General features: G+C 72.2%; 52 protein-coding genes (1 of these 52 only partly in view). 28 read left to right on the forward strand and 24 right to left on the reverse strand.

Annotation, left to right across the window (positions count from 1 at the left end; all coding sequences use genetic code 11):
* The coding region (locus ACYVHU_RS19365; protein WP_498949180.1) for a cbb3-type cytochrome c oxidase subunit I at positions 1-464 on the forward strand (464 nt) is incomplete at its 5' end.
* Between the two features lie 39 nt (positions 465-503).
* On the opposite strand, the gene ACYVHU_RS19370 is transcribed toward ACYVHU_RS19365, so the two are convergent.
* Entirely contained in the window at positions 504-1,439 is a 936-nt protein-coding gene (locus ACYVHU_RS19370; protein WP_078759650.1) for a polysaccharide pyruvyl transferase family protein, read from the reverse strand.
* Positions 1,440-1,582: 143 nt separating this feature from the next.
* Between ACYVHU_RS19370 and ACYVHU_RS19375 the strand changes: the two genes are divergently transcribed.
* The 3 genes from ACYVHU_RS19375 (at position 1,583) to ACYVHU_RS19385 (ending at position 5,200) form a co-directional block, all read left to right on the forward strand.
* Positions 1,583-2,425 carry a TIGR03084 family metal-binding protein gene (locus ACYVHU_RS19375; RefSeq protein ID WP_432941254.1) on the forward strand — a complete coding sequence of 281 codons (843 nt, stop codon included), beginning with the start codon at positions 1,583-1,585 and terminating at the stop codon, positions 2,423-2,425.
* Positions 2,415-3,566, forward strand: coding sequence for an acyl-CoA dehydrogenase family protein (locus ACYVHU_RS19380; protein ID WP_078760008.1), 1,152 nt, complete (start codon positions 2,415-2,417; stop codon positions 3,564-3,566). Before ACYVHU_RS19375 ends, ACYVHU_RS19380 begins: the two co-directional genes overlap by 11 nt.
* 146 nt (positions 3,567-3,712) lie before the next feature.
* The gene (locus tag ACYVHU_RS19385) at positions 3,713-5,200 is read left to right on the forward strand and encodes an MFS transporter (protein WP_498949183.1); all 1,488 of its coding nucleotides are present in this window, start codon (positions 3,713-3,715) and stop codon (positions 5,198-5,200) included.
* A gap of 128 nt (positions 5,201-5,328) precedes the next feature.
* Here ACYVHU_RS19385 and ACYVHU_RS19390 read toward each other — a convergent pair whose 3' ends face one another.
* The 10 genes from ACYVHU_RS19390 to ACYVHU_RS19435 all read right to left on the reverse strand — a co-directional run bounded on the left by ACYVHU_RS19390 (position 5,329) and on the right by ACYVHU_RS19435 (position 15,237).
* Entirely contained in the window at positions 5,329-5,733 is a 405-nt protein-coding gene (locus ACYVHU_RS19390) for a RidA family protein (protein ID WP_498949184.1), read from the reverse strand.
* A gap of 110 nt (positions 5,734-5,843) precedes the next feature.
* Positions 5,844-7,571, reverse strand: coding sequence for a dihydroxyacetone kinase family protein (locus ACYVHU_RS19395; protein ID WP_498949185.1), 1,728 nt, complete (start codon positions 7,569-7,571; stop codon positions 5,844-5,846).
* A 68-nt stretch (positions 7,572-7,639) separates the two neighbouring features.
* Positions 7,640-8,509: a dihydrodipicolinate synthase family protein gene (locus ACYVHU_RS19400; protein WP_498949187.1), complete on the reverse strand. Its 870-nt coding sequence runs from the start codon at positions 8,507-8,509 to the stop codon at positions 7,640-7,642.
* A gap of 47 nt (positions 8,510-8,556) precedes the next feature.
* Positions 8,557-10,065 carry a tripartite tricarboxylate transporter permease gene (locus ACYVHU_RS19405; protein ID WP_078759646.1) on the reverse strand — a complete coding sequence of 503 codons (1,509 nt, stop codon included), beginning with the start codon at positions 10,063-10,065 and terminating at the stop codon, positions 8,557-8,559.
* The gene (locus tag ACYVHU_RS19410) at positions 10,062-10,562 is read right to left on the reverse strand and encodes a tripartite tricarboxylate transporter TctB family protein (protein ID WP_078759645.1); all 501 of its coding nucleotides are present in this window, start codon (positions 10,560-10,562) and stop codon (positions 10,062-10,064) included. Before ACYVHU_RS19410 ends, ACYVHU_RS19405 begins: the two co-directional genes overlap by 4 nt.
* Positions 10,563-10,567: 5 nt before the next feature.
* Positions 10,568-11,545: a tripartite tricarboxylate transporter substrate binding protein gene (locus tag ACYVHU_RS19415; protein ID WP_078759644.1), complete on the reverse strand. Its 978-nt coding sequence runs from the start codon at positions 11,543-11,545 to the stop codon at positions 10,568-10,570.
* 101 nt (positions 11,546-11,646) lie between these two features.
* Positions 11,647-12,312 (reverse strand): GntR family transcriptional regulator, encoded by a 666-nt coding sequence (locus ACYVHU_RS19420; protein ID WP_078759643.1) that lies wholly within the window; start codon positions 12,310-12,312, stop codon positions 11,647-11,649.
* Positions 12,313-12,630: 318 nt separating this feature from the next.
* A complete protein-coding gene (locus ACYVHU_RS19425) occupies positions 12,631-13,464 on the reverse strand; it encodes a metal-dependent hydrolase (RefSeq protein WP_432941240.1) in 834 nt (277 codons plus the stop codon).
* 658 nt (positions 13,465-14,122) lie between these two features.
* Entirely contained in the window at positions 14,123-14,623 is a 501-nt protein-coding gene (locus ACYVHU_RS19430; protein WP_432941237.1) for a hypothetical protein, read from the reverse strand.
* Positions 14,624-14,670: 47 nt separating this feature from the next.
* On the reverse strand, positions 14,671-15,237 hold the full coding sequence (locus tag ACYVHU_RS19435; protein WP_498949188.1) for a hypothetical protein: 567 nt from the start codon (positions 15,235-15,237) through the stop codon (positions 14,671-14,673).
* A gap of 230 nt (positions 15,238-15,467) precedes the next feature.
* Here ACYVHU_RS19435 and recD2 point away from each other — a divergent pair, with 230 nt between their 5' ends.
* Positions 15,468-17,696, forward strand: coding sequence for an SF1B family DNA helicase RecD2 (gene recD2 / locus ACYVHU_RS19440; RefSeq protein WP_078759640.1), 2,229 nt, complete (start codon positions 15,468-15,470; stop codon positions 17,694-17,696).
* 147 nt (positions 17,697-17,843) lie between these two features.
* On the opposite strand, the gene ACYVHU_RS19445 is transcribed toward recD2, so the two are convergent.
* Positions 17,844-18,704 (reverse strand): class I SAM-dependent methyltransferase, encoded by an 861-nt coding sequence (locus ACYVHU_RS19445; RefSeq protein WP_498949189.1) that lies wholly within the window; start codon positions 18,702-18,704, stop codon positions 17,844-17,846.
* Between the two features lie 279 nt (positions 18,705-18,983).
* On the opposite strand from ACYVHU_RS19445, the gene ACYVHU_RS19450 reads away from it, so the two are divergent.
* Positions 18,984-20,600, forward strand: a complete 1,617-nt coding sequence (locus ACYVHU_RS19450; RefSeq protein ID WP_498949190.1) for an FAD-dependent monooxygenase — start codon at positions 18,984-18,986, stop codon at positions 20,598-20,600.
* Between the two features lie 50 nt (positions 20,601-20,650).
* On the opposite strand, the gene ACYVHU_RS19455 is transcribed toward ACYVHU_RS19450, so the two are convergent.
* The 3 genes from ACYVHU_RS19455 to lepB form a co-directional block, all read right to left on the reverse strand.
* Positions 20,651-23,014, reverse strand: a complete 2,364-nt coding sequence (locus tag ACYVHU_RS19455) for a Tex family protein (protein ID WP_078759637.1) — start codon at positions 23,012-23,014, stop codon at positions 20,651-20,653.
* Between the two features lie 144 nt (positions 23,015-23,158).
* The gene (locus ACYVHU_RS19460) at positions 23,159-23,566 is read right to left on the reverse strand and encodes a winged helix-turn-helix domain-containing protein (protein WP_144290643.1); all 408 of its coding nucleotides are present in this window, start codon (positions 23,564-23,566) and stop codon (positions 23,159-23,161) included.
* 179 nt (positions 23,567-23,745) lie between these two features.
* Positions 23,746-24,480 (reverse strand): S26 family signal peptidase, encoded by a 735-nt coding sequence (gene lepB / locus ACYVHU_RS19465; protein WP_498949192.1) that lies wholly within the window; start codon positions 24,478-24,480, stop codon positions 23,746-23,748.
* 114 nt (positions 24,481-24,594) lie between these two features.
* Between lepB and ACYVHU_RS19470 the strand changes: the two genes are divergently transcribed.
* Positions 24,595-26,124 carry a helix-turn-helix domain-containing protein gene (locus ACYVHU_RS19470; RefSeq protein WP_078759635.1) on the forward strand — a complete coding sequence of 510 codons (1,530 nt, stop codon included), beginning with the start codon at positions 24,595-24,597 and terminating at the stop codon, positions 26,122-26,124.
* 121 nt (positions 26,125-26,245) lie between these two features.
* Complete coding sequence (locus ACYVHU_RS19475; RefSeq protein WP_159457185.1) at positions 26,246-26,458, forward strand: DUF2795 domain-containing protein; 213 nt, start codon at positions 26,246-26,248, stop codon at positions 26,456-26,458.
* 141 nt (positions 26,459-26,599) lie between these two features.
* Here the strand turns inward: ACYVHU_RS19475 and ACYVHU_RS19480 are convergent, their stop codons facing one another.
* From ACYVHU_RS19480 to ACYVHU_RS19490, 3 genes are all read right to left on the reverse strand, one after another.
* The gene (locus ACYVHU_RS19480; protein ID WP_159457184.1) at positions 26,600-26,758 is read right to left on the reverse strand and encodes a hypothetical protein; all 159 of its coding nucleotides are present in this window, start codon (positions 26,756-26,758) and stop codon (positions 26,600-26,602) included.
* Positions 26,759-26,808: 50 nt separating this feature from the next.
* A complete protein-coding gene (locus ACYVHU_RS19485; protein ID WP_498949193.1) occupies positions 26,809-28,527 on the reverse strand; it encodes an alpha/beta hydrolase in 1,719 nt (572 codons plus the stop codon).
* A gap of 204 nt (positions 28,528-28,731) precedes the next feature.
* Positions 28,732-29,178 (reverse strand): Hsp20/alpha crystallin family protein, encoded by a 447-nt coding sequence (locus ACYVHU_RS19490; protein WP_498949194.1) that lies wholly within the window; start codon positions 29,176-29,178, stop codon positions 28,732-28,734.
* 109 nt (positions 29,179-29,287) lie between these two features.
* Here ACYVHU_RS19490 and ACYVHU_RS19495 point away from each other — a divergent pair, with 109 nt between their 5' ends.
* Complete coding sequence (locus tag ACYVHU_RS19495) at positions 29,288-29,653, forward strand: MerR family transcriptional regulator (RefSeq protein WP_498949195.1); 366 nt, start codon at positions 29,288-29,290, stop codon at positions 29,651-29,653.
* Between the two features lie 36 nt (positions 29,654-29,689).
* On the opposite strand, the gene ACYVHU_RS19500 is transcribed toward ACYVHU_RS19495, so the two are convergent.
* Together ACYVHU_RS19500 and ACYVHU_RS19505 are read right to left on the reverse strand one after the other, a co-directional pair.
* A complete protein-coding gene (locus ACYVHU_RS19500) occupies positions 29,690-30,613 on the reverse strand; it encodes an ADP-ribosylglycohydrolase family protein (RefSeq protein ID WP_498949196.1) in 924 nt (307 codons plus the stop codon).
* Positions 30,614-30,739: 126 nt separating this feature from the next.
* Positions 30,740-32,032, reverse strand: a complete 1,293-nt coding sequence (locus tag ACYVHU_RS19505) for a multidrug effflux MFS transporter (protein WP_498949197.1) — start codon at positions 32,030-32,032, stop codon at positions 30,740-30,742.
* 492 nt (positions 32,033-32,524) lie between these two features.
* Between ACYVHU_RS19505 and ACYVHU_RS19510 the strand changes: the two genes are divergently transcribed.
* Positions 32,525-33,874, forward strand: coding sequence for a cytochrome P450 family protein (locus ACYVHU_RS19510; protein WP_498949198.1), 1,350 nt, complete (start codon positions 32,525-32,527; stop codon positions 33,872-33,874).
* A gap of 23 nt (positions 33,875-33,897) precedes the next feature.
* Here the strand turns inward: ACYVHU_RS19510 and ACYVHU_RS19515 are convergent, their stop codons facing one another.
* Positions 33,898-34,269 carry a hypothetical protein gene (locus tag ACYVHU_RS19515; protein ID WP_200813467.1) on the reverse strand — a complete coding sequence of 124 codons (372 nt, stop codon included), beginning with the start codon at positions 34,267-34,269 and terminating at the stop codon, positions 33,898-33,900.
* Between the two features lie 77 nt (positions 34,270-34,346).
* Between ACYVHU_RS19515 and ACYVHU_RS19520 the strand changes: the two genes are divergently transcribed.
* The 6 genes from ACYVHU_RS19520 (at position 34,347) to ACYVHU_RS19545 (ending at position 39,922) form a co-directional block, all read left to right on the forward strand.
* Positions 34,347-35,135 (forward strand): ZIP family metal transporter, encoded by a 789-nt coding sequence (locus tag ACYVHU_RS19520; RefSeq protein ID WP_498949199.1) that lies wholly within the window; start codon positions 34,347-34,349, stop codon positions 35,133-35,135.
* A 177-nt stretch (positions 35,136-35,312) separates the two neighbouring features.
* A complete protein-coding gene (locus tag ACYVHU_RS19525) occupies positions 35,313-36,317 on the forward strand; it encodes a sporulation protein (RefSeq protein WP_078759626.1) in 1,005 nt (334 codons plus the stop codon).
* A 133-nt stretch (positions 36,318-36,450) separates the two neighbouring features.
* Positions 36,451-38,292 carry a bifunctional metallophosphatase/5'-nucleotidase gene (locus ACYVHU_RS19530; RefSeq protein ID WP_432941206.1) on the forward strand — a complete coding sequence of 614 codons (1,842 nt, stop codon included), beginning with the start codon at positions 36,451-36,453 and terminating at the stop codon, positions 38,290-38,292.
* A gap of 29 nt (positions 38,293-38,321) precedes the next feature.
* Positions 38,322-38,510, forward strand: a complete 189-nt coding sequence (locus ACYVHU_RS19535) for a hypothetical protein (RefSeq protein WP_078759619.1) — start codon at positions 38,322-38,324, stop codon at positions 38,508-38,510.
* A 633-nt stretch (positions 38,511-39,143) separates the two neighbouring features.
* The gene (locus ACYVHU_RS19540; RefSeq protein ID WP_159457183.1) at positions 39,144-39,314 is read left to right on the forward strand and encodes a hypothetical protein; all 171 of its coding nucleotides are present in this window, start codon (positions 39,144-39,146) and stop codon (positions 39,312-39,314) included.
* A gap of 122 nt (positions 39,315-39,436) precedes the next feature.
* Positions 39,437-39,922: a YflT domain-containing protein gene (locus tag ACYVHU_RS19545; protein WP_078759616.1), complete on the forward strand. Its 486-nt coding sequence runs from the start codon at positions 39,437-39,439 to the stop codon at positions 39,920-39,922.
* 104 nt (positions 39,923-40,026) lie between these two features.
* Here the strand turns inward: ACYVHU_RS19545 and ACYVHU_RS19550 are convergent, their stop codons facing one another.
* Positions 40,027-40,251, reverse strand: coding sequence for a hypothetical protein (locus ACYVHU_RS19550; RefSeq protein WP_078759615.1), 225 nt, complete (start codon positions 40,249-40,251; stop codon positions 40,027-40,029).
* A 281-nt stretch (positions 40,252-40,532) separates the two neighbouring features.
* Between ACYVHU_RS19550 and ACYVHU_RS19555 the strand changes: the two genes are divergently transcribed.
* From ACYVHU_RS19555 to ACYVHU_RS19595, 9 genes are read left to right on the forward strand one after another with little or no spacing between them, the layout of a single operon-like run.
* Positions 40,533-42,179 (forward strand): carbamoyltransferase family protein, encoded by a 1,647-nt coding sequence (locus ACYVHU_RS19555; RefSeq protein WP_078759614.1) that lies wholly within the window; start codon positions 40,533-40,535, stop codon positions 42,177-42,179.
* Positions 42,180-42,181: 2 nt separating this feature from the next.
* Positions 42,182-43,678, forward strand: a complete 1,497-nt coding sequence (locus ACYVHU_RS19560) for an HAD-IIIA family hydrolase (RefSeq protein ID WP_078759613.1) — start codon at positions 42,182-42,184, stop codon at positions 43,676-43,678.
* Positions 43,675-44,736, forward strand: coding sequence for a glycosyltransferase family 9 protein (locus ACYVHU_RS19565; protein WP_078759612.1), 1,062 nt, complete (start codon positions 43,675-43,677; stop codon positions 44,734-44,736). Before ACYVHU_RS19560 ends, ACYVHU_RS19565 begins: the two co-directional genes overlap by 4 nt.
* Positions 44,733-45,782, forward strand: coding sequence for a glycosyltransferase (locus ACYVHU_RS19570; RefSeq protein WP_078759611.1), 1,050 nt, complete (start codon positions 44,733-44,735; stop codon positions 45,780-45,782). The genes ACYVHU_RS19565 and ACYVHU_RS19570 overlap by 4 nt, the downstream gene beginning before the upstream one ends.
* The gene (locus ACYVHU_RS19575; RefSeq protein ID WP_432941198.1) at positions 45,779-47,059 is read left to right on the forward strand and encodes a glycosyltransferase; all 1,281 of its coding nucleotides are present in this window, start codon (positions 45,779-45,781) and stop codon (positions 47,057-47,059) included. The genes ACYVHU_RS19570 and ACYVHU_RS19575 overlap by 4 nt, the downstream gene beginning before the upstream one ends.
* A complete protein-coding gene (locus tag ACYVHU_RS19580; RefSeq protein ID WP_078759609.1) occupies positions 47,060-47,650 on the forward strand; it encodes a D-sedoheptulose-7-phosphate isomerase in 591 nt (196 codons plus the stop codon).
* Positions 47,647-49,020, forward strand: coding sequence for a PfkB family carbohydrate kinase (locus ACYVHU_RS19585; RefSeq protein WP_432941195.1), 1,374 nt, complete (start codon positions 47,647-47,649; stop codon positions 49,018-49,020). The genes ACYVHU_RS19580 and ACYVHU_RS19585 overlap by 4 nt, the downstream gene beginning before the upstream one ends.
* Before the next feature lie 32 nt (positions 49,021-49,052).
* On the forward strand, positions 49,053-49,739 hold the full coding sequence (locus ACYVHU_RS19590; RefSeq protein ID WP_078759607.1) for an SDR family oxidoreductase: 687 nt from the start codon (positions 49,053-49,055) through the stop codon (positions 49,737-49,739).
* A gap of 32 nt (positions 49,740-49,771) precedes the next feature.
* Complete coding sequence (locus ACYVHU_RS19595) at positions 49,772-50,764, forward strand: UDP-glucuronic acid decarboxylase family protein (protein ID WP_432941192.1); 993 nt, start codon at positions 49,772-49,774, stop codon at positions 50,762-50,764.
* Between the two features lie 92 nt (positions 50,765-50,856).
* Here ACYVHU_RS19595 and ACYVHU_RS19600 read toward each other — a convergent pair whose 3' ends face one another.
* A complete protein-coding gene (locus tag ACYVHU_RS19600) occupies positions 50,857-51,696 on the reverse strand; it encodes a SigB/SigF/SigG family RNA polymerase sigma factor (protein ID WP_078759605.1) in 840 nt (279 codons plus the stop codon).
* A gap of 372 nt (positions 51,697-52,068) precedes the next feature.
* Between ACYVHU_RS19600 and ACYVHU_RS19605 the strand changes: the two genes are divergently transcribed.
* Both ACYVHU_RS19605 and ACYVHU_RS19610 read left to right on the forward strand, forming a co-directional pair.
* Positions 52,069-52,959, forward strand: a complete 891-nt coding sequence (locus ACYVHU_RS19605; protein ID WP_432941187.1) for a glycosyltransferase family 2 protein — start codon at positions 52,069-52,071, stop codon at positions 52,957-52,959.
* Positions 52,956-53,867 carry a glycosyltransferase family 2 protein gene (locus ACYVHU_RS19610; protein ID WP_078759603.1) on the forward strand — a complete coding sequence of 304 codons (912 nt, stop codon included), beginning with the start codon at positions 52,956-52,958 and terminating at the stop codon, positions 53,865-53,867. Before ACYVHU_RS19605 ends, ACYVHU_RS19610 begins: the two co-directional genes overlap by 4 nt.
* Positions 53,868-53,961: 94 nt before the next feature.
* Here the strand turns inward: ACYVHU_RS19610 and ACYVHU_RS19615 are convergent, their stop codons facing one another.
* A complete protein-coding gene (locus ACYVHU_RS19615; protein ID WP_078759602.1) occupies positions 53,962-54,867 on the reverse strand; it encodes a manganese catalase in 906 nt (301 codons plus the stop codon).
* Positions 54,868-55,116: 249 nt separating this feature from the next.
* On the opposite strand from ACYVHU_RS19615, the gene ACYVHU_RS19620 reads away from it, so the two are divergent.
* Positions 55,117-56,238, forward strand: the 5' portion of a protein-coding gene (locus tag ACYVHU_RS19620) for a zinc-dependent alcohol dehydrogenase (RefSeq protein ID WP_078759601.1). It continues 66 nt past the right edge of the window; the window shows 1,122 of its 1,188 coding nt (coding positions 1-1,122); its start codon is at positions 55,117-55,119; its stop codon lies beyond the right edge, outside the window.

A 56,238-nucleotide genomic window follows, 5' to 3' on the forward strand; every position in this document is an offset into this window, starting at 1 on the left:
TCTTCGCGATGTTCGCCGGCTTCTACTTCTGGTGGCCCAAGTTCACCGGCAAGATGCTCAACGAGAAGCTGGCGAAGTGGCACTTTTGGACGCTGTTCCTCGGCTTCCACGGCACCTTCGGCGTCCAGCACTGGCTGGGCGCGGAGGGGATGCCCCGCCGCTACGCCGACTACCTGCCCTCTGACGGCTTCACCACCCTCAATCTGATCTCCAGCGTCAGCGCCTTCGTCCTGGGCGCCTCCACGCTGTTCTTCTTCGCCAACGTCTGGATCACCGCGCGCAGGGCCGTCCCGGTCGAGGCCGACGATCCGTGGGGGTATGGCAACTCGCTGGAGTGGGCCACCTCGTGCCCGCCCCCACGCCACAACTTCACCTCGCTCCCGCGCATCAGGACCGAGCGTCCAGCGTTCGACCTGCACCATCCCTACGTGGCCGCCTCCGAGGCGACGAGCGGGCACAAGTAGTTCCTCGACACGGACGATCCCGGCCGGCCCCGAAACGGTTCACCGCGTTTCGGGGCCGGAGCGCGTTGCGGCGGGTGCCGGATCCGCGTTCCCGTCCAACAGGTCGAGCAGTCCCGCGGCCAACGGCGCCTGCTCGGGCGGGGCCGGTGCGAGGGCCTGGGCGGCGGTCCGGGCGTCGGGGGACAGGCACCACTCCCACGTCCGTTCGAGCAGGTCCACCGGGAGCGTCCCCGTGTCCGTCACGACCACCGGCCATCCCCACGCGCGGGCCTGGGCGGCCACCTTCGCTCCGCCGAGCACCGGGTCGACGGCCAGGGCGGGGACGCCGTTGCGCAACGCCAGCACCAGCCCGTGCAACCGGGTGGTCACCACCACGTCCACGCGCCGCACCAGCGCGTCGAACTGGGCGGGGGTGGCGCAGTGCCGCCACTCCTCCCAGGCCAGCCGGGTGTCCAGCGGCAACCGCGCGCAGTCCCGGCGCGCCAACCACCCGGTCAGCCGCCCATGGATCGCCTCGTGCGCCCCCCGCCTCCCGTACTCGGGCTGACGAGGGGCGACGACGACACCGACCACGGGGCCGCCGTCCTCGACGGGCGCGGAGTGGGCGAGGTCGGCGCGGGGGGCGCGGCCGGGGGCGTCGCGCGCGATCAGGTGGTGGAAGCCTCGAACGGCCGGGTCGTGCGGATCGATCACGGACACTCCCACGGCGACGCGGCGGCAGCGGGCGTAGCGCTCGTGCAGCCGGCGAACCTGGTCCCCGTGCGCGGGCCCGCACACGAACAACAGGTGGCTGTAGTGGTGGGGGTCGGCGTCCTCCAGGGTGGTCGCGCCGGGGCGGAAGGCCGGGCTCCAGGCGATGTCGTGGGCGATCCCGGCCCCGGTCAGGGCCGCCGCGACGGTCCGGGCGCTGCCCACGTCCCCGGCCGTCGCCTCTCCGTCCAAAAAACTGAACCATCCCGTCACCAGTACGCGCATGGCCGCCTCCCTACCCGGAGGAGAGGGAGGGAAGCGGGAGGCGCGGACCGGCCGACAAAAACAATCGCGCGTGCTTGTTTTTGTCCGGGAGCGGTGCGAGGCTGGGCCCGACGCGGCCCACCGCCGCCCCGGGAGGTGTACCGATGATCGACCCCGCCGGCCTGGCCCAGGACCTGCACGCCGAGGGCGCGGCCCTGGACCGGCTCGTCGCGCCACTGGAACCACGCCGATGGGCGACGCCCACCCCCGCCCCCGGCTGGACGATCGCCCACCAGATCGCCCATCTCGCCTGGACCGACCGCCTCGCCCTGCTCGCGGCCACCCGGCCGGCGGACTTCGCGGCCGAGTTCGCCAGGGCCCTCGAATTCGACCGCTACGTCGACGACGGGGCCGAGGCCGGGGCCGAGGAGGAGCCGGCAGCGCTGCTCGACCGCTGGCGGAGGGGACGCCACGCGCTGCTCGACGTCTTGACCGGGATACCCCAGGGGACCAAGCTGCCCTGGTTCGGGCCGCCCATGAGCGCACCGTCGATGATGACCGGGCGCCTGATGGAGACCTGGGCCCACGGGCTGGACGTCGCCGACGCGTTGGGGATCGCCACGGAACCGACGGAACGGCTGCGCCACGTCGCCCACATCGGAGTGCGCGCCCGCGACCACGCCTTCGCCACCAACGGGCTGCCGGCGCCCCCCGCCCCCTTCCGCGTCGAACTGGACGCTCCGCCGTCCCCGGAAGGGACGGCGCGCACCTGGAGCTGGGGGCCCGAGGACGCCGACCAATGGGTCAGGGGGCCGGCGCTGGACTTCTGCCTCCTCGTCACCCGACGCCGCCACCGCGACGACCTCGCCCTGCGCGCCCACGGTCGGGAGGCCGACCGCTGGCTGGACATCGCCCAGGCGTTCGCCGGACCCCCCGGACCCGGGCGCGCCCCGACAGGAACGCCACCCACGGCCTCGCCCGGTCCGGGGGGCCGTGATGACGGCTGACCCCCTCGCCACCCCCGAACGCGACCTCCTGCGCCAGTCGGTCCGCCGCTTCATGGAGACCGAGGTACTGCCCCACCTCGACGCCTGGGAGCGGGACGGCGAACTGCCTCGCCGGCTGCACCGGGCCGCCGGATCGGCGGGTTTGCTGGGGGCCGCCTTCCCGGTCGAGGTCGGCGGAGGCGGCGGGAACCTCATGGACTCCCTCACCGTCGTCGAGGAGATGCACTACGCGGGGGGATCCGGTGGACTGGTCGCCTCCCTGCTCACGTGCGGGATCGCCGTCCCCCATCTCGCCGCCGCGGGCGATCCGGGACAGATCGACAGGTGGGTCCGGCCCACCCTCGCCGGAGAACTGATCGGGGCGCTGGCCATCACCGAGCCCGACGGCGGCTCCGACGTCGCCGGCCTGCGCACGAGCGCGGTCCGTGACGGCGACGTCTACGTCGTCAACGGGGCCAAGACCTTCATCACCTCCGGCTGCCGGGCCGACTTCGTCACCACCGCGGTGCGCACCGGAGGCGCGGGGGCGCACGGTGTCTCACTCCTCGTCGTCGAACGAGGCACACCGGGGTTCACGGTCTCCCGCCGGCTGGAGAAGATGGGCTGGCACTGTTCCGACACCGCGGAGCTGGCGTTCACCGACTGCCGGGTTCCGGTGGCCAACCTGGTCGGCGCCGAGAACTCCGGGTTCGCCCAGATCGCCCGGCACTTCCTCGCCGAGCGGCTGACACTGGCCGTCCAGGCCTACGCCACGGCGCAACGGGCCCTCGACCTCACCGTCGCCTGGTGCCGGACGCGCACCACGTTCGGCCGTCCACTCATCTCCCGGCAACAGGTCCAGCACACGCTGACCGAGATGGCCCGCCGCATCGACGTCGCGCGCTGCTACGTCCGCGACGTCGTGCGACGCCACCTCGCGGGCGAGGACGTCGTCACGGCCACCTGCTTCGCCAAGAACACCGCCGTCGAGGCCGGGGCGTGGGTGGTGGACCGGGCGGTACAGCTCCACGGCGGTCTCGGCTACATGCGCGAGGCGGAGATCGAACGGCACTACAGGGACGTGCGGATCCTCGGTATCGGCGGTGGAACGGACGAGATCATGACCGGCCTGGCCGCTCGCCGGCTCGGCTACACCGGTTGAGCCGGCGCCATCCCGAGAGCATCGGGGTGGCGCCGCGCCCGGGACGGACCGGTGACCTAGCGTGATCACTCGGGGTGGTCCGCCACTGCGACGCCCCGACCCGAGAACCCGCCCCTCGCGGGTGTGGACGATCCGCTGGAGCAGGCGTGGGCACGATCACCTGGGGAAGCGCGCGGGCGCGCTGGGTACTGCTGGCGACCGTCGTGGGATCGGGCATGGGATTCCTGGACGGAAGCGTCGTGGGGGTGGCGCTGCCGGCCATCGGGCGCGACCTGGACGCCTCCATGGCGGGCCTGCAATGGGTGCTCAACGGATACACCCTCACCCTCGCCGCGCTGATCCTGATCAGCGGCTCGCTGGGCGACCGTGTCGGGCGGCGCAGGGTCTTCCTCATCGGCACGGTGGGGTTCGCGCTGGCCTCGGTCCTGTGCGCGCTCGCACCCACCATCGAGACGCTGATCGCCGCGCGGGTCGCGCAGGGTGTCGGCGCCGCCCTGCTGACCCCGAACAGCCTGGCCCTGTTGGAGGCGGAGTTCACCGAGGACGACTCGGGCCGGGCCATCGGCGCCTGGTCGGGCCTGACCGGGGTCGCCAACGCCGCGGGCCCGTTCCTCGGCGGCTGGCTGGTGGACATCGGCGACTGGCGTCTGATCTTCCTCATCAACGTCCCGCTGGCGGCCCTGGTGGTGGCGGTCGGGTTGCGCCATCTCCCCGAATCGCGCCCCGAGGAGGGCGGGGGACGGAGGCTCGACTGGACCGGGGCCACGCTCACCGTCGTGTCCCTGGGGGCGCTGACCTACGCCCTCACCGTGGCGGGGGAGGTGGGCGTCTCCTCGTGGCGCTTCCTCGTCCCCGCGGGAACCGGCGTCCTCGTCGTCCTGCTGTTCGCCCGATCGCTGCGGCACAGCCGTCATCCCCTGATCCCGCCCCGCTTGTTCGCCGACCGCGTCTTCGTCGCGGCCAACCTGGTGACGCTGGGGGTGTACGCGGCGCTGGGCGTGACGTTCTTCCTGCTGGTGATCCAGCTCCAACAGGTCCTGGGCTACAGCGCCGTGCAGGCCGGTGTCGCCACCCTGCCGATCACGCTGCTCATGCTGCTGCTGTCGGCGCGTTCGGGCGACCTGGCCCGCCGGATCGGCCCACGCGCGCAGATGACGGCCGGGCCACTGGTCATGGCGCTCGGCCTGCTCCTGATGGGACGTATCGGGCCGGGATCCGGCTACGTGATGGAGGTGCTGCCCGCGGTCGCGTTGTCGGGGCTGGGCCTGGCCACCACGGTGGCACCCTTGACGGCGACCGCGCTCAGCGCGGCCGGTCCCGCCGACGCGGGCGTCGCCTCGGGGGTCAACAACGCGGTGTCGCGGGCGGCGCAGCTCGCCTCGGTGGCCGCGGTGCCGGCGCTGGTGGGGGTGGCGGGCGACGCCTATCTCGACCCGGCCCGGTTCGACGCGGGGTTCTCCAGCGCGATGCTGGTGGCCGCGGCGCTGGCCGCGTCGGCGGGACTGGTCGCCCTCCTGCTGATCCGGCGTCCGCGGGGCGAGGTGGAGGAGGGCCCCTCTCCCTACGCCTGTGGCCTGGACGCGGCCCCGTTGCGTCGCGTGCCGTGCCAAGACGCCGGGCGGGACGCTGACTGACCGGTGGAGGCGGGCCGCCCGGGCCTCCGCCGGGCCGCGGCGACCGGGAACGCGCCCCCGGCGGCCACGTGGAAGACCTCGGGTGGCGGTGTCGAGCGGCGCCTGCCCCTCCCGCCACAACGGGACGGTCAGCCGAGGACCGCGATGGCCTCGACCTCGACCAGCTGGTCGTCGTAACCGAGGGCGGTGACGCCCAGCAGCGTGCTCGGCGCGTCGTGTTCGCCGAAATGCCTCTTGACTACGTTCCAGGCCGCGACGAGGTCCTCCTGCCGTGAGGAGGCGACATAGACCGTCGACTTGACCACGTCGCCGAGCGAGGCCCCGGCCTCGCGCAGCACCACGGTCAGGTTGTGCATCACCTGTTCGGCCTGGCCCGCGACATCGCCGACGGCGACCGTGCGCCCCTCCTCGTCCAAGGGGCAGGCGCCCGCGGTGAAGATGCTCCTCACGGGGGCGTCGGTCACGGCGGCGTAGGCGTAGTCGACCTGGTCGGTGAGTCCGGTGGGGCGGATGAGAGCGATATGTCTGGGCACGCCCCGACCCTAGAGGACGGGGTGGCGGCGGTCATCCCGTTTTCTCCTCGCCCCTGAGGGCCTCCCCATGGACGGGGAAGGGGAGACCCTCATCGAGGCGAACGGAGTCGTCAGCCCAGGTGCGCGCGCAGGGTCTCCACGAACCGCAGCACCGCGACCGAGCCGGGATCGCGTTCACCGGCGCTTCGATCGCCGACCCAGGCCGCGCGGCCGCGTGCCGAGGTCAACCCCGCGGTCTCCTCGACCGCGCGGGCCGCGGCGGAGACGACGGCATCGGCCACCTCCAGGGCAGACGCGCCCTCCGCCGCCTCCGTCAGCGTCTGACGGACCGGCTCCAGCACGTCCAGGAAGGTCTTGTCGCCCAACCGGGCGCCCCCACGCTCCTGGACCCGGCGGGCGAGCGTCGCCACGATCCGCGCCACCCCGGCCGGCGAGGCGTCGGCCGTCTCGTCGGCCTCGGCCGCGGCGGCGAGCAGGCCCGACCCGACCAGCGCGGCGAAGGTCGAGGGGTTGGCCGAGGCGAAGGCGGTGCCGGCGGCGCGCAGGGCGTCACCGGGGTGGACGTCCTCGGGCAGGGCCAGCAGCGCCTCGCGCGCGGCGGCGGCACCCGAGGACACGGTGATGCCCAGGTCGCCGTCGCCGAGCCGGGCGTCGAGGGCGCGCAGCTCCTCGGCGTGGCCGGAAAGGTCGGCCAGCACGGTGGGAAGCACCGCGCGCAGGCGGCTGGACCGCCCGGTGCGGCGCGGCCCGTCCTCCTGTCCGGAGGAGGAACGCGTAACGGGGGCCGTGCCCTGCCGCGGCGCGTCACGGTCCGGCCGAGGGGACACGGCGGCCCCCTGGGAGAAGAACGGTGAGGCGGCGGGGGCGTCCACCAGCCCGGCGAGCTCGTCGTCGAGCAGGAGGACCGACAGGGAGGCCCCCGCCATCTCCAGGCTGGTGGCGAACTCCCCGATGTAGGTGCGGTGGATGCGCACACCCCGCTCGGTGAGCACCTGGTGCGCCCGACGGTAGATCAGGTAGAGCTCCTCCAGGGGGGTCGCCCCCAGGCCGTTGACCAGGACCGCGACCCGGTCGCCCGCCGAGGGACGGAGCTCGCCCAGGATCTCGGTGAGGAAACGGTCGGTGATCTCGTCGGCGGTCTCCAGCGGGCCCCGGTGACTGCCGGGTTCCCCGTGGATGCCGATGCCCACCTCCATCTCACCCTCCTCCAGGGTGAAGGTGGGCTCCCCCGCGGCCGGCAGGATCGTGGGGGACAGGCCGACGCCCATGGTCCTGGTCCGGTCGACGGTGCGTTGCGCGATCTCCCGCACCCCCTCCAGGGGGTCACCGCGGCGTGCCGCGGCCCCGGCCGTCTTGTAGGCGAAGAACAGTCCGGCCACGCCGCGACGGGTGTCCTCCTTGTCCGGCGGAGCCGACAAGACGTCGTCGGTGCCCAGCACGGTCGCCGTCCGGATGCCGTCGGCGGCCACGATGTCGGCGGCCAGGTCGAAGTTGTAGATGTCGCCGCCGTAGTTGCCGTACAGGTACAGCACGCCGGCACCGCCGTCACAGGCCCGGGTGGCCGCCGCGATCTGCTCGGCCGAGGGCGAGGAGAACACGTTGCCCACGGCGACCCCGTGGGCGAGGCCCTCGCCCACGTAGCCGAGGAACAGGGGGAGGTGGCCCGATCCGCCGCCGGTGACGATGCCCACCTCGCCCGGTACGGGAGCGTCGGCGCGCACCAGGGCGCGCCGGTCCTCGGAGGCGGCACGCAACCGGTCGGGGTGGGCCAGCAACAGGGACTCGGTCAGCTCGTCCACGAAGTCGGCCGGCCGGTTGATGATCTTCTTCAGCGCCACGTCGGTCGCTCGCTTTCTGGTCGCTGTCGGGGGAGCGCCGCCGGGGGCGTGCCCCCGGCGGCCGTCGGTCAGCCCAGGGCTTCGGCGGTCTCGCGAAGGACACGCAGGTCCTCGGCGGTGACCGGCGCGCAGGAGACCCGGGCCGGGCCGGCCGGCAGTCCCCGGACCTCCAGGCCGGCCTTGAGGTGGGCGATGCTTCCGGCCTTCACCGCCGACACCGCCCGCTCCACACCGGCCTGCGCCGCCCGCGCGGCCTCGGCGTCACCGCTGCGCAGCGCGTCGCGCAGCGCGGTGAACGGCTCGGGGAAGACCGAGGAGACCCCGGAGACGATGCCCGCTCCCCCCGAACGCACCAGCTCGCCGAAGGAGACGTCGTTTCCGGAGATGACGACGAAGTCGCGCGGTGCCGCGGCCAGGTACGCCGCCACCGCCGCGTCGTCCTCGCCGCTGATCTTGGCGCCGCGCACACCGACCTCCGCGAGACGGCCCAGTGTCTCCGGGGGCATCGGGGTGGTGGTGCGCGCCTGGAACAGGTAGGCGAAGACCTCGGCGTCACCGGCGGCCGCGACCAGACGCTCGTAGTAGCGCAGCACCGCCTCCTCCGGTGCGGGCAGGAAGAACGGGGTGATCGCGGCCAGGCGCGCGGCCCCCGCCTCGACGGCGCGTCGGGCCAGCCGTTCGGCCTGGAGGGAGGCTGCCGCGCCCACGTGGGCGTAGGTGCCCTCGGGGCCGAAGACCTCCAGGGCCGCGGCGATGACGTCGAGACGCTCGTCGTCGTCGAGCGCGGTGAACTCGCCGGTGGTACCGGCGGCGAAGACCGCGTCGGCCCCTCGGTCACGGATCGCCCGGAGGAGTGTTTCCAGGCCGTCACGGTCCAGTCGCTCGTCGGGAGTGAAAGGCGTCGGGACGGCGGTGATGACCTGCGTGTGGAGGGACATGACCTTCTTTCTCGGTAGGGGAGTGGGGCGAGCGGGCGACGGCCGGGTCACCGGCCCTCGCCCGCGGAGGCGGTGGCGCGGGAGGCCCGACGCCGCTTCAGGCCGGCGCGTACCGGCGGGACGACGAGAGCCAGGATGCTGACCGCGAGGATGGTCATCGCGATGGGGCTGGAGACGATGTTGCCGACACCGCCGATCTCCAGGGCGCGCCGCAGGTTCCCCTCGGCCAGCTCGCCCAGCAGCAGGCCGAGGACGACAGGACCGGCGGGAACGCCGAACCGGCGCAGGAACAGGCCGACCAGGCCGAACACGAGCATCACCACGACGTCGAACACGTTGTTGCCGACGGCGTAGGTGCCCACCATGCAGAACACCAGGATGACCGCCCACAGGAAGTGCGGTGGCAGCTCCAGGAGCTTGGCCACGCCGCGCATCCGCAGCAGGCTGATCCCCAACGTGAGCACCGTCGCCACGAGCATGATGCCGGCGATGCTGTAGACCAGGGCCGGCTGTTCGGCGAACAGGGAGGGACCGGGCTGGATCCCCCAGACCACCATGGAGCCGATCATGACGGCCATCACCGAGTCACCCGGGATGCCGAGCGCCAGCGTGGTGGTCACCGAGCCGCCGAGGGTGGCGTTGGAGGAGGTGTCGGCGGCGGTGATCCCCTCCAGGGAGCCCGAGCCGAACTCCTCGGGACGCTTCGACACCCGCCGCGCCTGGTCCCAGCCCAGGATGCCGGCGATGTCGCCGCCGGTGGCCGGGACGATCCCCACGGCCCCGCCGACGCCGCTTCCCACGGCCAGGGGACGCAGCATCCTCCGCCAGTCGCCGCGGGTGGGGAACCAGCGACCGAACTGGGTGACCGGCTTCACGGCCGAAGCCCGGTGGGTGAGGATCTGGTCGAGGACCTCGGCGATGCCGAACAGGCCGATGATGGCGGCGATGAACGGGATGCCCTCCGACAGTTCCGGGACGCCGAAGGTGAACCGGGCGGCACCGGTGATCGGGTCGCGTCCGATGGCGCCCAGCAGCAGGCCGAGGACGCCGGCCATCAGGCCCTTGACGATGCGACCTCCCGACACCCCGATCATCATGGTCAGACCGAACACGACCAGGGCGAACATCTCCGCCGGTCCGAACCGCAGGGCCAGCTGCGACAACGGGATCGCCGCCACCATCAGCAAGACGATGCCGACCAGGGTTCCCCACGCCGAGGCGAACGCCGACGCGGTCATCGCCAGCCCCGCCTTCCCCTGCCTGGCCATCGCGTAGCCGTCGAAGGTCGTGGCGATCGAGGCGGGCGTCCCCGGGGTGTTGATCAGGATCGCGGGGATGCGGTCACCGAAGTTGGCGGAGACGTAGATGGTCAGCAGGACGGCCAGGCCCGGGATCGGGTCGAGCGCGAGGGTGAAGCCACTGGCCAGGGCGACGGCCATGGTGGCGGTGACACCGGGAAAGGCGCCGACGAGCATGCCCAGCAGGGCGCCCCCGGCGATGCACAGCGCGACGGTTGGGTCCAGCAGCGCGCCGAACCCCTCGACCAACGGACTCATAGCGGGACTCTCAGAAGGACGCCGAACAGCAGGTACAACACCATCGTGGTGACCACGGGGAACAGGAGGAGGGCCTTCCAGCCGCGGCCTCCCGCGATGTAGGTGAGCGCGACGAACAGCACCGTCGTGGAGACCCGGAAGTCGACGAAGTACCAGAGCACGCCGTAGCCGACGATCGCCGACAGGATCGCGACCAGGCGTATCGCCCCGGCGCGGGTGGCGGGCTCGGGCGCCTCGTCGGTACCGCCCGTGACCCAGGACAGGACGGCGTGGACCACGCCCAACCCGATCAGCAGGAACGCCAGCGCGTCAGGCCACCAGCGCGGGCTGAAACGGACCGAGGCGGCCCCGTCGGGGATCTGGGTGCTCAGGGCCAGGGTGGTGACGCCGAGGGCGACGCCCGCCAGGGCCGGGACCAGTTCGCGCCACCGGGACGACGTCCGCGCCGCCTCCTGCGCGGACGTCACCTCGGAAGTGGGGGCAGGGGAGGTGGACATGGGGCTCAGGACCCGTCCGTGAGCAGCTTGTCGAAGCGGGCCGTCTCCGACTCCACGAACGCGGCGTACTCGTCCGCGGGCACGTTGACGGGGAGGTTGCCGGAGTCGGTGATGACCGTGGTGAACTCCTCCGACGCCGCGGCGGTGGCGAAGGCGTCGCGCAGCGTGGTCGCGACCTCCTCGGGCAGTCCGGTGGGCGCCCCGATGCCGCCCCAGCCGCCGATGACGACGTCGACGCCCTCTTCGCCGGCCGTCGGCACGTCGGCCAGCGACTCCGAGCGCTCCTCGGCGAGGACCGCGAGCACGCGCAGCCGCCCGTCCTGGTGGGCGGGCGCCGTCTCGGAGATGCCGGCGACGACCGCGTCGACCTGGCCGCCGACGGCCGCCGTGACGGCGGGGGCGCCTCCGTCGAAGGGAACCGGCTGGAACTCGGCTCCTCCGGTCTGGCCCAGCTCGCGGGTGGCCGCCTCCCAGATGGAACCGGCACCGGAGTTGGCCACGGTGACCTCTCCGGGCTTCTTCTCCGCGGCCTCGAGCAGGTCCTCAAGGGTCTTGTAGGGACTGTCGGAGGGGACGGCGATCGTCGCCGGCACCGACACCATCTGACCGATCAGGTCGTAGTCCGCCGGATCGACGTCGTAGCCCTGGAAGCCGAGCATGACGGTCTCCACCGGCAGGTAGCCGATGGTGTAACCGTCGGCGGGCTGACCGGCCAGGTGCTGCAGGCCGACGGACCCGGCACCGCCGGTGCGGTTCTCGACGACGATCGTCTGTCCCAGCGTCTCCTCCATCTCGGAGGCGAGGGTGCGGGCGGCGAGGTCGGAGGCGCCACCGGCCTGGTAGGGGACGACGAGGGTGATGTCCCCGTTGGGGTAGTCGGCGGGGTCCTCGGCCGCTCCGCCACGGTTGGCACAGCCGGCGGCTGCGGCCAGGGCGACGAGCGCCAGCGCGCCTCCCGCGATCCGGGTGCTGGTGGTGCGCATGTGCTTCCTTTCGGGGTGGGTGGAGCATGGCGGGGCGCAGGACGGGTGCGCCCCGCCTTGGGGATGGGAGGTGGGAGGGGCGGTGTGTCACCGCCCCTGGACTACTCCTGTTCCTGGGAGTAGGGCGCGCGCAGCCGGAGCCGCGCGTTGTCCAGGTGGGAGTGCAGTTCGGCGAACACCTCGTCGGGGTCGGCGGCGCCGATCAGGCCGGCGAGGACTTCGTGGGCCGCCACGGAGGGGCCGAGGTCCTCGTAGCGCTCGTTGGAGGCCAGCAGCAGCATCTCGATCGTGGGGCGGTACTGCGCCCAGACGTCGCCCAGCCGGCGGTGTTCGGCGACGCTGTAGAAGACCGAGTGGAACTGCAGGTCGGCGGCGGTGTAGGCGTCGGTGTCGTGGTCCTCGGCGGCGCGCCGCATGGAGCGCAGCGTCGTGTCGAGCTCGGCGGCGAGTGCCGGGCGGTTCCTGCGCATCGCGATCTCCAGGGCGAGGCGCTCCATCGACTCGCGCAGCGAGAACAGCTCGTCGATGTCCTGCACGCTCAGGCCGACCACGGTGGCGCTGCGCCGGTTGGTGTCCAGCAGTCCCTCGGCGGTGAGCATCTTGATCGCGTCGCGGATGGGGCCACGGCTGAGGTTGAACTGCTCGGCGAGGTGGCCCTCGACCAGTGTGGTGCCGGGGGCGTAGCGCCCGGTGATGATCATGCGCCGGAGTTCGTGCGCGACCTGCTCGCCCAGGGCCCGCTGCTTGATGGGCAGGATCTCCGACATTGCACCCTTTCGGTTAACTGTTAACGGTTAACAGATTGAACCACGGTGTGATCCATGTCAATGCCAGGGGGGTGGGGGGAGGTGGGAGGGAGAGCGGAAACGCCTGCGGGACAGGAGGAGCGTGAAGATGAAAAAAGTTCAGATCAGAGCGACGGAGGCGTCCCCGAAGGCGTCCGGCCGGGGACCAGGGCGTGCCGGGAGTGCCGTGGGCGACACGGAGGGAAAAGACCTCCCACGGCTTCACATTAAGTGACACGAACGGCGAAGGCGCTGGTGGGGCACCTGATCAGGTGCCCCACCAGCGCCTCGGGGATCGGATCAGAGGACGGCCAGGCCCAGCAACGGCGTGCCCGCCAGGCAGACGACCCGGATGACGACCTCCTGCCAGGAACCCGTCGAGAACCGCAGGGAACGCGGCGCGCCGACCATCCGCCAGCGCTGCCCTTTGACGGCCACGGGCCAGGCCAGTGGGACGGCGCTGCGGGTGAGCGCGTCGCCGAGCACGTGCACGATCATCCCCAGGGCCAGCGCGGCCCCCACCGGCGCGCCGGCGAGGTGGCTTCCCGCGTTGAAGAGCAGGGCCGTCAGCAGCGCGGCACCGATCGACACCGACGCCCACTCCACCAGCCGGTAACGGGTCGCCGGCCGCAGCATCCCCCCACCCCGGCGTCTCGGCCCGAAGAGCCCCAACCACGAGGTCACCGCGGTGCGCGCCGGCCCCGCGGGCAGACAACGCCCCAGGCCGCGCAACGCCAGCGACAGCGTGAACCACACGACGACGGCGGCGACCTGCCACCACAGCGCGGCGGTCACGCCCACGATCAGGCCCAGTGCGAGCGCGCACGCGGGGGTGTGGAACAGGTAGCGGTGGGTGCCGTCGGAGGAGCGGTCCCAACGGGTGCGCGTCGCCAGATAGACCTTTGCCGACAGCGCCCGGACCCCGGTGGACAGCCACCGGGTGAACGGCCCCTGGGAGCGCGTCGCGGTCGAATCGGGATGGTCCAGATCGGGCACGAGCGCCGCCCCCGCGCCGACCAGGGCACCGCCGACGAGTGTCCACCCGTCGGGCGAGGCGCCGCCCAGCGCGGTGACCGCGGCGCTGGCCGCCAACCCGGCGAACGCGCCGGTCGCGGCATGGCTGGCCCCCATCATGCGACGCCCCTCTCGACGGCGGGGCCGCCGGCGCGCGAGAGAGGCGACCGGTAGGGGAGAACGGGGGCGGGGACGAGCGGCGCGGTTCGGGGGCGGGCTGGCACGGTGGGCGTCTCCTCCTGGGGGTCGGGGAGACCAGTCTCGCGCGAACGGGGCCCGGGGCGCGAGCGATCCCGACCCATGGGCCGGAGGCGGCCCCGGGGGAGGCGCATGTCCGGTCGGGACGCGGTGGGAGGACGCGTCCGTCCGGCCCGCCACCCCGGATCGGTCCGCCGTCCCGACCACCGATCCGGTCCCCGCGGTGCGGAGGCCGATGTCCCCGGCCCGTTCCGCTACGGGAAGGGCCCGTCGCCCACGCGCGAGGGCCAACGGCCCCGCCTGGTCGTCGCGGAGCCCTTCCAGCAGGCATGTCGGTTTCGAGGGGCCGTGGTGCCGGCGGAGGGGAGTGGTCGGCCACGCGGGGTGTGACGGCTCACCGCCGCGTCCCCAAAGGCGCGGCCGGCCGCGCGGCCCGGCCGGCACGCCCTGCCCGGTGTGGGCGGAACACGGACCCGCCGGGTCCGGCTCCTCCCGCCGGGATCGCCAGGGCCGGCTCAGTCCCCTCGCGCGTCCGGGTGGTCCCGGGAGCGCCGGGACCACCCGGACCGGGCCGGGGCGCTCACCTCCCCATCAACAGCTGGTCGAGGAAGGTCCGGTAGCGCCGCAGGGCCACCCGCAGCTCCTCGGTCTCGGGCTCCCCGCCGCTGGACCACTGCTCCTCCAAGCGACGCTTGTGCTCGGAGAACTTGGCGGTCAGGCTGTCCATGATCTCCCCGACCAACCGGTCGGCGTCGTGTACCGCGTCGCGCGGGGAGTCGACGAAGTCGCCCTGCACGTCCCGCCACTGCGAGCGGAAGCGGTCGACCTCCTCCGGGGTGAACAGGCGAGCGCCGGCATCCTCGCCCCCTTCGGGGCGCGCGCCCGCCATCTCCTGCTCCGGCTCCTGGGAGCTGCCACTGGGCTCCTGCACGCCCGCCTCGGAGAAGTCCTCCCGGGGCTGGGGTACTCCCGTGGCCACCGGCTCCTCGTTGGTCGGCGCGCCCTGGACGTCCTCGGGGCGTTCGGCCGCGCCCATGGGACCCGGTCCATGTGTCAGATCGCCGTCCCGCTTCATCTTCATCGGGACCACCTTCTCCTTCGATGGATGTGAGGGGCGTCTTGGACGCGTCAGTCGGCCCCTCGGTTCTCGCCGCTCCCCTCGTCGAGCAGGTCGGCGAACAGGGAGCGGTAGCGGACCATCGCCTCGCGCAGCTCCTCGGTCGGCGCCTCACCCCGATCGACGCGCGCACGCACCTCCCTGGCGGCGCGGTAGTCCTGCATGGCCGCGGAGTGTTCCACCGACAGGTCCGCGAGCCTCTGCTCCTCGCCCTCGGTGGGATAGCCGCGTTCGACCATCAGGCGGGACACCAGGTCGTCGGCCTCGCGGACCGCCTCGATGGGCGAGTCGACGAACCGTTCCTGTATCGCCGCCCAGCCCCTGGAGTACTCTTCCCGGGCCCGGGGAGTGAGCGGGCGCAGGTCCAGGCGTGAATGGCGTTTCTCACGTTGGGCGAGCTCGCGTTCGGCGTCGCGCCGGCCACCGTGCTCCTCGACCGCTCGGTCGTACTCGGGGCCGAACCTCTCCCTCAGGTGGCTGCGACGCCGCCGTGGGAGGAGCACGGCCACGACGAGGATCACGATGAGCGCGACGATCACCACGGCCACGATCAGGGCGACCAACAGGCCCGTATCCATCCTCGGCCTCCTCCGTCCCGGGGACCACGTCCTTCGTCGTCCCGACAGGCGGGGGTTACACGTCAGGCGTTCCCGGTCCTGAACAGGTAAAACTGCCTTCCCATGTGCGTCATGGTGAAAATCGGGCCAATGCTCCGGAAGGGATCGGGCGGCTCCAAGGGGAGGGGGCTGCCCGCCGTCCCGCCTCGCGGCGTCGCCACGGTGTGGTAGACCGCTACCGGGAGGTAGACGTGACGGGACGCGAACCGTTTCGGTTGTCGGTGCTGGAGGCGGTGCTGGAACGCATCACCTTCGCCAACGAGGAGACCGGCTACACCGTCGCCCGTGTCGATCCCGGGCGCGGCGGCGACCTGGTCACCGTGGTCGGATCGCTGCTGGGCGCCCACCCCGGCGAGTCCCTGCGCCTGGAGGGCCGGTGGGGATCGCACCCCCAGTACGGGAGACAGTTCCAGGTCGAGAACTACACCACGGTCCTGCCCGCCACGGTCCAGGGCGTCCGGCGTTACCTCGGTTCGGGGCTGATCAAGGGGATCGGTCCACGGCTGGCCGAGCGGATCGTCGAACACTTCGGCGTGGCGGCGCTCGACGTCATCGAGAACGAGCCACAGCGTCTCATCGAGGTCCCCAAACTCGGTCCCAAACGGACCGAACTGATCGCGCGCGCCTGGGACGAGCAGAAGGCGATCAAGGAGGTCATGGTCTTCCTCCAGGGGATCGGCGTCTCCACGTCGCTGGCCGTGCGCATCTACAAGAAGTACGGCGACGCCTCGATCGACGTGGTCCGCAACCACCCCTACCGGCTCGCCGCCGACGTGTGGGGGATCGGGTTCAAGACCGCCGACACCATCGCCCGCGCGGTCGGCATCCCCCACGACAGCCCCGAGCGCGTCAAGGCCGGCATCCAGTTCACCCTCTCCGAGTCCACCGGAGACGGTCACTGTTACCTGCCGGAGGAGCGACTCATCGCCGAGGCGGTCAAGATCCTCCAGGTCGACTCCTCCCTGGTGATCGACTGCCTCACCGAACTCGTCGCAGAGGAGGGCGTGGTCCGGGAGAAGGTCCCCGACGCGGAGGGGAACCAGGTCACGGGGGTCTTCCTGGTGCCCTTCCAGCGGGCCGAGACCTCGCTGGCCAACCAGCTCCGCACGCTCCTCGACCATCCGGCCGACCGGCTGTCGGCCTTCGCCGACGTCGACTGGGACGCGGCCCTGGGCTGGCTCAGGCGGCGTACCGGGACCGAGCTGGCCGAGGAGCAGGAACAGGCCGTCCGCCTCGCCCTCACCCGCAAGGTCGCGGTCCTCACCGGAGGACCGGGGTGTGGAAAGTCCTTCACCGTCGCCTCGGTCATCGCCCTCGCGGCGGCGAAGAAGGCGAAGATCATCCTGGCCGCGCCCACCGGACGCGCGGCCAAGCGGCTCACCGAGCTCACCGGCCACGAAGCCTCCACCGTGCACCGGTTGCTGGAGCTCAAGCCCGGTGGCGACGCCTCCTACGACCGGGATCGGCCGCTCGACTGCGACCTGCTCGTGGTGGACGAGGCGTCGATGCTCGATCTGCTGTTGGCCAACAAGCTGGCCAAGGCGGTCCCACCGGGCGCGCACCTGCTGTTGGTGGGCGACGTCGACCAGCTCCCTTCGGTAGGGGCCGGCCAGGTGCTGCGCGACCTTCTCGGCGAGGGCTCCCCGGTGCCCGCGGTGCGGCTCACCCACGTCTTCCGGCAGGCCCAGCAGTCGGGGGTGGTCACCAACGCCCACCGCGTCAACACCGGTCAGCCCATCCGCCTGGAGGGCATGACGGACTTCTTCCTTTTCGCCTGTGACGACACCGACGCCACCGCGGAGCTGACCGTCGACGTGGTCGCCAACCGCATTCCACGCCGCTTCGGCCTCGATCCGCGTCGCGACGTACAGGTGCTGACCCCGATGCACCGGGGCCCGGCCGGCGCGGGGAACCTCAACAGCCTCCTCCAGGGGGCGCTCACCCCGCCTCGGGAGGGAGTGGCCGAGCGCAGGTTCGGCGGGCGGGTCTTCCGTGTCGGCGACAAGGTCACCCAGATCCGCAACAACTACGACAAGGGCGCCAACGGCGTGTTCAACGGGACCCTTGGCGTCATCACCGCGATCGACCTCGAACAACAGGAGCTCACCGTGGTGACCGACGAGGACGAGAAGATCGGTTACGAGTTCGCCGAGCTCGACGAGCTCGCCCACGCCTATGCCGTGACCGTGCACCGCTCTCAGGGCAGTGAGTACCCGGCCGTGGTGATCCCGGTGACCACCAGCGCCTGGATGATGCTCCAGCGCAACCTCCTCTACACCGCCATCACCCGGGCCAAGAAGCTCGTGGTCCTCGTCGGGGCGCGTCGGGCGATCGCCCAGGCGATCCGCAACGCGACGGCCGGGCGCCGCCACACCGCCCTGGCGTACCGGTTGGCCGCTTCGGCGCGCGACGCGGCGTGATGCCGGAGACGCCTCTCGCCGGGCCGTTTCGGGAGGAGCGAGGGGATCGGCCGTCGGGTGTCCCGCGCCGGTGAGGTCGCGTGGGAGACGCGGTCAGAGCCCCTGAGGCGGCGACCCGTCCCACGCGTGGATGGCCCGGAGGGGCCGTCAGCGTTTGCGGCCGACCCCCGCGTGCTGCCAGAGCCTGACGTCGGGGTCCGAGGGGCGGGAAGCCGGAGCGACCCCGGGAGCGCGCCAGGTGGAGCAGTCGACGAGCCGCGGTGGCGCGGCTCCGTTGATGCCCGGTGAGAGGATCTCCCACCCGTCGAACGCGCGGGCGGCCTCCTCGGGGGAGCGGACCCGTCCCCAGGGGACGCCGAGGGACAGGAAGCGGTCGGTGAACTCCCGCGCGGCCTTCTCGTCGTCGGAGACGAGGTGGGAGTAGACGAGGTGGGACCCCGGGGGGAGCCGGTCGAAGTAGGCGCGCGCGACCCCGAACGGGTCGGAGTCGTCGGGGACGCAGTGCAGCAGGTTCACCAGCATCAGGCAGACCGGCTGGCCGAGGTCGATGAGACGCCGGGTCTCGGGGGAGTCGAGGACCGCGTCGACGTCGCACAGGTCGGCACCCGTCACGGAGGTGTGGGGGTTGTCCGCCAGCAGGGCGCGGCAGTGCGCCAGGACGATCGGATCGTGGTCGACGTAGACCACGCGGGACGTCGGGGAGAGGCGCTGGGCGATCTGGTGGGTGTTGTCCGCTGTGGGCAGTCCCGCGCCGAGGTCGAGGAACTGGCGGACACCCGTGGTGCGCGCGACATGGTCGACGGCGCGGGACAGATAGGCGCGGTTGGCCTGGGCCAGGAGGGAGGTTCCGGGATTGACCTCCTCAAGTGCCGCCATCCCCCTGCGATCAGACTCGAAATGGTCCTTGCCGCCGAGCATCGCGTCATAAATGCGCGCGACCGAGGGCACCGACAGGTCGATCCTGGGGGGCGGCTGCGCAGGGGGTGGAGCGGACAGGAAGTCGTTCATGGGCCTCTTTTCCAGACCGAGTGTCCCGGTGGTCCACCATCGTAAATCCCTCGTCAACGGGTGGTCGTGGATTGTTCAAGAGTCTTTGGTCCGTTTCTCCTCTCCCTCCCGGGATTCCCCTTCGCCGCGTTCCACGCGCGTGATGAGATGTCCGGGGGCGGTCATTCGCGGCCACGGGGAAAACGCGGAAAAGTGAAAGTGAGGATAAAATCGGAATTCTCCGGAAATGGCGGAAAGATGGTTGTCGGACGGATCCGGGCCGGGGGTACTGTCGGATACATGTCCGCGACGCCGCAGTCCGGCGAACCGGTGGATGTGCTCATCGACGGGGCCGGACCCACCGGTCTGGCGCTCGCCGCCCTTTTGACGGCCTGCGAGGTCAGGCCGCGGATCGTCCAGTGCCGCGGCGCGGCCTTGACCAACCCGCAGACCCTGGCCCTCCACCCGCGGACCCTCGAACTCCTCTCGGGCATCGGGGTCACCGGTCCCCTGCTGGACCGGGGGACCCTGATCCGGCGGCTGTGCCTGCACGCCGGTGGCCGTGCCGTCTCCCTCACCCCGTTCGGCACGGGGTCGCCCGGTACCGCCTATCCCTTCCTGCTGTTGTGTTCCCGGGAACACCTCGAAAGGACGCTCACCGGCTACCTGGCGGCCAGGGGGGTCGAGATCGAACACGACACCGAACTGTTCGACGCGGAGGAGTCGAGGGAGTACGTCACCTGCATGCTGCGCAGGCCCGACCGGCGGACCCGCCGCCTCCGGGTCCGCTACCTCGTGGGCTGTGACGGCCGGCACGGTGTCGCCGGCGACGCCGCCCACGTCGAGTCGCGTGAGGAGAGGGGACCGTGGCGTTTCCTGGCCGGCGACGTGCGCGTGGCCGACGGGCCGCGAGGCGACGAGATCCACGTCTTCACCGGGGAGGCGGGCCTCCTGCTCCTCCACCCGTTGACGAGGGAACCGGGATGGCGTCTGCTCGTCGTCGACAGGGACGGCACCGAGGAGCGCCCCGACGGGGCGGCGGAGCCGGGGCGCGGCGCCGACCGTCTCGGCGCGGGAACGGTCCAGGTCACCGAGGTCGAACGGGTGACACGGCCGCGCCCCCGGCACAGGGTCGCGCTCCGCTACCGCCATGGACGGATCCTGCTCGCCGGCGACGCGGCGCACACCCACGACGTGCTGGAGGCGCAGGGCGTCAACGTCGGTGTCGGCGACGCCTGGAACCTCGGCTGGAAGCTCGCGCTCGTGGTGCGCGGGGCGGCCGGCGAGAAGCTGTTGGAGACCTACGAGACCGAACGCCGTCCGGTGGCCGATGCCGTACCGCGCCACATCGACCGCGCGCTGCGGGCGGCCACCTCACCGAGGCTGGCGTCGTTGCTGGCCAGGAGCGGGCTTGCACCGCACCTGGCACCGCTGCTGCCGGCGCTCCAGCAGGGCCGGCGATCGTTGTTCCGGGGGACCGCGGTCGCCTACCACGGTAGCCCGGACGCGGTGGAGGGGGAGCCGCGGCTCCGGGGCGGTCCCCGGGCCGGCGAACGGATGGTCGACGCGGAGGTCATCCGCGACGGGACCCCGGTCCGTCTGCACGAGGCCCTCGCCGCCCCCCGCCACCATCTACTGCTGTGCGGCCGTGTCGAGGAGTGGGGCGCCGCCCGGACGGCGCCCCTGCTGCCCCTGGTCCGGTCCGGTCTGCTCATGGTGCACCGCCTCGCGGCCGAACCCTCCCCGGGGACGCTGTGTGACGCGCGCGGCACGGTGCTCGCCGAACTCGGCGTCGCCCGCGCGGGGCACTACCTGGTCCGCCCGGACGGGCATGTCGCCTACCGCGCCGCTGGCACCGACCTGACGGGGGTCCGCGCCCACCTGGCCGACATGCTTCCGGGGATCGACGAGGGGTGAGCGCGGGCGGGGACCGGGCCGCCGGACGGCGAAGTCCGGCGGCCCGGGGCTCACCGGCCGGCCCCGCCCAGTCCCTTGTCGAGTCCGGCGCGGCGCAGCGCGTCGGCCAGGGCGCCCTGGGGAGCCCGGGAGTCCGCGCGCTCCTGGCGCCGACGGCCCCCGCCGCGGCCGGAGCCGCCCCGATCGCGGCGAGACGCCCCCGAGGCGCCTCGTTGCCCGTCCCGGGGCTCGACCTCGTCGTCCAGGCGCAGGGTGAGGGAGATGCGCTTACGCGCCACATCGACGTCGAGGACCTTGACCCGGACGATGTCGCCCGGTTTCACCACGTCGCGCGGATCCTCGACGAACTTCTTCGACATCGCGGAGACGTGCACCAGGCCATCCTGGTGGACCCCGACGTCGACGAACGCGCCGAAGGCGGCGACGTTGGTGACGACTCCCTCCAGCAGCATGCCCGGTTCGAGGTCGCCGATCTCGTCGACCCCTTCCTTGAAGGTCGCCGTCGTGAACGCCGGACGCGGATCGCGGCCGGGCTTCTCCAGCTCCTTGAGGATGTCGGTGACGGTCGGCAGGCCGAAGGTGTCGTCGACGAAGTCCTCGGGACGCAGGGCGCGCAACCGCGATGTGCTGCCGATCAGGGACCGGATGTCACCGCCGGTCGCCGTGATGATGCGGCGCACCACCGGGTAGGCCTCGGGGTGCACGCTCGAGGCGTCCAGGGGGTCGTCCCCGTCGGGGATGCGCAGGAAGCCCGCGCACTGTTCGAACGCCTTCGGGCCGAGCCGGGGCACCTCCTTGAGGGCGGTGCGGGATCGGAAGGGGCCGTTGGCGTCGCGGTGCACCACGATGTTCTCGGCCAGGCTCGCGCTGATCCCCGACACCCGGGTGAGCAGCGGGGCCGACGCCGTGTTGACGTCGACGCCGACCGCGTTCACGCAGTCTTCGACCACCGCGTCGAGGGATCGTGACAGCTTCACCTCGGACAGGTCGTGCTGGTACTGACCGACCCCGATCGACTTGGGGTCGATCTTCACGAGTTCGGCCAGCGGGTCCTGGAGGCGGCGCGCGATCGAGACCGCCCCGCGCAGCGACACGTCCAGGTCGGGCAGTTCCTGGGAGGCGAACGCCGAGGCCGAGTACACCGAGGCGCCGGCCTCCGAGACCATGACCTTGGTCAGCTTCAGCTCCGGGTGGCGCGAGATCAGCTCGCCGGCGAGCTTGTCGGTCTCGCGCGACGCGGTGCCGTTGCCGATGGCGACGAGGTCGACGCCGTGTTCGCGGCACAGGCGGGACAGCGTGGCGATCGCCTCGTCCCAGCGACGTTGCGGCTGGTGCGGGTAGATCGTCGAGGTGGCGACGACCTTGCCCGTGGCGTCGACCACCGCCACCTTCACCCCGGTGCGGTATCCGGGGTCCAGCCCCATGGTGGGACGGGTGCCGGCGGGCGCGGCGAGCAGGAGGTCGCGCAGGTTCGCGGCGAACACGTTCACCGCCTCCTCCTCGGCGGCCTGCCACAGGCGCATGCGCAGGTCGATGTCGAGACGGACCAGGATGCGGGTCCGCCAGGCCCAGCGCACGGTCTCCACGAGCCAGCGGTCCGCGGGGCGCCCGTGATCGGCGATGCCGAAGGCGTGGGCGATGGCCCGCTCGTAGTCGCCGGGTCCGGTCGTCTCCTCCTCACCGGAGGGTTCCTGGGGTTCCAGGGTGAGGTCGAGGATCTCCTCCTTCTCGCCACGGAACATCGCCAGGATCCGATGCGAGGGAAGCTTCGTGAAGGGCTCGGCGAAGTCGAAGTAGTCGGCGAACTTCGCGCCGGCCTCCTCCTTGCCCTCGCGGACCCGGGCCACGAGGCGGCCACGCGACCACATGCGTTCGCGCAGCGTGCCGATGAGGTCGGCGTCCTCGGCGAATCGTTCGACGAGGATCGCGCGAGCGCCGGCGAGCGCCGCCGCGGTGTCGGCGACGCCCTTCTCGGGGTCGACGAACGCCTCGGCCGTGGCGGTGGGCTCCAGGACGGGGTCGGCGAGCAGCCGATCGGCGAGCGGTTCGAGGCCGGCTTCGCGGGCGATCTGCGCCTTGGTGCGCCGTTTCGGCTTGTAGGGGAGGTAGATGTCCTCCAGGCGCGCCTTGGAGTCGGCGGCCATGATGCGGGCTTCCAGGGCCTCGTCGAGCTTGCCCTGGGACCTGATCGACTCGAGGACGGAACTGCGCCGTTCCTCCAGTTCACGCAGGTAGCGCAACCGTTCTTCCAACGTGCGCAACTGCGCGTCGTCGAGGGCTCCGGTCGCTTCCTTGCGGTAGCGGGCGATGAACGGGACGGTGGCACCGCCGTCGAGGAGGCCGACAGCGGCTTCCACCTGCCGTTCGCGCACACCGAGTTCCTCGGCGATCCGCTGGTGAATAGAGGTCGTCACGATCCTGTTCCGCCTTCTCACGTGGGGTTGCAGGGTGCATTCTGCCGCTGTCCGGCGCGCTTGTCGCGCTACCGGGGCGGTACAGAGGCGGAAAACGGGGCCGATGAGCCCCGGATGTGGCCTGGCCCACGCGGAGAGGAGGGGTCAGGGGCGGTAGGCGTAGCCGACGCGGCGTACCGTGACGATCCGCTCCCCGAAACGGCCGAGCTTGCGGCGTAGCCGGTGAACGTGGACGTCGACGGTGCGGGTGGGGCGGGACGAGCGGGTCGGCCAGACCTGTTCCAGCAGTTCGGAGCGGGTGAAGACGCGCCACGGCTCCTCCACGAGGTGGGCGAGCAGCTCGAATTCCCGATAGCTCAGTTCCACCTGCGCTCCGTCGAGGACGGCGCGGCGGGACACCCGGTCGACCAGCAGGCCCGTGGCGGGGAGCGTGCCGAGGAGGCGTTCCGCGATCACTGCCGTGTGGTGTTCGGCGGGGGCCGGGAGGGGGAGCTGTTCCCGCGAGCCGTGGCTCGGGACGGTGTCGCGTGTGGTGGGGGTGGTGGGTGTCATGGGAGCTCCGTGGGACGGGCGTTTCGGGCGGGGTCCGCTGGGCGCCGCTCCGTCCACGGACCTGGAGGCGTGTCGGCGGACGGAGCGGCCACGTCTCCATGATGCCCATTTTCTCCATTAAGTCTACCTGTTTAGTTGGTCATATGACGGGGGCCACCCCGAGACGGGGAGGCGTGGGGTCAGTCCGCCGACGTGGCGTCGACGATGGGCAGCGAACCGATCCGGTTCAGGGGCCAGTGGATCATGAACGCCCTTCCCGCCACGGCGTCGATCGGGATGGTCCCGTCGCCCCCCGGGTCGGTGGCGTGGCCGCGGGAGTCGTAGGAGATCGCGCGGTGGTCGCCCATGACCCACAGCCGTCCCTCGCCCACGGTCACCGGCCCGAAGGGGGTGTGGGACTCCGGGCTCCCGGGGTACAGGTACGGTTCGTCCAGGGGCTGACCATTGACGAGCAGGCGCCCCTGCGCGTCACAGCATTCGACCGTGTCCCCGGGCAGGGCGATGACGCGCTTGATGTAGTCCTTGCCGCCGGGGGAGATCCCGAAGAACTCGCCCACCCGGGCGAGGGGGCCCGTGGCGGGTTCGGGGGAGGTGGCGGCGTCCCAGGAGGTGCTGCCGTCGAACACGATCACCTCGCCGCGCCGGATGTCGCGCACGTGGTAGACGAGCTTGTTGACGAAGACCCGGTCGCCCACCAGCAGGGTGTTCTCCATCGAGCCCGAGGGGACGTAGAACGGCTCCACCACCCAGGTCTTGATGATGAAGGCCAGGACGAGGGCGATCGCGACCAGCAACGGCAGCTCTCGCCAGAAGGACCCCTTCTTCCGTTCGGGTTCGCGCCGGGGAGGGGAGGGGCGGTCCGGCTCGGAGGGGGTGGAGGGAGGGGGCAGGGGGTCGGTGCCGTGGTCGCTCATGAGGGGAATCCTCTCGTCATCGTCATTATCACTGTGTAAAGACTCGCCGAACACGTTTCCGGAGGCGCCGGTGTCGTGCCGCCCTTATCTCATATTTGAGATATGGTGCGAACCATGACAGATGACTACCTCATGCGGATCGGCACTCTCATCCGTAATGCCCGGCAACACCGGGGATGGACCCAGACGCAGCTCGCCGAAGCGCTGGGAACCAGCCAGAGCGCCATCAACCGCATCGAGCGGGGCGGCCAGAACATCAGCCTTGAGATGATCGCGCGCATCGGCGAGGCGCTGGACAGCGAGATCGTCTCCTTGGGGTATGCAGGTCCCATGCACCTGCGGGTGGTCGGTGGCCGCCGTCTCTCCGGCAGCATCAGTGTCAAGACCAGTAAGAACGCCTGCGTCGCGCTGCTGTGCGCCTCGTTGCTGAACGCGGGACGCACGACCCTGCGCAGGGTGGCGCGGATCGAGGAGGTCTACCGCATCCTCGAGGTCCTCAACAGCATCGGCGTGCGCACCCGTTGGGTCAACGACGGCGACGACCTTGAGATCACGCCGCCCGCCCGGCTGGACCTCGGCTCCATGGACACCGAGGCGGCCCGGCGCACCCGCAGCGTCATCATGTTCCTCGGTCCCCTGATGCACCGGGAGGACCGTTTCAAGATCCCCTACGCGGGAGGCTGCGACCTCGGCACCCGCACCGTCGAGCCGCACATGAGCGCGCTGCGGCGGTACGGCCTGGAGATCACCGCCACCGGCGGCTACTACCACGCCGAGGTGGACCGCTCCGTGGTGCCGACCCGTCCGATCGTGCTGACCGAACGCGGCGACACCGTGACGGAGAACGCCCTGCTGGCCGCGGCCCGGCACGACGGCGTCACGGTCATCCGCAACGCCAGCTCCAACTACATGGTCCAGGACCTGTGCTTCTTCCTGGAGCAACTGGGCGTGCGCATCGACGGCATCGGCACGACCACGCTGACCGTCCACGGTGTCCCGGTCATCGACCGCGACGTCGACTACTCGCCCTCTGAGGACCCGGTCGAGGCCATGAGCCTGATCGCCGCGGCGGTGGTCACCTCCTCGGAGTTGACGATCCGCCGGGTACCGATCGAGTTCCTGGAGATCGAGCTGGCCGTGTTGGAGAACATGGGCCTCGACCACGAGCGCGGCGACGAGTACGTCGCGGACAACGGGCGGACCCGCCTGGTGGACCTGACCGTGCGTCCCTCCAAGCTCCGCTCGCCCATCGACAAGATCCACCCGATGCCGTTCCCCGGCCTCAACATCGACAACGTGCCCTTCTTCGCCGCGATCGCGGCCTCCGCGCAGGGGGGCACACTGATCCACGACTGGGTCTATGACAACCGGGCCATCTACCTGACCGAACTCACCCGCCTGGGCGCCGAGGTCAAACTGCTCGACCCGCACCGGGTCCTGGTCGAGGGGCCGACCCGTTGGCGTCCGGCCGAGATGATGTGCCCGCCCGCGCTGCGCCCGGCCGTCGTGGTGCTGCTGGCGATGATGGCGGCGGAGGGGACGTCGGTCCTGCGCAACGTCTACGTGATCAACCGTGGTTACGAGGACCTGGCCGAGCGCCTGAACTCGGTCGGCGCCCGCATCGAGACCTTCCGCGACATCTGAGCGGCGTCGTTTGAACCCTCCGCGGTGGGGCAGCCGCCCAGCCGAGCCGGGTTGGACGCGCCGTGGTGGCGGGTGGACCCACCCGCCACCACGGCGCCGAGGAAGCCGAAAGGGGAACGCCGTGGTCACGGTGCGACACGTCGAGAGCGTCCGTCGGGCGCTGAGGGACCTCAGCTTTCCCGCGGGCAAGGAGGAGATCGTCGCCTGTGCGGAGCGCGAGGGGGTCGACCGTGAGGCGATGAGCGCCCTGCGCGCGATCCCGCCGGCCGACTACTACGGCGCGGACGAGGTGTTGCGCGCGATTCCGACGCCGGGGCCGGCCGGGGAGCGCTGACCCGGCCCCGCCGCCGTCACGGGCCCAGTGGGACGAGGACCGGTCCTGCTGGGCTTTCGCGTGCGAGCCGGCCTGTCCCCCGCCCCGCCGCGTCCTGGCGGCGCCGGGCGCGGGACGGGAGCGCGCTTTTGCCCTCGGGCCTCACCGCGCGAACGGGTCGGGGGGCGAGGTGCCCGCATGGGCGATCGCGCGGACCAGGGCGGTGATCTCGGGTGGTTCGGGCCTCTGCTCGATCAGTTCGGATGTGACGTCGAGCAGTTCCTCGTCGGTCATGCCGGCCCAGTCGTCGTGGTCTGGCATCGGAACTCCCCAGCCTCGGCGTCGGACGTCAAGGGAACTCGCTAACCGCGTCACCGCTCTGCATGCGTATCACCGGGTTCCTTATCGGGGGTGGATCGGCGTGGATGCAACAGGAGGTCGCGCAGGCGTTCGGTGTCGTGGTCGGTCCAGTGCGGGGGGTCGGTGAGCGCGAGCCAGGAGTCGAGCTGCTCGGTCCCATAGGCGTGGCCGTGCCCCTCGGGGACGCGGGTGGACACCGCCATGTCGGCGGTGATCTGCCACCAGGTGATGATGGGACGCCACCTGAGATCTTCGGACACGTCGGGGCCGTGGGGCGGGTCCATCCACTCGGGGCGGGAGAACAGCAGGTCTGTCGACCACAGCACGATGGGGTCCGACGGGTGCTGGAGGTAGACGACGGCGGGCCGTCCGGCCGTGTCCACGGTGCCGTCGCCGGTGAACGCCACCTCCTCGCCGTCCCCGTACACCGGCAGCCAGACCGGGCTGGTCGGATTCCGCCGGGCCACGACCTCCGAGTGCAGCCGGCTGGACTGGGGCGGGCCCACCCACAGCACGCCGTCGGTGCGCGCCATCACCTCGTCGATGTCGTCGAAGGCGGCCTCGCCCCCGAGGACGCCCAGGCTCTCGCCGTAGAGCAGCAGGAGGGGGCGTTCCCCCTCGGGCAGCCGCGTCCAGCGCGCGTGCACCGCCTCGAACAGCGCTGTGGAGGACGCGCGGGCACGGTCGGCGTCGGCGAGGAAGGAGATCCAGCTCGGCAGGTAGGAGTACTGGACGGCGGCGATGGCGGTGTCGCCGTTGTAGAGGTATTCGATCGACGCGGCCGCGTTGGGATCGACCCACCCCGTCCCGGTGGTCGCCGCCACGACCAGCACCGAGCGGCTGAACCCGCCGGTGCGTTCCAGCTCACGCACCACGAGTTCGGCCCGTGTGGCGGGATCCGGTGCCGAGCGCAGGCCGGCGTAGACCCGGATCGGATCGGCCGCGGGCCGACCGCTGAACGAGCTCAGGTGCTCGGCTCGCGGTCCCCTGCTGACGAACTCCCGTCCGTACAGCCCCAGCCCCTCCCAGGTCACCGCGGAGCCGGGGCCGGCGCTGCGCGTCGCCTCCACGGGAGGGCCGCCGTGTTCGGGTTCCTGCTGGTCCACCTGGGAGAAGAGGGCGTCGGAGGCCCCGATGAACAGGTGGAAGACCGGGTACTGGATCGTCCACGCCGTCGCCGTCGCCACGGCGGCGGCCCCCAGCACGGCCGCGGCGAACGGCGGGAACCAGCGGCTCAGCCGCCGGGCGAGGATCCGGGCCGCCAGGCGCAGGAGCCGGCCGGCCACGATCAAGCCGGCGAACAGGGCGCCGCCCACCGACAGGATCAGCAGGTAGTGCGGCGGGCCGGGGCTCTGCATGCCCATGAGCAGGCGGAGTTCGGTCTGCCAGGCCGCGGCGCGCCAGAACATCCACGGGGTCCCGCTGCCCGCGGCCAGCACCAGCAGCCACCACAGGGCGCGCCTTCCCCGCACCGGTGGTCGCCACTCGACCCGGCGGAGCGGCCCGGCGACCGCCAGTGCCCATAGTGCTCGCAAGAGGGCGTAGCCGATGGTGGCCAGGATGCCGCTGAGCAGCGCTTGGTAGAACCAGGGACGCGGGAGCAGGGAAGGGAGGAGGGAGAGCCAGAAGAACAGCAGCGCGCCGCACAGTCCCGCGGGATGGCAGGCCGCCCGGGAGCGCAGACGGCGCAGGGTCGTGCTGAAGTGTGGCGGGGACCGCCGGATGGACATGGTGCGCTCCTGTCGGCCCGTGCCCTCCGGTGGCGACTGGCAGATCCTTCGGTGATCGCCTTCCTTTTCCACGGCGGCAGGCTACCCCGCGCGTCGCCGAGACGGGTATGCCCGACATGGCCGGAAACGGCGGTGGGGGAGTGTCCGAACCCCGGAACCAGGCCAGGGGAGCGTCCGGGGTTCGGACCTTCCGACCGGGGGGCCTCAGGCGGTGATGCGCCGGGGCTGCTCTCCGCCCGATGCGATGCTGATCTTGCGGGGCTTGGCCTGTTCGGCGACCGGGATGCGCAGAGTCAGCACGCCATCGGTGTAGGAGGCGTCGATCCCGTCGGCGTCCAGGGTCTCGCCGAGGAAGAGCTGCCGGGAGAACGAGCCCGTGGGGCGTTCGGTCACCACGACCTCGCGGTCCTCGCGGAGGAGCTCGGGACGTTCGGCCCGGACGGTCAGTACGTTGCGTTCGACCTCGAGGTCGATGGAGTCGGGGCTGACCCCCGGCAGGTCGAAGTGGATGACGAAGGTGTCGCCGTCACGGTAGGCGTCCATCGGCATCGGCAGGGCCGAGAGATGGCCGGAGTCGCCCAGGAGCCGCTGGGTGAGCCGGTCGAACTCACGGAACGGGTCGGTGCGCATCAGCATTACTGTCACCTCCATCGTTTCCGAAGATAACCTGATGCGACCTCACGCAGGTTTTATACCGCTCCCCGTAGACGATAAACATCCATACAGAAGAAAGTCGGGAGACGAATCGGAGGGAGGGGCGTTGACCCGAGACGAAGCCCCGGAACCCGGTGGTCGGGAGGAGAACGGTGGAGGGGACGGCGTTCGGCCGCACCCCGACCGCGCCCTCTACGCCATCTCCGTCGCTGCCGAACTCGCCGGCATCCCCCCGGCGACCCTGCGCGCCTGGGAGGCCAAAGGGCTGTTGACACCGCGGCGCACCGACGGCGGAACCCGCCGCTACAGCGAGAACGACATCGCGCGCTCACGGCGCATCGCCGAACTCTCCGCCCAAGGCGTCAACTCCAGCGGCATCAGGCAGATCCTGGAGCTCCAGGACGAGAACGCCCGCCTGAGTGGGGCCGCCTCCTCCGCGACCGGCGACGGGCCCGGCGCCGGTCAGGACTGAGCAGGAATCCGCGGCCTCCCGCCCCGCCGGGCGGGGTCAGGCCGTCCCGACACCATCCTCCCCGGCCGTGCTCCAGGAAGGGAGCTCCTCGCAGGCCGCCAGCCACTCCCGTGGCACGCCCCGAACCCCGCTGCGCGCCGCCACGACCCCCGCGGCGATCGCGCAGGTGGTGTCCCGGTCCCCCAGGCCGGCGACGGTCGCCCACAGGGCCTCGGTCAGGTCGTCGAGGTGTCCCGCCGCGCTCCACAGCGCGAAGGGGACGGTGTCCTGGGCCGACAGGGCGCTTCCGTCGCCCAGGACCGCCGCGGCGTGGGCGGGTACGGTGTCCGATGCCAGCCGGGCGGCCTCCTCCAGCCGGCCGCGGACGGTCGAGCGATCCAGGCGTGCGGCGATCCGGGTGAGGAACTCCCGGGGCTGGGGGGCGGCCGCGTCGCGGCCGCGTACCGCCAGCGCGGCGGCGAGGGCCACGGCCACCGCCCCGTTGATCGCCTCGGGGTGGGTGTGGGTGACCACCGCCGAACGGGCGGCCTCCTCGGCCGCGCGGTCGAGGTCGGCGGAGAAGAAGGCCCCCAGGGGGGCCACGCGCATGGCCGCTCCGTTGCCGTGGGATCCCTCCCCGCCGAACTGTGCGCCGGCGAGCTCGCGCCAGTCCGCGCCGGCGGCGACCGCGCGCAGCATCCGTTCCACCGAAGGTCCGTAACCGCGGGAGGGGTCGTGCCGGTGGACGAAGGCGGTCACCAGCGCGTCCTGGTCGATCCGGCCGTGCTCGGCGAGGACCTCCACAACGGACAGGGCCATCTCGGTGTCGTCGGTCCAGCGCCACGGGGCGCGGGTGAGAACACGGTCGGCGATGGCCCGTCGAGCCTGTTCCTCGGGGAGGAAGTAGCCTTCGCCGAAGGCGTCGCCAAGCGCCAGTCCGCGGAGGGTACGAGCCGCGTCGTCGAGCCGTCCGTCCACCATCGGGTCTCCTCCTGCGGCGGGAAACCGGATACAGGTCAGCCTATCGGCCTGGTCCGGCTCGGCGTGATGGCCCTGCCGGCCGTCACCGCGCCCCGGCGCGTGCCACCTCGGGGGCCGGCGTGGAGATCAGGCCGTCGCGTGCGCGTGGGCGCGACCGCGCAGCAGCGCGCACAGGAAGCTCAGCGCCGCCGCCACCGAGGTCGCGAGCATGATCACGATCATGCCGCCCAGGGTCGCGTGACCACCGCTGATGACCCCGGCGAGGGAGGCGAGCCCACTGCCGATTCCGAACTGCAGCGCGCCGACCAGCGCGGAGCTCGTACCGGCGAGCGAGGAGGGCTGGCTGGAGATCGCCATCGAGGTCGCGTTGGGGGAGACCAGGCCGGTGAAGAACATCATCGCGAACAGCACGACACTGCTCGTCACCAGCGTCGCGTTGCCGCTGACGTCCAAGAGGGCCAGGAGCACCACGGAGGTGAGGGCCCCCACCAGGCCCGTCGTCAGACGACGGGAGGCGTGCATGCGGCCGATCAGCGCCGCGTTCACCTGGCTGCCCAGGACCATGCCGAGCGTGTTGAGCGCGAAGACCAGGCTGAACTGCTGGGCGGAGGCGCCGAACTGCGACTGCGACACGAAGGAGAAGGTCGAGATGTAGGTGAAGGACATGGCGAAGCTGAGCGCCATGGTCAGGGCCGGGAGCATGAACGCCGGATCGCGCAGCAGCCTGCCGAAGGAGCTGACGGTGACCGAGAGACGCTGTGGCCGGCGCTCGCTCTTGGGCAGGCTCTCCGGCATCCCGAAGAACACCAGGACCAGGCTGACCAGCCCGGCGGTGCCCAGCGCGGCGAAGATGACGTGCCAGGAGCCCAGGAGCAGGAGCTGTCCACCGATGACCGGTCCGATGAGCGGCGCGATTCCGGAGATCAGCACGAGGCGGGAGAAGAACCGGGCCGCGGCGTCGCCGTCGAAGGCGTCGCGCACGACGGCCCGCGAGATCACCGCGCCGGCCGACGCGGCCAGCCCTTGGACGAAACGGATGACGGTGAGGGCCTCCGCGGACGGGGCCACCACGCACAGGAACGAGGTGAGGGTGAAGACCCCGACACCGACCAGCAGCGGGAGACGGCGCCCCCACATGTCGCTCAACGGGCCGATCATCAGCTGGCCGAGGGCCAGGCCGATCATCATCGCGGTGAGAGTCAGGTGGATCTGTGCCTCGGAGGCGCCGAGGTCGGCCGAGATCTGCGGGAAGGCGGGCAGGTAGAGGTCGGTCGCCAGGGAGCTGGTCGCCGACAGCATGCCCAGCACCGCGACGAGCAGGGCCACGAAACGACGTGACCGTGGAGGGTCGGTTGTGGTCTCGGGCGGGGCGGCGGACTCCGGGCGCACGCTGGTCAGGGCCACGGGAGAACTCCTCATGACATGGAGAAGGCAGAAACAGGAGAAAGCGACTGCGAAGAGCAGAGAAGGTGATGGAGAAAAGGGGCGGAAGGTAATGGCACGGTCCGCCCGGCACCACGTCCGTTTCTAACCGATGCGCACCCCGGTCTCATCCGGATGTTCCGCGATTTCAAACGTGTGCTTCGTCACGAGATGGACGGGTGGATGTAAAGCCTTGGCAAGGCGCGGTTTCCGCACCGGAAACGTTCGCCGTTCGCTGAGACCTCGCTCACCAGCGCCCCGGATGTGACGGGGGCGGGGCGCTGTGACCGGGGGGAGGCCCGGGACCGATGTGCCTGCTGCCGGACATCTCATCGCCTGTCCTGTTGACGCTGTTTGTCCTACTCCTTCCGGGGCAGACGTGTCCGGGGCGTCGGTGGTCGGAGACGAAACCGCCTCCGCCCCCCGACGCCCCGATCCCGACGGCCGGCGCCTGTGACGCCCGGCCACGCAGCACCGATGAGGAGTCGCATGCCCGTGTCCAGTCACACCCCGCTCCCCCAGGCCACGGCCGCGGACAGCTTGAGGGTGGCCCTGAGCGTGCTGGCGCCCAACGTGGCGCGCGGTGTCATCCTCCGGCGCCGTCCCATGGTCGCCCTCGCCGCCAAGGTCGACGCGGATCGGCACGCCTCCCGGTTGCTGCGCCGGCTGCGGACCCGATACGGGACGGGCCCCCTGTGGATCGACGTCCTCGGGCGACGCATGCTGCTGCTCCTGGACGCCGAGCACGTGGGCCGGCTCCTCGCCGAGACCCCGCAGCCGTTCACCCCCGCCAACCGTGAGAAGCGCGCGGCGCTGGCGCACTTCCAGCCGCACGGGGTCCTGATCTCCCGCGACACCGAACGCGACGAACGCCGTCGCTTCAACGAGACGGTCCTCGAAGCCGACCGTCCGGCCCACCATGAGGCTGCCGCCTTCCTGGCCAAGACCCGGGAGGAGGCCGCGGCGCTGCTGGAGGAGGTCGACGCCACCGGCCGGCTCACCTGGCAGCGGTTCCACCCGGCCTTCTGGCGGGTCGTCCGACGGGTGGTGCTGGGCGACGCCGCCCGCGACGACCACCAGGTCACCGACCTGCTCGACAAGCTGCGCTCCGACGCGAACTGGGCCTATTTCCACCCGGGGCGCGGCCGCCTACGCGAGCGTTTCGCGCGCAGGCTGTCCGCCCATCTGGAGCGTGCCGAAGAGGGGAGCCTGGCCGCCCGGCTCGCGGCGACGCCGAGCACGGACGGGACCCGGCCCCAGGGACAGGTCCCCCACTGGTTGTTCGCCTTCGACGCCGCGGCCATCGCCGCCTTCCGGGCGCTGGCCCTCCTGGCCACCCACCCGCGGCAAAGAGGGCTGGTGCGCGCGGAACTCGACGGTCGCGATCCGGCTTCCGTCCCGGACCTGGTGTCGGCGGTCTACCTGCGCGCCTGCGTCCTCGAGTCGGTCCGGCTGTGGCCGACGACGCTCGCCCTGCTGCGCGACAGCACGGCTCCGACCGAGTGGGGAGGCTCCCACGTGCCGCAGGGGACGCCCTTCCTCATCCTCACCTCCTTCTTCCAGAGGGATCCCGCGCTGCCCTACGCCGACGCCTTCACCCCTGAGGTGTGGTTGGACGGACGGGCGGACGCGAATTGGGCCCTCGCCCCGTTCAGCCGTGGCCCGGGCCACTGCCCCGGCCAGAACCTGGTGTTGCTCGTGACGACGGCGCTGCTGGCGGAACTGGTGCGTCAACGGGACTACCAACTGGCCGAGCCGTCCGATCTCGACCCCGGCCGGCCGCTCCCGCACACCCTCGACCACTTCGCGTTGGACTTCCGGGTGACCCCTGCGCGCTGATCTGCGGCCCAAAGCCGCCCGGCTCAGTCCAGGTCGAGGCTGAGCTGGGCCGGATCCACCACCCGGGGCGCGGAGCCGCCGCCCGCGCGCCGGGCCTGCCGGCGCGCCCGGCAGCGTCGGCAGGTGACCTCGGCGCGCGTGGGACGCAGGCGGGTGGGATCCCCACCGTGCACCCCGACATGGCAGGCCGGGGCCGGCATCGTGGCGCCGCCGATCCAGGAGACCTCCTCCACCGCATGTACGACCCGCGAGCCGCCGACGACGGCGTTGTGCCCGCGAAACGCCTCGCTCTGCCGACGGGCCAACGCGGCCAGTACCTCGATGAGCGGTTCTGCGTCGGACGGTGTCTGCGCAGGTCCCTGCCCGGGGAAGGGCAGCGGTTCGAAAGCGGGCATGCTTCCAGCATCCCCCATGGGGGTGACATCCGCGTCCTTCCCGTGGCGCGTCGCCCTGCTCGTGCCCTCGCGTGCGCATGACCAGGGGTTCGCCGGGCAGCGGGACGGGCATGGCCGGAGTCATGGAAGCGGGCGGATGGGGTTTCCTCGCCGGGTTCGCCCTGCTGATCGGAGCGGCCGTCGGGTTTTTCGTGCGGGTGCGCCCCAAGGTCCTGGCGTCGGTGATGGCCTTCGGGGCCGGGGTGCTGCTGTCGGCGGTGTCGTTCGAGCTGGTCGCCGAGGCGCACGAGCGGGCGGGGATCGTTCCGGTCGTGGTCGGCTCGTTGGCCGGCGCGGTCCTCTACACCGCCGGCAACGTGGTGCTGGCTCGCAGGGGCGCGCGGCACCGTAAGCGCTCCGGGGGACGGCAGCCTTCGGAGGAGCAACAGCCGGGGTCGGGCAACGCGATCGCGCTGGGAGCGCTGCTCGACGGGGTTCCGGAGTCTGTCGTGATCGGTACCAGCATGCTGGCCGGCGGTGCGGTGAGCGTGGTGACCGTGGCGGCCGTCTTCATCAGCAACGTTCCCGAAGGGCTGTCCAGCGCCGCGGGTATGCGCCGGGCCGGCCGTGGGCGCGGGTACGTCTTCGGGCTGTGGACGGCGATCGCCGTGGCGAGCGGGATCGCGGCCATGCTGGGGTACGGTCTGCTCGGTTCGGCTCCCGACGAGGTCGTCGCCGGTATCACCGCCTTGGCCGCGGGGGCGATCCTGGCGATGGTCGCCGACACGATGATCCCCGAGGCCTTCGAGGACGCGCACCTGCTGATCGGTCTGATCACCGTCGTCGGCTTCCTGCTCGCCTTCGCCCTGTCCAGTTCGGGGGCCTGAGCCCACGGTCGGGACGGCGCGCGGCGCGGATCGGCCACGAGAAACCCGCGGGAGCCGGAACCGCCTGTGGGGACGGGGCGTTGGAGCCGATGAAAGTTCCGGTGCGCCATCACGTCTGCGGGTGGCGGTGGAGGGACGGGTCGGCCGAAGGGGCCGGTTCCGTCTCGGAAGGGCGAAATGGTCTTCAAGCGCGTTCTCTCCATGTTTGGTGTTGGTGGTCCCACGGTCGACACGGTGTTGGCCAACCCCGAGGTGCGTCCGGGGACGTTCCTCGAAGGACACGTCGAGCTGGCCGGGGGCGAGGTGGACGTCGATATCGAGGAGATCGTCCTCGCCCTGGTGAGCCGTGTCGAACTCGACGGACATGACGCCGAGGTGGGCGCGGAGTTCGCGCGCATCCCGGTCGCCGGCTCCTTCCGGCTCGCGGCGGGGGAGCGCCACTCCATCCCGTTCCGCTTCCCGATCCCCTGGCAGACCCCGCTCACCGAGGCCGGCGGCGGCTCCCTGCCAGGGATGGTCCTGGGCCTGCGTACCGACGTCGTCGTCGACCGCGCCGCCGACAAGGGCGACCTGGACCGGGTGCTCGTCCACCCTCTACCGGTCCAGGACCGCGTCCTTGAGGCCCTGCACCGGCTCGGATTCGTCCTGAAGGGGGCCGACGTCGAGGCCGGGCACCTGGCCGGGACGGCCCAGGAGTTCCCGTTCTTCCAGGAGATCGAGTTCCACCCCTCGCCGCGTTACGCCCACGAGGTCAACGAGGTCGAGGTCAGCTTCGTCGCAGATCCGCACGGCATGGACGTCATCATCGAGTTCGACCGCCGCGGGGGGATGTTCACCGAGGGGCAGGACCTCTACGGGCGGTTCCGGGTCGAGCACGCCGAGGCCGGGTACGACGACTGGACCGCCAAGGTCGACTCCTGGGTGGCCGGGGCGCTGGAGCGCCACCGCGCCCTCTTCGGGGGCCACGGCCACTACGGGTACGAGGGCGGCCATTACGGCTACGAGGGCGGGCACCCCGGCTACCACGGCCACGACGACCACGGCGGCAGCGGACTGGGGACCGCGGCGGCCGTCGGACTGGGCGTGGCCGGCGGTGTGGTGGCCGGAATGGTCGCGGCCGAGGTCGTCGACGAGATCGGTGACTTCTTCGAGGGCGAGGAGGACGAGGGCGACGAGGAGTAACGGCCCACGGCGGGGCGGTCGGTGACCCGACCGCGACCTTTTCCCGCCCGCTCCGTTCTCTCGCGGGCCTAGCATGGACGGTTCCCCGGCGATTCACGGGGAGTGACCGCGTACCTCCGGACAGGAGCCGTCCATGACGAGAACCGCCTCCCAGACCCGCCGCGTCGTGGCCGTGGCCGTGGCGTTGGTGCTCACCGTGGGGGCCGCCCCGCCGGCTGCGGCGGCTTCGGCCGGGCAGCACGCCGACCGGGCTGACTTCACGCTGACGATCCTGCACAACAACGACGGCGAGTCGCAGCTGCTCGGCGCGCCCGCCGATCCCGACTACGGGGGCGTGGCCAGGTTCGCCACCCTGGTGCGCCAACTGCGCGAGACCGAGCGCGATCCGGCCAACGCGGGCGCGGGCGAATCACGTCGGCGCGGCGTGCTCACCCTCTCATCCGGGGACAACTTCCTGGCCGGTCCGCAGTTCGCGGCGAGCCTGGACAAGGGGGTCCCCTTCTACGACTCGCTGGCCGCCGGCCGGATCGACTACGACGCGGTCGCGATCGGCAACCACGAGTTCGATCTCGGTCCCGACATCCTCGCCGACTACGTATCGGGTGTGCCGGGACGACCCCCCTTCCTGTCGGCCAACCTCGACGTGTCGGCCGAGCCGGCCCTGGCCGGACTCGCCGAGCAGGGCGGAATCGCCTCCAGCACGGTCGTGCGCCAGCGCGGCGAGCAGATCGGCGTGGTCGGCGCCACCACGCCGGCGCTGGCGTCGATCTCCAGCCCGCGCGACGTCGTGGTCGACCCCGATGTGCGCGGCGCGATACAGGCCGAGGTCGACGCGCTCACCGCGCGGGGGATCGACAAGATCATCCTCATCTCCCATCTCCAGGGCATCCATGAGGACCGCGCGCTCCTCGCGCGGCTGCGGGACGTGGACGTGGCCATCGCCGGAGGCGGCGACGAGCTGCTGGCCGCGGACGACGATCCCCTCGTCCCGGGGGACACCATCACACGCGACCCTCAGACGGGGGAACCGCTGCGCTACCCGCTGTACGCCGTTGACGCCGAGGGCGTCGACGTTCCCGTGGTGACCACCGCCGGCGACTACAAGTACGTGGGACGTATCGTCGTGGACTTCGACGCCCGAGGGGTCGTCACCTCCGTGGCCGAGCGTTCGGGGCCGGTGCGCGTCTCCGGCGTCGGCGCGGACGCCGTCCGCCCGGACCCGGTGGTGCGGCGCCAGGTGACCCGGCCGGTCGAGGACTACGTCGCCGGGTTGCAGGCCCGGGTCGTGGCCTCCAGTGATGTGGCGCTGGAGGGGAGACGGGATCCGGGCGTGCGCACGCGGGAGACCAACCTCGGCAATCTCCTCGCCGACGCGCTGCTGGACGCGGGGCGGGACCAGGCGGACCGGTACGGGGTCGCGGCGCCGCAGGTGGCCCTGCAAAACAGCGGGGGGATCCGCAACAACGCGCTGATCCCTGCGGGGAGCGTCACCGAGCTGGACACCTACGCCGTCGCGCCCTTCGCCGACTTCGTCGCGGTCGTCCCGGACGTGCCGCGGGCCCAGGTCAAGGAGCTGCTGGAGAACGCGGTCTCCTCCGCGCCCGCCGCGGACGGCAGATTCGCCCAGGTGGCGGGGGTGCGCTTCACCTACGACCCGGCGCGCACCGCACAGCAGGTGGACGACGCGGGCACCGTCGTGCGGGCGGGGGAGCGGGTGCGCGAGGCCACGTTGGACGACGGGACCGTGATCGTCGCCGACGGTCAGGTCGTGGACGGTGCCGGAATCTCGATCGTCACCAACGACTTCTCCGCCCGCGGTGGCGACCAGTACCCGTTCCGGGGCCTGCCCTTCACCTCGGTGGGCATGACCTACCAGCAGGCGCTGCTCGGTTACCTGACGGAGGAACTCGGCGGCCGTGTCACCGCCGCGGACTATCCCGAAGGGGGCGAGGGGCGGATCGTCCGGATCGGATGATCCCCGGCGCGGGGGGGTAGGGGGCGGTCATGAGTGAAGCAGACGACCACCCCCTCACCCCCGATCCGCCGCTGCCGCCGGGCGACCCCGGACTCCCCGCGTCGCTGGAGGACTCGGCGCGTCCGGTCGACCGGCCGCAGGGAAAGGTCGAGGGGGAGGACCGCAAGCCTGACGAGGACGAGATCGAGGATTCCGCCACCCCCGAACCGCCGGACTAGGCGGAGGGCCGCCGGGGACGCGGGACCGCCCTCCACGGGCGGCCGTTGGAGGGGCCGCGGCTCCGACGGGCTCGGCCCGGGGACTCCCGGGGCGGGCCGGCGAACCTGGGGCAACCCTTCGGGGCCGCGCTCCGGCCGGCGGCGCCCGCGCGAAGAGGCGCCGACCCCGAAGGCGCGGTTCCGGCCGGGTCCCGTACCGACGCCCCGGCGCATCGTGTCCACATCCGGTCTCCCCGTGAGCCGTGCCGAGGCGTGGCGTCCGCTCCGGCGGGCCGCCGTCGACGCCCCTGTCCACGTGCTTTCCCAGGGGACGGATCCCTCGTTCCCCGCAGGCCCTTATCGATCCCGTGAGGCGGATCGTCCCTCGTGAGCCGGTCGAGGAGCTAGAGAACGTCCCGCCGCGGTTCCCGCGCCCTTTCCGCCGGGGGCCGCGCCGTGCCCCTTCGACGAGTCCGCGAAGGACGGGGAAGGGACCGGTTCCCCTGTCCCTCGCTTCTCTTGGACGCGGCGCGGTCGGCCTGTGCGCGCGCGGCAGACCCCGTTCCCCCTGTCAGAGGAGACCTTTACCCTGGGATGTCGGAAAACGCCGCAGGACGCTGCGGACGACGACCGAACGAACCGGAGGAGCCGCCGGTGAGCGAGGCGACCGAATGGGAGAAGCTCTCCGACGACGAACTGCTCGACCGCGTCCTCGACGAGATCGACCGGGACCCTTCCCCCCAATGGCTGGGACGGGTCTTCGCCGCCATCCGCGCGGCGGGCCCGGCCACTCCACACCGCGGGGGTGCTCAGGAGACCTCGTGACCACGTGTCCCCTTCCGGGGCCGGCCCCCCATGTGACAGCGGGGTCCTCAAGGGTAGGGGCGTCTCCTGACACGGGTGTCCGGGTGCGACCCGGCACGGGGAACGAGGTGAGGAGGAGGCCGATGACGGTACCGGCGCCACAGGAGTCCGGTCCCCTGGGATCGGGCGAGACCGTCGCGAGCTACCACGACTACCTGCACGCCCAGGCCGCGGTGGACCACCTGTCGGATCGGGAGTTCCCGGTGGAGCACACCGCCATCGTGGGCGTGGGCATCCGCCTGGTGGAACAGGTGACCGGCCGGGTGACCAACCTGCGGGCCACGGGAGGCGGTGCCGCCGCGGGGGCGTGGTTCGGGTTGTTGATCGGGCTCTTCCTGGCCCTGTTCACGGCGGGGGTGGGCTCGTGGGCGGTACTCGTCCTCGGCGGTCTGGTGTGGGGCGCCATCGCCGGGGCGATCTTCGGTCTGGTGGGGCATGCGCTCCAGGGGGGAAGGCGGGACTTCTCCTCACTCCGCGGTCTGCGGGCGGACCGCTACGACATCGTCGTCAAGCCGGAGTACGCCGAGCAGGCCCGACGCCTTCTCGACTCCGCGCCCCAGGAACCGTGATCCCGCCCGGAAACGGGGCGCTCTCCGCCCCGCCGGCCTACGCGGGCCCCGTCCTCTGAGCAGAGGGCGGGGCCCGTCTCTACGTCCACCGCGGCCACGCCCCGTCAGCGGGTGCGTTCCAGCGGCGCCGACTCCAGACCGTTCTCGCGGCGCCACTCACCGACACGCCGGAATCCCGCGGCGGCCAGCGTGGCGTCGCGGTCCCCGCCCACGGCCAGGTCTTCGGCGGAGACGGGTTCGTCACTGGACCGCGCGGTCTGCGGGTCGATGTTGACGATGTTGATGTGATCACCGTGGTCGTAGGCGATGTGGGTGGCGGAGACGTCCACGTCGGTTCTCTCCCGAGGATCCAGTGGGACATGACGAGCGGCCGGCCCGGCCGCGTCCGGGCGACTACCCACGCGGGTCGTTCCCAGTCGGGGCGATGCGTTTGCGAGATCATGACCTGCGGAATTTCGTCACTCTACGTGGTCGAATCCGTGTTCGAGAGCCTATTGGTAGGGGTTTTCGAGCCTTCGCTGTTTGAGCGTCGCTTCGTCTGGTAGTTGACCGACGTGCTCAGACCACCGGGCACGCGACAGGCCACGCGATTCCGGAAGGGCGCCGCCCCATGCGATTTCTCGGTGTCAACGCCGTGTTCCACGATCCCGCCGCGGCACTGGTCGTCGACGGCGAGATCGTCGCAGCCGCCGAGGAGGAACGGTTCAGCAGGCGCAAGCACGGGAAGGAGGCGGTCCCCTTCTCGGCGTGGGAACTCCCCGAGCAGGCGATGCGCTGGTGCCTGGAGCAGGCCGGGATACAGCCCGAGGAACTCGACGCGGTGGGGTACTCCTACGATCCCTCCCTGGTCACCGGGTGGATGCAGGGGCACGATCCCGCCTGGGAACGCCTGCGGACCCTCTACGCCGAACGGGCGCCGCGATTCCTCGCCACCGCGCTGCCCGGGCTGGACCCCGCCCGGGTCCGTTTCGTCCCCCACCACGTCGCCCACGCGGCCTCCGCGGGGCTGGCCGCTCCCGGGGGGCGTGACGCGGCCGTGTTCGTCGCCGACGGGCGCGGCGAGACGGCCTCCCACCTGGCGGGCGTCTACCGCGGCGGTCGACTGGAGGTCCTGGCCCGCCAGAGCCTGCCCGATTCCCTCGGCCTGACCTACGAGGACCTGACCCAGCACCTCGGGTTCCGCCGCTCCAGCGACGAGTACAAGGTCATGGCGTTGGCCTCCTACGGGACCCCGCGCTTCGCGGAGGAGATGCGTGACCACATCCGCTACCGGGGGGAGGGGCTGATCGAGGTCCGTCCCATCGACTGGGCCGCGTTGGTCAAGCGGCGGGAGTCCACCGACGAGATCACCGAGGACCACGCCGACCTCGCCGCCAGCGTCCAGCGCAGGTTCGAGGAGGTCCTGCTCGAACTGGTGGGATGGCTGCACGAGCGCACGGGCGCGTCGCTGCTGACCATGGCCGGTGGTGTCGCCCTCAACTGCGTCGCCAACACCCGCATCGCCGCCGAGGGGCCGTTCGAGCAGGTGTGGGTCCAACCTGCGGCGGGAGACGCCGGGACCGCGCTGGGATGCGCGCTGCACTTGGCGGAGGAGGCCGGAGAGCGCCTGGTCCCGATGGGCGGCGCCGACCTGGGGCGTGGTTGGAGCGATGAGGAGATCGCCGCCGAACTGGACCGTGCCGCGATCGCCTATGAGCGTCCGAACGACCTCGCCGGGGAGGTCGCCCTCGCCCTCGCCCGCGACGAGATCGTCGCCTGGTTCCAGGGACGTAGCGAGTACGGCCCCCGCGCCCTGGGGCACCGGTCGCTGCTGGCCAATCCGGCCCACCCGGACAACCTGGAGCGCCTCAACGACGTGAAGGGGCGTGAACAGTTCCGGCCGGTCGCCCCGATGGTGCTCGCCGGACGGGCGTCCGAGATCTTCTCGCGTGGTCCCCTCCCCAGCCCCTACATGCTGTTCGTGCACGACGTCGCACCGCACTGGCGCGACCGTATTCCCGCGGTCGTGCACACCGACGGAACCGCGCGCGTGCAGACCGTCGATCCGGCGGCCGAACCGCTGGTGGCCCGGATGCTGGAGCGGTTCGAGGCGCACACGGGCCTGCCGGTGTGCGTCAACACCAGCCTCAACACCGCCGGACGCCCCATGGTCGACTCCCCCCGCGACGCGCTGGAGTGCTTCGGCTCGGCCCCGGTCGACCTGCTCGCGATCGGGCCGTTCGTCGTACGTCGCCGTGCTGCCCGAGGGCGGCGGTAGGAGTGGCGCGAACCGACTACGCGGTGGTCGTCCCCACCGTCGGACGGCCCGGACTGGAGCGGGTGCTGCGTCCCCTGCTCGACGCGGGCGACGACGGGCCGTTGGAGATCGTCGTCGTCGACGACCGGCTTGAGCCCGCGGACGAACTGCCCGTCGCGGGGCTGGCGGGCGTGCGGGTCCTGCGCTCGGGAGGGCGCGGCCCGGCCGCGGCGCGCAACGTCGGATGGCGGGCCGCCACGGGAGAGTGGATCGCCTTCCTCGACGACGACGTGGCGCCCCCGGCCGACTGGCCGTCGCGTCTCGCCGCCGACCTCGCCGGACTGCCCGCGCACGTGGCCGGCAGCCAGGGACGGATCGTCGTCCCCGAACCGGTCGGCCGCCGGCCCACCGACGCCGAACGAGGCACCCTGGCGCTGTCCGAGGCCCGCTGGATCACCGCCGACATGGCCTACCGCAGATCGGTCCTCGCCGAGGTGGGGGGATTCGACGAGCGTTTCCCCCGCGCCTACCGCGAGGACACCGACCTCGCGCTGCGGGTCATCGACGCCGGCTACGGGCTCGTCCGGGGCGAACGCCGGTGCCCGCACCCGCTTCGGGAGGACGGGCACTGGGGGTCGCTGCGGGCTCAGCGGGGCAACGCCGACAACGCGCTGATGCGCCGGGTGCACGGACCCCGCTGGCGGGAGCGGGTGGGGGAGCGGCCCGGCCGACTGCGCCGCCACGCCCTGACCAGCGCGCTGCTGGCGGGGACGGCGTTCGCCGCGGCGACGGGGCACCGCCGAAGCGCCGCCGCGCTCGGCCTGGCCTGGGGCGCGCTCACCGCCGAGTTCGCGGCGAGGCGGATCGCGGCGGGCCCGCTCAACCCCGCCGAGGTCACCGCCATGGTGGTGACCAGCGCCCTCATCCCGCCGCTGGCCTGTTACCAGCGCGCCGTGGGGGAGGTCCGCCACCGCCGCGCGCTGCCCCGTTCCCCGGGGGCGCCCGCCGCCATCCTGTTCGACCGGGACGGCACGCTCGTCCACGACGTGCCCTACAACGCCGACCCCGCCCTGGTCCGCCCGGTACGGGGGGCGCGGGCCGCGGTGCGGAGGGCCCGCGCGGCGGGCGTGCGGGTGGGGGTGGTCAGCAACCAGTCGGGGGTGGCCCGCGGTCTGATCTCCCCGGAACAGCTGCGACGGGTCAACGCCCGGGTCGAGGCACTGCTCGGCCCCTTCGACGTGTGGCGGGTGTGCGTGCACGGGGACGGCGACGGCTGCGACTGCCGCAAGCCTCGCCCCGGCATGATCGAGTCGGCCGCCGCCGAGCTCGGCGTCGAGCCCGGCGAGTGCGTCGTCATCGGGGACATCGGCGCCGACGTCGAGGCGGCCCGCGCGGCGGGGGCCCGCGGAATCCTGGTCCCCAACGGGCGGACCCGCCCGGCGGAGGTCGCCGCGGCGCCCGAGACCGCCGGGACCCTCGGTGAGGCCGTCGACCGGGCCCTGCGGGGGCCCGCGGGATGACGGCCGGACACGACCACGCGGCGGCCGGCATCCCACCCGCCCGGGGTGAAACGGTGCTCGTCGCCCGACAGGACAACGTCGGCGACGTCCTGCTCGCCGGCCCCGCGATCCGGGCGGTCGCCGAGGAGGCCGGGCGGGTGGTGCTCCTCGCCGGCCCACGCGGCCGGGCCGCCGCGGAGCTGCTGCCCGGAGTGGACCGGGTGATCGAGTGGTGCGCTCCCTGGATCGACCCGCAGCCACCCCCGCTCACCTCCTCCGCGGTGGAGGAGTTGTGCGCGGCCGTACAGGCCGAGGCGCCGCGGGCCGCGCTGATCCTCACCTCCTTCCACCAGTCGCCGCTGCCGCTGGCGCTGTTGCTGCGGCTGGCGGGAGTGCCCTGGATCGGCGCGATCGGCGTGGACTATCCCGGCAGCCTGCTGGACCTCCGGCACCGCCTCCCCGAGGAGGGACCCGAGGCCGAACGGATGCTGTCGTTGGCCGAGGCCGCGGGCTACCGCCTTCCGCCGGGTGACAGCGGAGGACTGGCCGTGCGCCGGCCACTGCCCGATGTGAGCGCCCTGACCGGGCCGCCGGGATACGTCGTCATCCACGGCGGTGCCTCCGTTCCCGCGCGGGCGGTCCCCCACGCGCTCGCCGTCGAGACCGCGGGCAAGCTCGCCGCCGAGGGGTACCGGGTCGTGGTCACCGGCTCCTCCGCCGAACACGACGACTGCGCGGCGATCGCCGGCGCCACCGGGGTGAACCTGGCCGGGCGCACCGACCTCGCCGAACTCGCGGCGGTACTCGACGGGGCAGCGGTCCTCGTCTCGGGCAACACCGGCCCCGCCCACCTGGCCGCGGCGGTCGCCACCCCCGTGGTCTCCCTGTTCGCCCCCGTCGTCCCCGCGCGCAACTGGGCGCCCTACGGCGTGCCCGTGGTGCTGTTGGGGGACCCCCACGCCCCCTGCCGGGGCACCCGGGCCCGGGAGTGTCCGGTTCCCGGCCATCCCTGCCTGTCCTCCGTCACCGCCGCCGACGTCGTGGCGGCCGTTCGTGAACTCAGCAAGGAGAAGGCATGACAACGACCGACCCGGCCCCGTCCGGAGCCGCGCCGAGCGTCGGCCGAGAGCCGAGACGACGCGGGAACCCGCGGCGGACGCTGCGCGTCCTGCTGTGGCACGTGCACGGATCCTGGACGACGTCGTTCGTGCACGGGCGGCACACCTTCCTGCTACCGGTGACCCCCGACCGTGGCCCCGACGGCAGGGGGAGGGCCCGGACCTGGTCGTGGCCCGACAACGCGGTCGAGGTCGAGCCGGAGGCGCTGCGCGACGAGGACGTCGACGTCGTGATCGCGCAGCGTCCGCACGAACTGGAACTCGCGCGGCGCTGGCTGGGGCGGCGCCCCGGACGCGACCTTCCCGCGCTCTACGTCGAGCACAACACCCCCAAGGGGGACGTCCCCCTCACCCGCCACCCGGTGGCCGACCGGGCCGACGTGCCCGTCGTGCACGTCACCCACTTCAACGAGCTGTTCTGGGACTGCGGGCGCGCGCCGACCCTCGTCATCGAACACGGCGTCGTCGACCCCGGATACCGCTACACCGGTGAGCTGCCCCGCGCGGGCGTCGTCATCAACGAGCCGTTGCGGCGCTGGCGGGTCACCGGGACCGACCTGCTGCCCGAACTGTCGCAGGCGGTTCCGCTGGACCTCTTCGGAATGGGGGTCGAGGGGACGGCCGGACGGCTCGGCCTGCCCCCCGAGCGCCTGCGCGGCTTCGAGGACCTGCCTCAGCGTGACATGCACACCGAACTCGCGCGTCGCCGCGTCTACCTGCATCCCATCCGCTGGACGTCGCTGGGGCTCTCGCTGATCGAGGCCATGATGCTCGGCATGCCCGTGGTCGCGCTCGCCTCGACCGAGGCGGTCGAGGCCGTCCCCGAGCAGGCCGGCGTCCTCACCACCCGCCGCGACGTCTTGAGCCGTGCCCTGCGCGACCTCGCCGCGGATCCCGCCCGCGCGGAGGAGACCGGAACCGCGGCCCGCGCCGCGGCCCTGCGCAGATATCCGCTCTCTCGGTTCCTCACCGCGTGGGACCGACTGCTGGAGGAGGTGACCCGATGAAGATCGCCATGGTGTCCGAGCACGCCAGTCCGCTGGCCGCGCTCGGGGGAGCCGATGGCGGCGGGCAGAACGTCCACGTCGCCGAGCTGGCCCGCGTGCTCGGCGCGGACGGCCACGACGTGACGGTCTACACCCGAAGGACGGACCCGCACCAGCCGGAGACGGTGGAGTTCGCGCCGGGCGCCCGGGTACGGCATGTCCCCGCGGGCCCGGCGCGCGAGATCGCCAAGGACGACCTCGTCCACCACATGCCCGAGTTCGCCGCCTGGCTGGCCGCCGAGTGGGCGGGGGAGCGCCCCGACATCGTCCACGCCCACTTCTGGATGAGCGGGACCGCCGCGCTGGAGGCGGCGGAGCGCGTCGACGTTCCCGTGGTGCAGACCTTCCACGCGCTGGGGACGGTCAAGCGCCGTTTCCAGGGGGCGCGCGACACCAGCCCCTCCGGCCGCGTCGAAGCCGAGAAGTCGGTGGCGCGGCGCGTCGACATGGTCATCGCGACCTCCTCGGCCGAGGTACGCGAACTGCGCTCCTGGGGGGTGGCCCCCGCGGCGCTGTCCGTCGTCCCCTGCGGGGTCGACCTGGACCGCTTCACTCCGGAAGGCCCGGCGGCCCCACGGGGCGAACGCCCCAGGCTCCTCAGCCTGGGGCGGCTGGTGGAGCGCAAGGGCGTCGAGACGATCGTGCGGGCGCTGCCCGGCGTTCCCGACGCCGAGCTGGTCATCGCCGGCGGGCCGGCAGAGGACGAGCTGCACACCGACGCCGAGGCCATGCGGCTGCGCGCCATCGCGGAGAAGATCGGCGTCGCCGAACGGGTCCGCTTCATCGGCCGGGTCTCCCGTGAGGACGTGCCGGCCCTGCTGCGTTCCGCCGACGTCTCCGTCAACGTGCCGTGGTACGAGCCGTTCGGCATCGCCCCGGTCGAGGCGATGGCCTGTGGGGTGCCGGTCGTCGCCTCCCGGGTCGGCGGACACCTCGACACGATGATCCACGACGTCACCGGACTGCTGGTACCCCCGCGCGATCCGGCCGTGCTGGCCCGTAGGCTGCGCCGGCTGCTCGCCGACCCGGTCCGCATGGAGAGCTACGGCATCGCCGGAGCCGACCGTGCCGCCGCCCGCTATTCCTGGCCGCTCATCGGGTCCCAGACCCTGGAACGTTACGAGGAGGTCCTGCGCCGCCGGAGCGGGGAGCGGACGGCCGTCGTCGTCCGGCCCCGAACCGAGGACGCCGGCCGTGCCGCGTGCGCGACGCCGGCCATCCCATCGGGAGGTATCTGAATGCACCCGCATCTGACCGAACTGCAGGCCGCACTACGCGAAACCGAGACCGAACGGGTGGAGGAATGGGGGCGGCACCTGGCCGGTGTCCTGGCGGCCGGGGGAAGGCTGCTGGTCTGCGGCAACGGGGGCAGCGCCGCCGAGGCCCAGCACCTGACCGCCGAACTGGTCGGGCGTTTCGAGTCCGACCGTCGCCCACTCGCCGCCATCGCCCTGCACGCCGACACCTCCAGTGTCACCGCGATCGCCAACGACTACGGTTACCGCGACGTGTTCGCCCGCCAGGTCCGGGCCCACGGCCGTCCCGGCGACGTCCTGATGTGCCTGTCCACCAGCGGTGCCAGTGAGAACGTCATCATCGCCGCGATGACCGCCCGCGAGATCGGTCTCACCAGCTGGGCGCTGACGGGGGCGACCCCCAGCACCCTGCCCGCCGTGTGCGACGCGACCGTGCGGGTCGCCTCGACCTCTCCGTCGACGGTGCAGGAGGTCCACCTCGCGCTGATCCACCTGCTGTGCTCGGTGGTCGACTCCGAGATCCACCGCGCCGACGCCGCGACGGGCCAGGGGCGCCAGGAGGTGGGGGCGTGAGCCCCGGCCCGCTCGTCGTCATCGGGGACGCGCTGCTCGACGTCGACCTGCGGGGGAACAGCCGCAGGCGCACGCCCGACGCGGCGGTACCCGTGGTCGAGGACGCCGACGTGCGGCACCGGCCGGGGGGCGCCGCGCTGGCCGCCTGGCTGGCCGCGCGCCAAGGGGTCCCGGTCGTGCTGATCGCCGCGGTCGGCGAGGACGCCGCGGGCGAGCGGCTGGCCGGACTGCTCAACGACACCGTCGCGCTGACCCGGCTGCCCCTGTGCGGGCGGACGCCCGTCAAGACGCGGGTGTTCGACGGGGAGAGGCCGCTGTTGAGGGTCGACGACGGGGACGGTCGCGCCGCTGCGGACGGCCCGGCCGACCGGGTCCTCGCCGCGCTGGAGGAGGCCAGGGCCGTGCTCGTCTCCGACTACGGGCGTGGTGTCGCCGAGCTGCCGGCCGTGCGCGAGAGACTGGCGGCCTGCGCCGCGAACATCCCGATCGTGTGGGACCCCCATCCGGCGGGTCCCCCACCGGTGCCGGGAACCCGCCTGGTCACCCCCAACGCCGCGGAGGCGGGCGTGACGGAGGGGGATTCGGCCGCCGGCCTGGAACGGGCCGCTGAGCTGGCCCGCGGCTGGCAGGCCGACGCCGTGGCCATCACCCTGGGCGGTGACGGCGCGGTGTGGGCCGGTTCCGGCGGAAAGGGCGGATACCTGCCCGCCCCACCGGTCGGCCCGGCCGACGACGTCTGCGGCGCCGGTGACCGGTTCGCCTCCTGCGCGGCCGCCGCCCTGGGCGACGGCGCCGACACCGCAGCGGTCGTCGGCGAGGCGGTCGAGGCCGCGTCCCGCTTCGTCGCGGCCGGCGGCGCCGGCGCGGCCACCACCGTGGGGCCCATGACCGGGGCGCTGCCGATGGGCCTGAGCGAAGGGGCCGTCGAGGTGGCCGAACGGATCCGCCGCGCAGGCGGGCGGGTCATCGCCGCGGGAGGCTGCTTCGACGTCCTGCACGCCGGGCACGTCAGCCTGCTGCGCCGGGCCAGGGCGCTCGGCGACTGCCTGATCGTCTGCATCAACGGAGACGCCGCGATCCGCAGGCTCAAGGGACCGGACCGGCCGCTGACGCCGCTGCACGACCGGATCAGGGTGTTGACCGCGCTCGAGTGCGTCGACGCGGTCGCGGTGTTCGACGACCCCACCCCCAGCGCCCTGCTGGAGCGGCTCCGCCCCGACGTGTGGGTCAAGGGCGGCGACTACGCCATCACCAGCCTGCCCGAGGCGCCGGTGGTCTCCGGTTACGGGGGCGAGGTGGTCCTGCTCCCCCTGCTTCCCGGACGTTCCACGACCGGCCTGGTCACCGCGATGCGCGCCACCGGCCGCTGAAAGAGATCCGACGTTCCACAGGAAGGAAACACGTGCGAGAACTGGGCAACACCCTCATCACCGGCGGGGCCTCGGGGCTGGGCGCCGCCCTGGCCCGCGCCGTGCAGGAGGAGGGAGGCCGACCCCTCGTCCTGGACCTGCGGGAACCGGAGGGCGGCTTCGACTTCGAACGGGCCGATCTCACCGACCGGGCCGCCACGGAGGCCGCGGTGCGCCGTCTCGCCGAGACCGCCGGCGGCCTGGACGCGATCGTCAACGCCGGGGGGACCGACGCCTGCGGGCGGCTGGAGGACGTCCCCGCCGACGACTGGGAGCGCGTCATCCAGGTCAACCTCATCGGCACCGCCTCCGTCGTGCGCGCGGCACTGCCCTATCTGCGCGCGAGCGAGGGCGTGGTCGTCGACGTCGCCTCCACCCTGGGCCTGCGCGCCCTCAGCGACGCCACCGCCTACTGCGCATCGAAGTTCGGCGTGGTCGGCTTCACCCGCGCGCTGGCGGCGGAGACGGCCGGTCAGGTCGGCGTGACGTTGATCGTCCCCGGCGGGATGGACACCGCCTTCTTCGACGGGCGGGCGGAGCAGTACCGGCCTGGTCCCGACGCCAAGCTCAACCCCCCTGAAAACGTCGCGCGGGCCGTGCTGTTCGCGCTGCGGCAACCTCCGGGCTGTGAGGTGCGCGAACTGGTGATCTGCCCGTCGCGCGAGACGTCCTGGCCCTGATCTGACGACAGCGTGGCCGAGGAGGCGAGGAAATGACAGCAGGACAACGACGGCGTGCGGTCGTCACCGGTGGCGCCGGTTTTGTCGGGTCCCACCTGTGCGAGCGGCTGCTGGAACGCGGCGTCGACGTGGTGTGCGTGGACAACTTCGCCACCGGCACGCCCGACAACGTGCGGCACCTGGCCGGACGACCGGGGTTCGAACTGGTCAAGGCCGACGTCACCCACCCTCTCTGGGTGACGGGCCGGGTCGACCTGGTGTTCCACCTGGCCTCCGCCGCCTCACCAGTGGACTACCTGCGGTTGCCGGTGGAGACGCTGGAGGCCGGAAGCCTCGGCACGCGCAACGCGCTGCGCCTGGCCCACGCCCATGACGCCCGGCTGGTGCTGGCCTCCACGAGCGAGGTCTACGGTGATCCGCTGGAATACCCCCAGCGCGAGAGCTACTGGGGCAACGTCAACCCGGTCGGACCGCGCAGTGTCTATGACGAGGCCAAGCGCTACGCCGAGGCGCTGACCATGGCCCACCACCGGGCCCGCGGCGCCGACATCGCGATCGCCCGGATCTTCAACTGCTACGGTCCCCGGATGCGCCCCCACGACGGGCGCGCGGTGCCCACGTTCATCAGCCAGGCGCTGGCCGGCGAGCCGATCACGGTCGCCGGCGACGGCCTGCAGACACGCTCCATCTGCTACGTCGACGACACGGTGCGCGGCCTGGTCGCCCTGGCGGAGAGCGGGGAGACCGGGCCGATCAACATCGGCAGCGGGGAGGAGCTGTCCATGATCCGCCTCGCCGAACTGGTCCGCTCGCTGACCGGATCGGCGTCGGAGATCGTCTTCGTCGGCAGACCGGAGGACGATCCGCGATTCCGTCGCCCCGACACCACCCTGGCGGCCGAGCTGTTGGGATGGCGACCCCTGGTCCCCATGGATGAGGGACTGCGTCGCACGATCGCCTGGTTCCAGCGACGTCGCGCCGACCACGGGGACCGTGGCGCGGCCTCGGCGGTGTCCGCGGGATGACCGGGTGAGCGCGGACGACACGGCGCCGGTGGACGGGTTCCACCGGCGCCGCGTCGTTGGGATCCCCCACCCGCGTGGGCGGGGAGGTGGTGTCACACGTCGCCGAGCAGCTCGGCGCGCAGTTTGCGCAGCGTCGCGCTGAGCGTGCGCGACACGTGCATCTGGGACAGGCCGACGAGCTCGGCGATCTGGGCCTGGGTCTTGTTGCCGGCGAAGCGCAGCAGCAGGATCCGCCGTTCCCGGGGCGCCAGGGCGGCGAGCGCGGGGCGCAGCGCCGCTCGGTCCACCACGCTCTCCAGGTCCTCGTCGTTCTGTCCGATGGTGTCCCCCAAGGTCTTCTCCTCCTCGTCGGCGCCGTAGGGCACGTCGAGTGACAACGCGCTGTAGGCCGTCGACGCGGCGATGAGCTCGATCGTGTCCTCGACCGACATCTCCAGCATCTTCGCTATTTCCGCGACCGTCGGCGTACGGCCGTTCTCCTGGGTGAAGGTGGCCGTCGCGCGGTTGAGCTCAGACCTCTTCTCCTGGTGTTTGCGGGGAACCCGAATGGCCCATGTGCGGTCGCGGAAATGCCGTTTGACCTCACCGGTCATCATGGGTAGGGCGTAGGAGATGAATTCTTTGCCGTAGTCGGGATTGAAGTCCCGGATGGCCTGCATCAGACCGACCATCGCCACCTGGCGCAGGTCCTCTTCGGATTCCCCGCGATTTCGGTACTGGCGGGCGATCCTCCGTACCACGGGAATGTGCAGTTCGATGAGTCGGTGGCAGATACGCTCCCGTTGTGGGTCGTCACGCCCGACCGTGCGGAGCCGTTCCAGAAGTTCCCGCGTCTGCCGCCGGTATTCCTCGTCGGACGTGCGGTTACGGGGGGAACGGGGTTGTGGGATGCTCGTGTCCGTCTGTTCATGCAGAGTGCTCGATGCGCGCATCGAAATACCTCTCCCAACGCACGGCAGGCGATGTGCCGATCACATCTCGCCTGTGTCCTGAGGAGATCGTGGAATCGCTCGCAGGGTATTCGTGGTATGTCCGGAAACCTCGCGTGTCGTGTGCGCGGGCGCGGGACCTCATTCGGTACGGCGCGATTCTGAGATCTATTTCGGATGTGGCTGACAGGACAGGCCGCTCTGTCGGACCTTTGAACACGACACGTCGAGTCTAGGTAGTCGCGTCGTCACGGTGGAACAGTCGGCGCGCTCCATGGGGACGTTTTTACACGCCATTCGCATGCACCAGGGGATGACGGGTAGCGGAATCCGCGGCCATGACCCGGCCACCCCCGACCCCAAGGAGGCGACGACGTGAGCAACGACGAGGCGCCCGGCACCGATCCGCCTCGGGTGACGGTCGTCGTGGCGACCCGCGACCGCCACGCCGAACTGGCCCGCACACTCGACGAGCTGGCCCGCCTCGATCCCCGCCCCGCGGTGATCGTCGTGGACAACGCCTCCTCGGACGGCACGTCGGCCCTCGTCCGAGGGGAGTACCCCTGGGCGCGTTCGATCCGGGTGCGCGACAACCTCGGCTGCGCGGCGCGCAACATCGGCGTCGAGCTCGCGGAGACTCCCTACGTCGCCTTCAGCGACGACGACTCCTGGTGGGCTCCGGGGGCCCTGGAGCGGGCGGCCGACGTGTTCGACGCCCACCCGAGCCTGGGACTGCTCGCGGCCTCGGTCGTCGTGGGCGAGGAGGAACGGCCCGACCCGATCAACGCGCTGATGGCCGAGAGCCCGCTGCCCCGGCGCGCGGGGACACCCGGGCCGGAGGTACTCGGTTTCCTGGCGTGCGCCGCGGTCGTGCGCCGGTCGGCCTTCCTGGAGGTCGGCGGGTTCAGCCGGCTGCTCTTCTTCTCCGGTGAGGAGGCGCTCCTCGCCCAGGACCTCGCCGCGGCGGGCTGGACGTCGTGCCACGTCGCCGACGTCCGGGCACACCACCATCCCTCGGCCGCCCGGCCGCCGGCCTCCTGGCGTGTCCGCCTGGACCTGCGCAACCGGCTGCTCTCGGCCTGGCTGCGCCGGCCGGTGGAACGCGCGACCCGGGAGACGGCCCGCCTGGCCCACGCCGCGACCACCGACCCCGACGCCCGGGGCGCCCTCGCCGACGCGCTGCGCCGGCTTCCCGGAGCGCTGCGACAGCGACGCCGGCTGCCCGGTCGGGTGGAGCACGCCCTGCGCACGCTGGAGACGACGTGAGCGCGCGGCGCGGGCCGGACCCGCGCGTCGCCGTCGTCGTCATCACCCACAACCGGCGCGACGAGGTGCTCGGCGTGCTGGAGCGGATGACCCGGGTGCCCGAACGCCCGCAGATCGTCGTCGTGGACAACGCCTCGCGGGACGGCACCGCCACGGCGGTGGCCGAACGCCATCCCGAGGTCGAGGTGATCAGGGCCCGCGCCAACCTCGGGGCCGTGGCGCGCAACATCGGGGTCGCCGCGGTGACGGCGCCCTATGTCGCCTTCTGCGACGACGACACCTGGTGGGAGGCGGGCGCCCTGTCCCAGGCCGCCGACCTGTTGGACGCCCACCCCGACGTCGCCTCGCTCACCGGCCGCATCCTGGTCGAACCCGGTTCACGCGAGGACCCGATCACCCCAGAGCTGCGCGACTCGCCCGTGCCCGCCCCCGACAGCCTGCCCGGGCCCGCGCTGCTCAGCATCCTGGCCGGCGCGTCGGTGCTGCGGGTCTCGGCCTTCGACCAGGTCGGCGGCTTCTCTCCGCGCCTGTGGCTGGGCGGGGAAGAGGAGCTCCTGGCCCTCGACCTCGCCCGCGCCGGCTGGTGGATGTGCTGGATCGAGGACCTGGTCGTCCACCACGCGCCCTCACACAGCCGTGACCCGCGCCGACGCCGTCAGCTGGGGATCCGCAACACGCTGTGGACGGCGTGGCTGCGCCGGCCGGCCTCGGGGGCGCTGCGGCGGACCGTGGCGGTGCTGCGCTCCATCCCGCCGGACGCGGCGAGCCTGGCCGCGCTGGCCGAGGCCGCGGCGGGGCTTCCGTGGGTGTTGCGGGAGCGGGCTCCCGTCCCGCCCCGGGTCGAACAGGGGCTACGGCTGCTGGAGGAGCCCCAGCGGACCTCGCGGGCCCGGCGCTACGTCGGCTGACCCAGGCGGCCCACACGACGCGGCCCCGGTATCGGGTGGGGCCCGGGGCCGACACGGGCGCGGTCCCGGGGACGGCCCCGGGACCGCGGACCTCTCAGGAGAAGGTGTCCTTGATCTTGTCGCCCATGGACTTGTTCGGGGCACCCGAGGGACCCTTGGCCGAGCCCTCACCGCCGTGTCCGGCGGCCTTGGTGCCGTAGAGGTGGTCCGGCGGCGGGGGCGCCGAGGCCGGGCCGCCCAGCGGGGCCGGATCGGCCAGGAACTCCAGCTGGTGCACACCGTCGGGCGCGATTCCCTGTGCCCACGGACCGTCCTGGGCCTGCGTGCCGTCGGACAGGTGCCAGTGGGTGCGGGAGTGCTCCTGGTTCTCCTCGTCGAACAGGGCGTTGGGCACGATCGGTCCCTCCAGTCCGTCCTCCTTGAGCTGCTCGATGGCGGCCAGCCACTGGTTCTGGTGGACGGTGTCGCGCGCCAGGTTGAACTTGAGCATCGCCTTGACGCCGGGATCGTCGGTCATGTTGTAGAGCCGGGCCGTCTGCAGCCGGCCCTGGGCCTCCGCCGCGACGTTGGCGTAGAAGTCGGCCATCAGGTTGCCACTGGCCACGATGTACTTGCCGTTCCAGGGGGTGGCGCCGCTGTCGGCGAGGACCGCACCGCCGCCGGAGACGATCGCCTGCTGCGGGTTCATCCCGCCCACGACCGCGCCCACGGCGGGATCCTTCACGGCCTTGGCCATGACGTCGTCGGGAGCGCCCTCCAACAGGCGGGCCACCATCGTCGCGAGCATCTCGACGTGGCCGATCTCCTCGGTCGCGACGTCGAGGATCATGTCCTTGTACTTGCCCTCGACGCGACAGTTCCAGCCCTGGAACAGGTACTGCATGGTGACCGTCATCTCGCCGTAGGCGCCGCCAATGAGCTCCTGGAGTTTCGCGGCGTACAAGGCGTCCGGCTTCTCGGGCTTGGCCTCGAACTGTAGGTGCTTGGTGTGACGGAACATCCTCTGCCTTCCGCTCGTGGATCGGGAGGGCTCGCCCGGCACGGTGACGGGAAACCTCCTTGGTCCTGGGGGCGGCTACCCGGCGTGTCAGCGCACATGCACCCACGGGGAGCAAAAGGCTGCGTTCCATCACGCAAGGGATCGATGGGGCTAAACGGATTTGCGGCGGGTTTACCGGTCGGGATCGAGGCCAGGGGAGTCACGACGGCGTCGCGCGAGCGCGGCGTGACCCGGTGGAGAGGAGGCGGAGTGAAAGCCGTGACCTGGCAGGGCAAGGAGGACGTCCGCGTCACCGACGTGGCCGACCCCGTGATCGAGGAACCCACCGACGCGATCGTGCGCATCACCTCGACCGCGATCTGCGGATCGGACCTGCACCTGTACTCGGTGCTCACGATGTTCATGGAACCCGGTGACATCCTCGGGCACGAACCGATGGGGATCGTCGAGGAGGTCGGCTCCGAGGTGGACGGCCTGCGCCCCGGCGACCGCGTGGTCGTGCCCTTCAACATCTCCTGCGGGCACTGCCACATGTGCCGGATGGCCTACTACGCGCAGTGCGAGACCACCCAGAACCGCGAGCACGGCACCGGCGGATCGCTGTTCGGCTACACCAAGCTCTACGGACACGTCCCCGGCGGCCAGGCCGAGTACCTGCGCGTGCCCCAGGCGCACTTCGGGCCGATCAAGGTTCCCGAAGGGCCGCCGGACGAACGGTTCCTCTACCTGTCCGACGTGCTGCCCACGGCCTGGCAGGCGGTGGACTACGCCGACGTTCCGCCGGGCGGATCGGTGGCCGTCATCGGGCTGGGACCGATCGGACAGATGGCCGCCCGCATCGCCCGCCATCGCGGGGCCGAGCAGGTCTTCGGCCTCGACCTGGTGCCCGAGCGGCTGGAGATGGCCCGCCGGCACGGCGTGACCGCCCTCGACGTGTCCACCGGAGACGCCGCCGAGCGGGTCCGCGAGATGACGGGGGGCCGTGGCCCCGACTCGGTGATCGAGGCCGTCGGCATGGAGGCGCACGGCTCACCGATGGCCAAGGCCGCCCAGACGCTGGCCGGGAAGCTGCCTGACGCGGTCAGTGAGAGGCTCATCGGGCGCGCCGGGGTCGACCGGATGGCCGCCCTCAACCTGGCCTTCGACCTGGTGCGCCGGTGCGGAACGGTCTCCATCAGCGGCGTCTACGGGGGACAGGCCGACCCGATGCCGATGCTCGACCTGTTCGACAAGGGCGTGCAGATCCGCATGGGGCAGGCCCACGTCCGGCGCTGGACCGACGAGATCCTCCCCCTGCTCACCGACACTGGGGACCCGTTGGGTGTCGAGGACCTGACCACCCACGTCCTGCCCCTGGAGGAGGCCCCCCAC

It is taken from the genome of Marinactinospora endophytica (assembly GCF_054780875.1).

What these genes read in the sequence shown, in the direction of transcription:
- ACYVHU_RS19370 (WP_078759650.1), bottom strand. Translation starts at nt 1,439, where the DNA reads ATGCGCGTACTGGTGACGGGATGGTTCAGTTTTTTGGACGGAGAGGCG.
- ACYVHU_RS19375 (WP_432941254.1), top strand. Translation starts at nt 1,583, where the DNA reads ATGATCGACCCCGCCGGCCTGGCCCAGGACCTGCACGCCGAGGGCGCG.
- ACYVHU_RS19380 (WP_078760008.1), top strand. Translation starts at nt 2,415, where the DNA reads ATGACGGCTGACCCCCTCGCCACCCCCGAACGCGACCTCCTGCGCCAG.
- ACYVHU_RS19400 (WP_498949187.1), bottom strand. Translation starts at nt 8,509, where the DNA reads ATGTCCCTCCACACGCAGGTCATCACCGCCGTCCCGACGCCTTTCACT.
- ACYVHU_RS19405 (WP_078759646.1), bottom strand. Translation starts at nt 10,065, where the DNA reads ATGAGTCCGTTGGTCGAGGGGTTCGGCGCGCTGCTGGACCCAACCGTC.
- ACYVHU_RS19410 (WP_078759645.1), bottom strand. Translation starts at nt 10,562, where the DNA reads ATGTCCACCTCCCCTGCCCCCACTTCCGAGGTGACGTCCGCGCAGGAG.
- ACYVHU_RS19415 (WP_078759644.1), bottom strand. Translation starts at nt 11,545, where the DNA reads ATGCGCACCACCAGCACCCGGATCGCGGGAGGCGCGCTGGCGCTCGTC.
- ACYVHU_RS19420 (WP_078759643.1), bottom strand. Translation starts at nt 12,312, where the DNA reads ATGTCGGAGATCCTGCCCATCAAGCAGCGGGCCCTGGGCGAGCAGGTC.
- ACYVHU_RS19425 (WP_432941240.1), bottom strand. Translation starts at nt 13,464, where the DNA reads ATGATGGGGGCCAGCCATGCCGCGACCGGCGCGTTCGCCGGGTTGGCG.
- ACYVHU_RS19430 (WP_432941237.1), bottom strand. Translation starts at nt 14,623, where the DNA reads ATGAAGATGAAGCGGGACGGCGATCTGACACATGGACCGGGTCCCATG.
- ACYVHU_RS19435 (WP_498949188.1), bottom strand. Translation starts at nt 15,237, where the DNA reads ATGGATACGGGCCTGTTGGTCGCCCTGATCGTGGCCGTGGTGATCGTC.
- ACYVHU_RS19445 (WP_498949189.1), bottom strand. Translation starts at nt 18,704, where the DNA reads ATGAACGACTTCCTGTCCGCTCCACCCCCTGCGCAGCCGCCCCCCAGG.
- ACYVHU_RS19450 (WP_498949190.1), top strand. Translation starts at nt 18,984, where the DNA reads ATGTCCGCGACGCCGCAGTCCGGCGAACCGGTGGATGTGCTCATCGAC.
- ACYVHU_RS19460 (WP_144290643.1), bottom strand. Translation starts at nt 23,566, where the DNA reads ATGACACCCACCACCCCCACCACACGCGACACCGTCCCGAGCCACGGC.
- lepB (WP_498949192.1), bottom strand. Translation starts at nt 24,480, where the DNA reads ATGAGCGACCACGGCACCGACCCCCTGCCCCCTCCCTCCACCCCCTCC.
- ACYVHU_RS19470 (WP_078759635.1), top strand. Translation starts at nt 24,595, where the DNA reads ATGACAGATGACTACCTCATGCGGATCGGCACTCTCATCCGTAATGCC.
- ACYVHU_RS19480 (WP_159457184.1), bottom strand. Translation starts at nt 26,758, where the DNA reads ATGCCAGACCACGACGACTGGGCCGGCATGACCGACGAGGAACTGCTC.
- ACYVHU_RS19485 (WP_498949193.1), bottom strand. Translation starts at nt 28,527, where the DNA reads ATGTCCATCCGGCGGTCCCCGCCACACTTCAGCACGACCCTGCGCCGT.
- ACYVHU_RS19490 (WP_498949194.1), bottom strand. Translation starts at nt 29,178, where the DNA reads ATGGAGGTGACAGTAATGCTGATGCGCACCGACCCGTTCCGTGAGTTC.
- ACYVHU_RS19500 (WP_498949196.1), bottom strand. Translation starts at nt 30,613, where the DNA reads ATGGTGGACGGACGGCTCGACGACGCGGCTCGTACCCTCCGCGGACTG.
- ACYVHU_RS19505 (WP_498949197.1), bottom strand. Translation starts at nt 32,032, where the DNA reads ATGAGGAGTTCTCCCGTGGCCCTGACCAGCGTGCGCCCGGAGTCCGCC.
- ACYVHU_RS19510 (WP_498949198.1), top strand. Translation starts at nt 32,525, where the DNA reads ATGCCCGTGTCCAGTCACACCCCGCTCCCCCAGGCCACGGCCGCGGAC.
- ACYVHU_RS19515 (WP_200813467.1), bottom strand. Translation starts at nt 34,269, where the DNA reads ATGCCCGCTTTCGAACCGCTGCCCTTCCCCGGGCAGGGACCTGCGCAG.
- ACYVHU_RS19520 (WP_498949199.1), top strand. Translation starts at nt 34,347, where the DNA reads ATGACCAGGGGTTCGCCGGGCAGCGGGACGGGCATGGCCGGAGTCATG.
- ACYVHU_RS19525 (WP_078759626.1), top strand. Translation starts at nt 35,313, where the DNA reads ATGGTCTTCAAGCGCGTTCTCTCCATGTTTGGTGTTGGTGGTCCCACG.
- ACYVHU_RS19530 (WP_432941206.1), top strand. Translation starts at nt 36,451, where the DNA reads ATGACGAGAACCGCCTCCCAGACCCGCCGCGTCGTGGCCGTGGCCGTG.
- ACYVHU_RS19535 (WP_078759619.1), top strand. Translation starts at nt 38,322, where the DNA reads ATGAGTGAAGCAGACGACCACCCCCTCACCCCCGATCCGCCGCTGCCG.
- ACYVHU_RS19545 (WP_078759616.1), top strand. Translation starts at nt 39,437, where the DNA reads ATGACGGTACCGGCGCCACAGGAGTCCGGTCCCCTGGGATCGGGCGAG.
- ACYVHU_RS19555 (WP_078759614.1), top strand. Translation starts at nt 40,533, where the DNA reads ATGCGATTTCTCGGTGTCAACGCCGTGTTCCACGATCCCGCCGCGGCA.
- ACYVHU_RS19565 (WP_078759612.1), top strand. Translation starts at nt 43,675, where the DNA reads ATGACGGCCGGACACGACCACGCGGCGGCCGGCATCCCACCCGCCCGG.
- ACYVHU_RS19570 (WP_078759611.1), top strand. Translation starts at nt 44,733, where the DNA reads ATGACAACGACCGACCCGGCCCCGTCCGGAGCCGCGCCGAGCGTCGGC.
- ACYVHU_RS19575 (WP_432941198.1), top strand. Translation starts at nt 45,779, where the DNA reads ATGAAGATCGCCATGGTGTCCGAGCACGCCAGTCCGCTGGCCGCGCTC.
- ACYVHU_RS19580 (WP_078759609.1), top strand. Translation starts at nt 47,060, where the DNA reads ATGCACCCGCATCTGACCGAACTGCAGGCCGCACTACGCGAAACCGAG.
- ACYVHU_RS19595 (WP_432941192.1), top strand. Translation starts at nt 49,772, where the DNA reads ATGACAGCAGGACAACGACGGCGTGCGGTCGTCACCGGTGGCGCCGGT.
- ACYVHU_RS19600 (WP_078759605.1), bottom strand. Translation starts at nt 51,696, where the DNA reads ATGCGCGCATCGAGCACTCTGCATGAACAGACGGACACGAGCATCCCA.
- ACYVHU_RS19615 (WP_078759602.1), bottom strand. Translation starts at nt 54,867, where the DNA reads ATGTTCCGTCACACCAAGCACCTACAGTTCGAGGCCAAGCCCGAGAAG.